General features: G+C 52.1%; 48 protein-coding genes and 1 tRNA gene (1 of these 49 only partly in view). 33 read left to right on the forward strand and 16 right to left on the reverse strand.

Translation table 11 applies throughout. The features are described 5' to 3' along the window. Positions 1–340: 340 nt before the first annotated feature. The 21 genes from hutH to J5A66_RS01185 all read left to right on the forward strand — a co-directional run bounded on the left by hutH (position 341) and on the right by J5A66_RS01185 (position 28,047). On the forward strand, positions 341–1,861 hold the full coding sequence (gene hutH, locus J5A66_RS01085; RefSeq protein ID WP_211790657.1) for a histidine ammonia-lyase: 1,521 nt from the start codon (positions 341–343) through the stop codon (positions 1,859–1,861). A 7-nt stretch (positions 1,862–1,868) separates the two neighbouring features. After that, positions 1,869–2,594, forward strand: coding sequence for a 3-oxoacyl-ACP reductase FabG (gene fabG / locus J5A66_RS01090; RefSeq protein WP_211790658.1), 726 nt, complete (start codon positions 1,869–1,871; stop codon positions 2,592–2,594). Between the two features lie 46 nt (positions 2,595–2,640). Further along, a complete protein-coding gene (locus J5A66_RS01095) occupies positions 2,641–3,858 on the forward strand; it encodes a beta-ketoacyl synthase (RefSeq protein WP_211790659.1) in 1,218 nt (405 codons plus the stop codon). 31 nt (positions 3,859–3,889) lie between these two features. Beyond that, complete coding sequence (locus tag J5A66_RS01100) at positions 3,890–4,462, forward strand: hypothetical protein (protein WP_211790660.1); 573 nt, start codon at positions 3,890–3,892, stop codon at positions 4,460–4,462. 174 nt (positions 4,463–4,636) lie between these two features. Next, complete coding sequence (locus tag J5A66_RS01105; RefSeq protein WP_211790661.1) at positions 4,637–5,737, forward strand: bifunctional 2-polyprenyl-6-hydroxyphenol methylase/3-demethylubiquinol 3-O-methyltransferase UbiG; 1,101 nt, start codon at positions 4,637–4,639, stop codon at positions 5,735–5,737. 69 nt (positions 5,738–5,806) lie between these two features. Further along, positions 5,807–6,049 carry an acyl carrier protein gene (locus J5A66_RS01110; RefSeq protein ID WP_211790662.1) on the forward strand — a complete coding sequence of 81 codons (243 nt, stop codon included), beginning with the start codon at positions 5,807–5,809 and terminating at the stop codon, positions 6,047–6,049. A gap of 134 nt (positions 6,050–6,183) precedes the next feature. Next, complete coding sequence (locus J5A66_RS01115; protein ID WP_211790663.1) at positions 6,184–7,083, forward strand: lysophospholipid acyltransferase family protein; 900 nt, start codon at positions 6,184–6,186, stop codon at positions 7,081–7,083. Then, complete coding sequence (locus tag J5A66_RS01120; protein WP_211790664.1) at positions 7,047–7,487, forward strand: pseudouridylate synthase; 441 nt, start codon at positions 7,047–7,049, stop codon at positions 7,485–7,487. The genes J5A66_RS01115 and J5A66_RS01120 overlap by 37 nt, the downstream gene beginning before the upstream one ends. Positions 7,488–7,491: 4 nt before the next feature. Beyond that, the gene (locus J5A66_RS01125) at positions 7,492–7,929 is read left to right on the forward strand and encodes a thioesterase family protein (RefSeq protein WP_211790665.1); all 438 of its coding nucleotides are present in this window, start codon (positions 7,492–7,494) and stop codon (positions 7,927–7,929) included. After that, positions 7,893–9,725 carry a beta-ketoacyl synthase N-terminal-like domain-containing protein gene (locus J5A66_RS01130; RefSeq protein ID WP_249109991.1) on the forward strand — a complete coding sequence of 611 codons (1,833 nt, stop codon included), beginning with the start codon at positions 7,893–7,895 and terminating at the stop codon, positions 9,723–9,725. Before J5A66_RS01125 ends, J5A66_RS01130 begins: the two co-directional genes overlap by 37 nt. 190 nt (positions 9,726–9,915) lie before the next feature. After that, complete coding sequence (locus J5A66_RS01135) at positions 9,916–10,173, forward strand: phosphopantetheine-binding protein (RefSeq protein WP_249109992.1); 258 nt, start codon at positions 9,916–9,918, stop codon at positions 10,171–10,173. Beyond that, positions 10,170–11,930 (forward strand): beta-ketoacyl synthase N-terminal-like domain-containing protein, encoded by a 1,761-nt coding sequence (locus J5A66_RS01140; RefSeq protein WP_211790667.1) that lies wholly within the window; start codon positions 10,170–10,172, stop codon positions 11,928–11,930. The genes J5A66_RS01135 and J5A66_RS01140 overlap by 4 nt, the downstream gene beginning before the upstream one ends. Before the next feature lie 10 nt (positions 11,931–11,940). Then, entirely contained in the window at positions 11,941–12,297 is a 357-nt protein-coding gene (locus J5A66_RS01145) for an EamA family transporter (protein WP_211790668.1), read from the forward strand. 196 nt (positions 12,298–12,493) lie between these two features. After that, positions 12,494–13,144 (forward strand): outer membrane lipoprotein carrier protein LolA, encoded by a 651-nt coding sequence (locus tag J5A66_RS01150; protein WP_249109993.1) that lies wholly within the window; start codon positions 12,494–12,496, stop codon positions 13,142–13,144. After that, the gene (locus J5A66_RS01155) at positions 13,119–13,541 is read left to right on the forward strand and encodes a hypothetical protein (RefSeq protein ID WP_211790669.1); all 423 of its coding nucleotides are present in this window, start codon (positions 13,119–13,121) and stop codon (positions 13,539–13,541) included. Before J5A66_RS01150 ends, J5A66_RS01155 begins: the two co-directional genes overlap by 26 nt. Next, on the forward strand, positions 13,525–13,893 hold the full coding sequence (locus J5A66_RS01160; protein WP_211790670.1) for a hypothetical protein: 369 nt from the start codon (positions 13,525–13,527) through the stop codon (positions 13,891–13,893). The genes J5A66_RS01155 and J5A66_RS01160 overlap by 17 nt, the downstream gene beginning before the upstream one ends. After that, entirely contained in the window at positions 13,886–15,346 is a 1,461-nt protein-coding gene (locus J5A66_RS01165; protein ID WP_211790671.1) for a glycosyltransferase, read from the forward strand. Before J5A66_RS01160 ends, J5A66_RS01165 begins: the two co-directional genes overlap by 8 nt. 777 nt (positions 15,347–16,123) lie before the next feature. Further along, positions 16,124–19,744, forward strand: coding sequence for a SusC/RagA family TonB-linked outer membrane protein (locus J5A66_RS01170; protein WP_211790672.1), 3,621 nt, complete (start codon positions 16,124–16,126; stop codon positions 19,742–19,744). Positions 19,745–19,832: 88 nt separating this feature from the next. Continuing rightward, positions 19,833–21,659: a SusD/RagB family nutrient-binding outer membrane lipoprotein gene (locus tag J5A66_RS01175; protein WP_211790673.1), complete on the forward strand. Its 1,827-nt coding sequence runs from the start codon at positions 19,833–19,835 to the stop codon at positions 21,657–21,659. Between the two features lie 166 nt (positions 21,660–21,825). Further along, positions 21,826–24,846 (forward strand): GEVED domain-containing protein, encoded by a 3,021-nt coding sequence (locus tag J5A66_RS01180; RefSeq protein WP_211790674.1) that lies wholly within the window; start codon positions 21,826–21,828, stop codon positions 24,844–24,846. A 186-nt stretch (positions 24,847–25,032) separates the two neighbouring features. Continuing rightward, positions 25,033–28,047 carry a GEVED domain-containing protein gene (locus J5A66_RS01185; protein ID WP_211790675.1) on the forward strand — a complete coding sequence of 1,005 codons (3,015 nt, stop codon included), beginning with the start codon at positions 25,033–25,035 and terminating at the stop codon, positions 28,045–28,047. Positions 28,048–28,284: 237 nt separating this feature from the next. On the opposite strand, the gene J5A66_RS01190 is transcribed toward J5A66_RS01185, so the two are convergent. Genes J5A66_RS01190 through J5A66_RS01200 form a run of 3 tightly spaced genes read right to left on the reverse strand, consistent with a single transcriptional unit; the run spans position 28,285 to position 29,717 of the window. Next, positions 28,285–28,506 carry a DUF2795 domain-containing protein gene (locus tag J5A66_RS01190; RefSeq protein ID WP_211790676.1) on the reverse strand — a complete coding sequence of 74 codons (222 nt, stop codon included), beginning with the start codon at positions 28,504–28,506 and terminating at the stop codon, positions 28,285–28,287. Between the two features lie 55 nt (positions 28,507–28,561). Further along, positions 28,562–29,116 (reverse strand): cob(I)yrinic acid a,c-diamide adenosyltransferase, encoded by a 555-nt coding sequence (locus J5A66_RS01195; RefSeq protein ID WP_211790677.1) that lies wholly within the window; start codon positions 29,114–29,116, stop codon positions 28,562–28,564. A gap of 10 nt (positions 29,117–29,126) precedes the next feature. Beyond that, positions 29,127–29,717: a hypothetical protein gene (locus J5A66_RS01200; protein ID WP_211790678.1), complete on the reverse strand. Its 591-nt coding sequence runs from the start codon at positions 29,715–29,717 to the stop codon at positions 29,127–29,129. A gap of 109 nt (positions 29,718–29,826) precedes the next feature. Here J5A66_RS01200 and J5A66_RS01205 point away from each other — a divergent pair, with 109 nt between their 5' ends. After that, the gene (locus J5A66_RS01205) at positions 29,827–30,564 is read left to right on the forward strand and encodes an SIMPL domain-containing protein (protein ID WP_211790679.1); all 738 of its coding nucleotides are present in this window, start codon (positions 29,827–29,829) and stop codon (positions 30,562–30,564) included. Positions 30,565–31,299: 735 nt separating this feature from the next. Here J5A66_RS01205 and J5A66_RS01210 read toward each other — a convergent pair. Next, positions 31,300–33,390: a glycoside hydrolase family 97 protein gene (locus J5A66_RS01210; protein ID WP_211790680.1), complete on the reverse strand. Its 2,091-nt coding sequence runs from the start codon at positions 33,388–33,390 to the stop codon at positions 31,300–31,302. A gap of 337 nt (positions 33,391–33,727) precedes the next feature. On the opposite strand from J5A66_RS01210, the gene J5A66_RS01215 reads away from it, so the two are divergent. Further along, the gene (locus tag J5A66_RS01215; protein ID WP_211790681.1) at positions 33,728–35,395 is read left to right on the forward strand and encodes a formate--tetrahydrofolate ligase; all 1,668 of its coding nucleotides are present in this window, start codon (positions 33,728–33,730) and stop codon (positions 35,393–35,395) included. 337 nt (positions 35,396–35,732) lie between these two features. Here the strand turns inward: J5A66_RS01215 and pyrH are convergent, their stop codons facing one another. The 3 genes from pyrH to J5A66_RS01230 all read right to left on the reverse strand — a co-directional run bounded on the left by pyrH (position 35,733) and on the right by J5A66_RS01230 (position 37,623). Then, positions 35,733–36,437 carry a UMP kinase gene (gene pyrH, locus J5A66_RS01220; RefSeq protein WP_211790682.1) on the reverse strand — a complete coding sequence of 235 codons (705 nt, stop codon included), beginning with the start codon at positions 36,435–36,437 and terminating at the stop codon, positions 35,733–35,735. A gap of 79 nt (positions 36,438–36,516) precedes the next feature. Further along, the gene (locus J5A66_RS01225) at positions 36,517–37,245 is read right to left on the reverse strand and encodes a biotin--[acetyl-CoA-carboxylase] ligase (RefSeq protein ID WP_211790683.1); all 729 of its coding nucleotides are present in this window, start codon (positions 37,243–37,245) and stop codon (positions 36,517–36,519) included. A gap of 3 nt (positions 37,246–37,248) precedes the next feature. Then, positions 37,249–37,623, reverse strand: coding sequence for a YraN family protein (locus tag J5A66_RS01230; RefSeq protein ID WP_211790684.1), 375 nt, complete (start codon positions 37,621–37,623; stop codon positions 37,249–37,251). 145 nt (positions 37,624–37,768) lie between these two features. Between J5A66_RS01230 and J5A66_RS01235 the strand changes: the two genes are divergently transcribed. Beyond that, positions 37,769–38,227 (forward strand): nucleoside deaminase, encoded by a 459-nt coding sequence (locus J5A66_RS01235; RefSeq protein ID WP_211791384.1) that lies wholly within the window; start codon positions 37,769–37,771, stop codon positions 38,225–38,227. Positions 38,228–38,284: 57 nt separating this feature from the next. On the opposite strand, the gene J5A66_RS01240 is transcribed toward J5A66_RS01235, so the two are convergent. The 3 genes from J5A66_RS01240 to J5A66_RS01250 form a co-directional block, all read right to left on the reverse strand. Continuing rightward, a tRNA-Lys gene (locus J5A66_RS01240) sits at positions 38,285–38,357 on the reverse strand. Positions 38,358–38,420: 63 nt separating this feature from the next. Further along, positions 38,421–39,581 carry an AI-2E family transporter gene (locus J5A66_RS01245; protein WP_211790685.1) on the reverse strand — a complete coding sequence of 387 codons (1,161 nt, stop codon included), beginning with the start codon at positions 39,579–39,581 and terminating at the stop codon, positions 38,421–38,423. Between the two features lie 291 nt (positions 39,582–39,872). Beyond that, the gene (locus tag J5A66_RS01250) at positions 39,873–40,451 is read right to left on the reverse strand and encodes a thymidine kinase (RefSeq protein WP_211790686.1); all 579 of its coding nucleotides are present in this window, start codon (positions 40,449–40,451) and stop codon (positions 39,873–39,875) included. Positions 40,452–40,547: 96 nt separating this feature from the next. Here J5A66_RS01250 and rsmI point away from each other — a divergent pair, with 96 nt between their 5' ends. Together rsmI and J5A66_RS01260 are read left to right on the forward strand one after the other, a co-directional pair. Next, positions 40,548–41,252 (forward strand): 16S rRNA (cytidine(1402)-2'-O)-methyltransferase, encoded by a 705-nt coding sequence (rsmI, locus tag J5A66_RS01255; RefSeq protein WP_211790687.1) that lies wholly within the window; start codon positions 40,548–40,550, stop codon positions 41,250–41,252. Next, complete coding sequence (locus tag J5A66_RS01260) at positions 41,252–42,091, forward strand: hypothetical protein (protein ID WP_211790688.1); 840 nt, start codon at positions 41,252–41,254, stop codon at positions 42,089–42,091. Before rsmI ends, J5A66_RS01260 begins: the two co-directional genes overlap by 1 nt. A 129-nt stretch (positions 42,092–42,220) precedes the next feature. On the opposite strand, the gene J5A66_RS01265 is transcribed toward J5A66_RS01260, so the two are convergent. Next, on the reverse strand, positions 42,221–42,736 hold the full coding sequence (locus tag J5A66_RS01265; RefSeq protein ID WP_211790689.1) for a histidine phosphatase family protein: 516 nt from the start codon (positions 42,734–42,736) through the stop codon (positions 42,221–42,223). 252 nt (positions 42,737–42,988) lie between these two features. Here J5A66_RS01265 and J5A66_RS01270 point away from each other — a divergent pair, with 252 nt between their 5' ends. The 5 genes from J5A66_RS01270 to J5A66_RS01290 all read left to right on the forward strand — a co-directional run bounded on the left by J5A66_RS01270 (position 42,989) and on the right by J5A66_RS01290 (position 48,721). Next, complete coding sequence (locus J5A66_RS01270; protein WP_211790690.1) at positions 42,989–43,618, forward strand: DUF308 domain-containing protein; 630 nt, start codon at positions 42,989–42,991, stop codon at positions 43,616–43,618. A 123-nt stretch (positions 43,619–43,741) separates the two neighbouring features. Next, complete coding sequence (gene dacB / locus J5A66_RS01275) at positions 43,742–45,007, forward strand: D-alanyl-D-alanine carboxypeptidase/D-alanyl-D-alanine-endopeptidase (RefSeq protein ID WP_211790691.1); 1,266 nt, start codon at positions 43,742–43,744, stop codon at positions 45,005–45,007. Between the two features lie 102 nt (positions 45,008–45,109). After that, complete coding sequence (locus J5A66_RS01280) at positions 45,110–46,276, forward strand: mechanosensitive ion channel family protein (protein ID WP_211790692.1); 1,167 nt, start codon at positions 45,110–45,112, stop codon at positions 46,274–46,276. A gap of 13 nt (positions 46,277–46,289) precedes the next feature. Beyond that, positions 46,290–47,489 carry a lipopolysaccharide assembly protein LapB gene (locus J5A66_RS01285; RefSeq protein ID WP_211790693.1) on the forward strand — a complete coding sequence of 400 codons (1,200 nt, stop codon included), beginning with the start codon at positions 46,290–46,292 and terminating at the stop codon, positions 47,487–47,489. Positions 47,490–47,500: 11 nt separating this feature from the next. Continuing rightward, positions 47,501–48,721: an A/G-specific adenine glycosylase gene (locus tag J5A66_RS01290; protein WP_249109994.1), complete on the forward strand. Its 1,221-nt coding sequence runs from the start codon at positions 47,501–47,503 to the stop codon at positions 48,719–48,721. Between the two features lie 395 nt (positions 48,722–49,116). Here the strand turns inward: J5A66_RS01290 and J5A66_RS01295 are convergent, their stop codons facing one another. Further along, complete coding sequence (locus J5A66_RS01295) at positions 49,117–50,076, reverse strand: hypothetical protein (protein WP_211791386.1); 960 nt, start codon at positions 50,074–50,076, stop codon at positions 49,117–49,119. Between the two features lie 320 nt (positions 50,077–50,396). Here J5A66_RS01295 and J5A66_RS01300 point away from each other — a divergent pair, with 320 nt between their 5' ends. Then, positions 50,397–51,965, forward strand: a complete 1,569-nt coding sequence (locus tag J5A66_RS01300; protein WP_211790694.1) for a capsule assembly Wzi family protein — start codon at positions 50,397–50,399, stop codon at positions 51,963–51,965. Positions 51,966–51,970: 5 nt separating this feature from the next. Beyond that, entirely contained in the window at positions 51,971–52,408 is a 438-nt protein-coding gene (locus J5A66_RS01305) for a lipocalin-like domain-containing protein (RefSeq protein WP_211790695.1), read from the forward strand. A gap of 160 nt (positions 52,409–52,568) precedes the next feature. On the opposite strand, the gene J5A66_RS01310 is transcribed toward J5A66_RS01305, so the two are convergent. From J5A66_RS01310 to J5A66_RS01325, 4 genes are all read right to left on the reverse strand, one after another. Next, positions 52,569–53,141: a sugar transferase gene (locus J5A66_RS01310; RefSeq protein ID WP_211790696.1), complete on the reverse strand. Its 573-nt coding sequence runs from the start codon at positions 53,139–53,141 to the stop codon at positions 52,569–52,571. After that, on the reverse strand, positions 53,138–54,241 hold the full coding sequence (locus tag J5A66_RS01315) for an MraY family glycosyltransferase (RefSeq protein ID WP_211790697.1): 1,104 nt from the start codon (positions 54,239–54,241) through the stop codon (positions 53,138–53,140). The genes J5A66_RS01310 and J5A66_RS01315 overlap by 4 nt, the downstream gene beginning before the upstream one ends. Positions 54,242–54,457: 216 nt before the next feature. Then, positions 54,458–55,579: a DUF6261 family protein gene (locus tag J5A66_RS01320; RefSeq protein ID WP_211790698.1), complete on the reverse strand. Its 1,122-nt coding sequence runs from the start codon at positions 55,577–55,579 to the stop codon at positions 54,458–54,460. 335 nt (positions 55,580–55,914) lie between these two features. Then, positions 55,915–57,671, reverse strand: partial view of a fimbrillin family protein gene (locus tag J5A66_RS01325; protein WP_211790699.1) — the 3' portion only. Its footprint extends 10 nt past the window's final position; 1,757 of the gene's 1,767 nt are visible here — the last part of the coding sequence; its start codon lies off the right edge, out of view — the gene reads right to left on this strand; its stop codon occupies positions 55,915–55,917.

Raw genomic sequence — 57,671 nt, forward strand, 5'->3', positions numbered from 1 at the left:
CTCCTTCTCTTAGCTTTTGAAGTCCATTTTCTTAGCTTTTGCACGTCGTTTTCTTAGGTTTTGCAGCCTGTTTTCTTAGCTTTTGAAAATAAGTTTCTAAACGCCTGATTTTCAACAGGAATGAGAGGAGGAGACGCGAGGGCTTCTCGTGAAAGAGATGGAAAGAGAACCCGAGGCATTTTAATTGAACTTCCTATTTGCTGATTTTAAGGAAAATATATACCTTTGCATCAAGCAGGCAGCACCGACCGGATGGAGACAAAACAGCAAACTTTGGTTTGGAGGTGACCCGCACAACCAGATAGGTCCTTTGTTGGGGCAGACAAACTCTTGTTGATAGATGAAACTGACAGACAGTAATCTCGACATCGCTTCCATTAAAAAATGTGTTTTCGACGGAGAAACAATCGAAATCGATCGGGAGGTGTATGCAAAAATCGATTCGTGTTTTGATTTTCTAAAGCGTTTTTCCAAAGACCGGGTGATTTATGGCATCAATACGGGGTTTGGTCCGATGGCGCAATGGCGCGTAGACGACCGGCATCTCGCCGACTTACAGTATAACATCATCCGCAGTCATGCCACTGGTGCAGGGCAGCCTCTGGAAGATGGCTACGTGAAGGCAGCCATGCTGGCGCGCATCGGTACGTTTTTGCAAGGCAAATCGGGCATCCATCGCGAACTGGTAGACCTGCTCGTGGCCTTTGTCAACCGAGGCATCTATCCTTTTATTCCCCGACATGGCAGCGTGGGAGCCAGCGGAGACTTGGTGCAACTGGCTCACATCGCCCTGACGTTGATAGGCGAGGGGAAGGTGCACTATGGCGGAGCGTGGCGCGAAACGGCACAAGTGCTTGCCGAAAACAGACTGAAGCCCATCGGTATTCATATTCGTGAGGGCCTGAGTGCGACCAATGGCACCAGCGTAATGACGGGTATCGCTGCCATGAACCAACTGTACGCCGAGCAATTGCTGCACTGGAGCGTGCTGCACGCTGTGTGGATGAATGAGATTGCGGCTTCTTACGACGACTGGATGAGCCCCGCGCTCAACGCTTGCCGCCGACATGAGGGTCAGCAGGTGATGGCCCAACGCATGAGAGAGCTCTCTAAGGGTAGTAGAAGACTGGTGAAGCGCGAACATGTGCTGTATAATAAGGAGAGAAACGGCGACGAGGTGTTTGAGAAAAAGGTGCAGGCGTATTACTCGCTGCGCTGTACGCCGCAGATTCTCGGTCCGATCTACGACACGTTTCAATGCGCCCACCGCATCATCGACGAGGAACTGACGTCGGCCTGCGACAATCCCATCGTCGATCCGATTGAAGAGAACGTGCTACACGGGGGAAATTTCCACGGAGACTATATCTCGCTGGAAGAGGATAAGGTGAAAATCGCTACGGTAAGACTGACGATGATGGCCGAAAGGCAACTCAACTATCTCTTTCACGACCGTATTAACAACATCCTTCCTCCCTTTCTCAATATGGGAGTGTTAGGGTTGAACTACGGAATGCAAGCGTGCCAGTTCACGGCCACGTCTACCACGGCCGAAAGTCAGACCCTTGCCATGCCCAACTATGTGCATTCCATCCCCAACAATAACGATAATCAGGACATTGTGTCGATGGGCACGAACTCGGCACTGCTCTGTCGGCAGGTCATCGACAACGCCTACCAGGTGATGGCTATCCATACCATCGCTCTGGCGCAGGCTACCGACTGTCTGGAAATAGCCGAAGAACTGGCTCCAGCTACGCGCGTGATATATAATAAGGTGAGAGAGCTGTGTCCGAAGTTTGTAGAGGATACGCCTTTCTATGAGGATATTGCTCGGGTGGAGGAGTTTTTAAGGATATAATAAAAGAATGAAATACGCTTTAGTGACAGGAGGTTCGCGCGGAATAGGCCGGGCCGTATGTATCAAATTGGCCGCGGCGGGTATACCGGTGGTCATCAACTATGTGAGCAACGACGAGGCTGCGCGGCAGACAAAGGAGGAAGTGGAGCGGTTGGGCGTGAAGGCCGAATTGCTGAAGTTCGACGCTGCCAAGCCTGAAGACATCGAACGGGCTCTCAACGATTGGGAAACGGTTCATCCCGATGACTATGTGGATGTGCTGGTGAACAATGCCGGTATCCGGAAAGACAATCTGATGATTTTCATGCAGAACGAAGAGTGGAGCGATGTGCTGCAAACCACGCTCAATGGCTTCTTTTATGTCACGCGTCGGCTGCTTAAAAACATGATGACTCGTCGCCATGGGCGCATCGTCAACATGGCTTCGCTCTCGGGATTGAACGGAATGCCGGGTCAAACGAATTATTCTGCAGCCAAAGCAGCACTCATCGGCGCGACAAAAGCGCTGGCACAGGAGGTGGCTCCGCGAAAAATCACAGTGAATGCCGTGGCTCCGGGCTTTATCGAAAGCGACATGACGAAAGATCTGAACGAGGCTGAACTCAAGAAGTTGGTACCCGTTGGAAGGTTTGGTAAGTGTGAAGAGGTGGCCGCTCTCGTGGCTTTCCTCGCCTCGGATGAGGCTGCTTACATCACGGGCGAAGTGATCAAGATCAGCGGAGGAATGGGATAAGGATTGGAAGAGATCATTGACAGTTGAGAATTGACAATACGAAAACATGCAGAAAAGAGTAGTAATAACGGGCATCGGCATTTGGGGATGCTTGGGAAAAGATACAAAAGAGGTGACCGAAAGCTTGCGAGCAGGACGCTCGGGCATCGGTTTGGATGAAGAACGGCTCACTTACGGTTATCAAAGCGCACTGACCGGCATCGTGGAACGACCGAAACTGAAAGGCCTTCTCGACCGTAGACTGCGAACAGGAATGGCCGAAGAGGGTGAATATGCTTTTATGGCCAGTCGCGAAGCCTTTGCTATGGCCGGCATTACGGAGGATGATCTGCTCAAAAACGAGGTGGGTTGCATCTTTGGAAACGACTCTTCGTTGACGCCTGTGATAGAAGCCGCCGCCATCATGAACGAGAAACACGACTCGCAACTGTTGGGGTCGGGCTACATCTTTCAGTCGATGAACTCTACAGTGACGATGAATCTCAGCACGATCTTTCATCTGCGTGGCATCAACTTCACCGTCAGTGCGGCCTGTGCCAGTGGTAGTCACTCTATCGGACTGGGCTTTATGATGATTCGACAAGGCCTGCAAGATATGGTTCTCTGTGGTGGTGCGCAGGAAGTGAACCTCTATTCGATGGCCACTTTCGACGCTTTGGGGGCCTTCTCCAAGCGAATGGACGACCCGCAGCGAGCTTCTCGACCCTTCGATCGCGACCGTGACGGGCTCATTCCCAGCGGTGGAGCTGCCGCTTTGGTGCTCGAAGATTATGATCACGCTCTTGCCCGCGGCGCAAATATCCTCTGCGAGGTGACGGGTTACGGCTTCTCAAGCAACGGAGGCGGTATTTCGCAGCCCAGCGACGACGGATCGGTGCTCGCTATGCAACGTGCCATGACGGATGCAGCCATCTCTCCGGCTGATATAGACTACATCAACGCTCACGCTACCTCCACTCCGCAAGGCGATATGTTTGAGGGTAAAGCTCTGGGACGGCTTTTCGGCGGCGAACGCGCCTGGATCAGTTCCACCAAAGGTATGACTGGACATGAATGTTGGATGGCTGGTGCCAGTGAAGTGGTCTACTCTGTGTTGATGATGCAAAACGATTTTATTGCTCCTAACATCAACTTTGAAAACCCCGACCCGCATTTCGATCCGCTCCACCTGGCTACCGAGACCATCGAGACGGAGGTAAGAACGGTGCTTTCCAACTCTTTCGGCTTCGGCGGAACTAACAGTGCGCTCGTGATTCGGAAATAAACACACTTCAACAATATAAATAATAACGACAATGAAAAAGATTTTCTTGCTCCTTTCCGTCCTGTTCAGCTCTCTGACGATGCTGGCAGGCAGTGACGTAGACTTTGTAAAAGGCAATGCTTGCATCATGAACGAGGCCGCTACCTGTACTATCGAAGCTAATTATACTGACCTTTTTATCGAGGGAAAGCCTTATCTTGAACACATGAAAGAGAAAGGTGGCACCAGCCTTAAAGACTGGGAAGACGACGTAAGACGAGCCGTCGACGAATTTATCAAAGAGTGGAACGGGCATAATAAGAAAGGTCTCCGACTAACCGTCGACAAATCTGCAGCCAACGCCTATCGAATGGTCATCAAAATGAAGAAACTCAACTTCGGTAGTTCAGCCGCTTCGATGTTCATTGGCTTTGGAGCTGGTGGCGCACAACTCGTGGCCGATATCATGATATATAAAGGTAAAGATGAGGTAACGCGCCTGAAGACCGACGGAGTGAATGGCGGAAGCGGTATATCGGAAACCAGTCGGATGCGTGATCTCTTCGAAGAATTTGCTGAAGACACCGTCAAAACCCTCAAAACTGCCTGCAAAGCGCAGCGATAAATCCAGCGATGACACCCGCCAGAACCTCCGATGGGAATACGTAAGCAAGGTAAAATGCCAGCGATTCCTTTGATGAGGCTTTGCAATTTAGCATACATTTTGCTGTAAGGTTAAAGCTATAGGCACGCGATTGATGATCGAACGTGCAAAGCTCATAAAAAAATAATAGAAAGAATGAATTTATTTCCATCGGTCGCCGACCGGTATACCCGTGAGACTTGCACAGCACAAGAAGCGCAACGCATGGCCGAATACATCGCATGGGCTCCTGTTGTGTTTCAGGTTTCGAGGCTAATGGTGAAGTGGGGCATCCTCGATGCGCTGCGGGACAGCAGCAACGGGCTCACCTTAGAGGAAATTATGCGCGCTGGAAGTCTGTCGAGATACGCCGCCAAGGTGCTTACCGATGCATCGCTCTCTGCCGGAATCATCCTTGTGAATACGGAGACAGATCGGTTCTCGCTCTCGAAAACAGGTTGGTTCCTACTCACCGACCCCGCCACACGCGTCAATCTCGACTTCAATCACGATGTCAACTACCTCGGTTTGTTCCATTTGGACGAGGCACTCAGGGAGGGACGACCCGCCGGACTGCAAACTTTGGGTCAGTGGAAAACCATCTACGAAGGACTCTCGCAGCTGCCCGAGCAGGTACAGAAGAGTTGGTTCGGCTTCGATCATTTCTACAGCGACGGATCATTCTCTACGGCTTTGGATATCGTTTTCGCCCGAAAGCCCCGTCGATTGATAGATGTTGGCGGCAACACCGGTAGATTTGCCCTGCGATGTGTGGAGCATTCGACCGATGTGCGGGTGACGATTGTCGACCTACCCGGGCAGATCGGCATGATGAAAGAACAAATCTCGGGTCGTGCGGGAGCCGATCGTATCGAGGGATTTGCCACCGATATGCTCGCCGCAGAGACGCGTCTGCCCAGCGGAGAGTGGGATGTCATCTGGATGAGTCAGTTTCTCGACTGCTTCTCGGAAGACGAAATCTGTGCCATTCTTCGCAAAGCCGCGCAAGTAATGACCCCGAAGACGCGGCTCTACATTATGGAAACGTTCTGGGACAGGCAGCGTTTCGAAACCGCCTCGCTCTGTCTGACGATGACCAGCGTTTACTTCACGGCCATGGCCAACGGCAATTCGAAGATGTATCACAGCGATGACTTCATCCGTCAAATCAAACTTGCCGGACTGCGAGTGGCCCAAATACATGACGGAATCGGACAGGGGCACACGCTTCTCGAGGTAGAAAAGCCGGCAGACTAAGTTCCATCGGATCTCGTCCGTCCACAGAAAACGAATACAAACATCAACTCAATCACTCAAAAAACGTATATGACACGCACTGAAATTGAAGAAAAAGTAAGAGAATTTCTTATCGAAGATTTGGAAATCGATGAAGAAAAGATTGTGCCCGAGGGCAAACTCAAAGACGATTTGGGCATCGACAGCCTCGACTTTGTAGACATCGTCGTCATCGTAGAAAAGAAATTCGGCTTTAAAATCAAACCCGAAGAGATGGCAGGCATCACTACACTCCGTCAGTTCTGCGATTACATCGAGAGCAAAGTAGGATAAAAAAGAGGAAGGAGATACAGCAACGAGGAGGCAGAGGCAGGCCCATTGGTCTTGCCCATCTCCTTTTCTGCAGATCCACTTTTCCTTTTCCTCGTCCCGAAGCCTAAAAAAGGATCATCCCCACAGCGAACCACATGCAGCAATGGCAAGGCAAAACAGACGGCAACCGATGGATGCAGCAGCAGCTCATCTTTTGGTTTCGCTTTCTCAACCTCCGCATTTATTATGCGGGAGTGGGCGTAGTCGCGTTGTTCTACATGCTCTTAGGCAAAGGCTTTCGGCCCTCTTATCGTTTCTATCGGCAGCGAATGGGCATGTCGTCGTTAAGGGCATGGTGGTGGAGCTATAAGAATCATGTCCGCTTCGGGCAAGTGATGATCGACCGCTTTGCCCGTTATGCCGGCAAGCAATTTGAGATGACCATCGAGGATTACGATCTTTTCCGTCGATTGGCCCACAGCGATGGTCCCTTCGTCATGCTCAGCGCGCATGTCGGATGTTATGAGATGGGCGGCTACAGTCTCGTTTCCGAGCAAAAGCCCATCAACATGTTAGTCTTCGCCGAGGAAACGGAAACGGTGATGAAGAACCGCGAACAGCAGTTCGCCCGCACTCATATCCGGATGATTCCCATGAAGAAAGACATGAGTCATCTCTTCGCTATCAACGACGCGCTCTGCAAGGGCGAGATACTTAGTATGACAGCCGACCGCTGCAACAGTTCGGAGAAAACGGTGACATGTCGTTTTTTCGGTTCCGACATACAACTCCCGATGGGTCCCTTCGCTACGATTGTACAGCGCGATGTGCCCACACTCGTGGTTTTGGTGATGAAAGAAAAAGTTCGGAGCTATCGCATCTTTATCCGTCAGCTCCGTCTTCCCTCAGCCCAACTGTCCAGACGGCAGCGCATTGAGCAGCTAGCCGGTCAGTATGCCGAAGCCATCGAGACGGTGGTACGTCGTTATCCCGAGCAATGGTTTAACTTTTTCGATTTATGGCAGACAACACCCTCCCCGCATTCCACACGATAGACGTCACCGAACTCCTGCCTCAGCAGCCGCCGTTCGTCATGGTCGACGCGCTCCTCTCTTACGACGAGCGCACCACCTCGTGTCGTCTTCTCGTGCGAGACGACAATCTTTTCTGCGACGACGGTCTCCTCTCCGCCTCCGGTCTCATCGAGAATGTGGCCCAGACCTGTGCCGCGCGTCTGGGATTTATCAACAAATACATCCTCAAATGCGGCGTGCAAGTAGGCTACATCGGGGCCATCCGCAACTTCACCATTCATCGTCAGCCACGCGTAGGCGAAGTGTTGGTCACCACCATCCATGTGGAAGAGAACGTGATGGGCATGACCCTGGCCACCGCACGTGTAGAGGTGGGCGGCGAATGTATGGCCGAAACCGAAATCAAAATCGCATTAGCTCAATAACAACATGTTCCTGCAAGCCTCCAAAGACATAGAGATCCGCTTCAGCGAGGTCGACTCGATGAACGTCGTTTGGCACGGTTCCTATGCCCTCTACTTTGAAGATGCCCGCGAAGCCTTCGGTGCCAAGTACGGATTAGAGTATCTCACGATAGCCGACAACGGCTATTTCGCACCGCTCGTAGAGCTCACCTTCAAGTATATACAGCCCATCGTCTACGGGATGAAGTGCCGGGTAGACATCTTCTACCGACCAACGGAGGCTGCCAAGATTGTTTTCGACTACGAGATACGCAACGTCGCCACCGACGAACTCCTCTCTACCGGTCACAGTGTGCAAGCCTTCATGAATCGGCAGTACCAGTTGATGTGGTATCGCCCCGACTTCTACGAAGCCTGGCAGCAGCGATGGGACGTGATGAACCCCTCAACCGCCGAACCATGATACGCTGTGTTGCCGACAATATCTATTCGCCGCTGGGGACAACCACACTTCACAACTTCTCAGCCGTGCGTGCCGGGCACAGTGCCTTGCGGCTTTATGACGACCGTTGGGCGCTTCCCGATCCGCTGATGGCCTCCCTTTTCCCTGCGGATGCCATCGAAACGGCTTTCGCCGCGCTCTTTCCCGAGCGTGCAGATGCCTATTCCCGCTTCGAAAAGCTGGCCATTCTCTCCATTTTCGAAGCCTCACAACACACCCCCCTCTCGCTCGACAGTCAGGAAACGGTCTTCGTTCTCTCCTCCACCAAGGGGAATGTAGAACTGCTCGACCCCGACAACCAGCCCCATCTCTCGCGTCAGCGGGTGCGATTGGGACAGTCGGCCCAGGTCATTGCCCGTTTCTTCGGCAATCCCAACACCCCCATCGTCGTCTCCAATGCCTGCATCTCGGGCGTGCACGCCCAGATTCTGGCCGCCCGACTGCTCCATACTTCCTCCTATCGGCATGCCGTGGTGTGCGGATGTGACGTGCAATCGGCCTTTATCGTCAGTGGATTTCAGTCGTTCAAAGCTCTTTCGCCGCAGCCCTGTCGGCCCTTCGACAAAGACAGATGCGGACTGAACTTAGGCGAAGCAGCCGCTACGATGATTCTCTCGCGCAGCGATGACCCTTCGACTGAAGGTTGGACGCTCTGCACCGGAGCCGTTCGCAACGACGCCAATCACATCTCCGGTCCCTCGCGCACGGGCGAAGGCAGTTTCCGGGCTCTGCAAACCGTCTGCAACGGGCCAACAAACGAACTCGCCTTTGTCAATGTTCACGGCACGGCCACGCCCTATAACGACGAGATGGAGTCGATAGCCCTCTCCCGGGCCGGTCTTTCCGCCGTGCCCATCACGGGTTTGAAGGGCACCTTCGGCCACACCATGGGAGCCGCCGGCGTGTTGGAAACCCTCCTTTCGTTCAGAGCCGTTGAGGCCGGCATCGTGCTTCCCACGAGAGGTTTCCGAGAGATGGGCGTCAGCCAGCCCGTCAACATCTCGGCACAAGAAGTCCCCACCCGTAACAAAGAATTAATCAAGCTCCTCTCGGGTTTCGGTGGATGCAACGCCGCCGTTCGCTGGAGGCTGATCGAGAGCCCGACAAAGAAACAACCGACAGCAAGCGAGGCGCAGCCCTTCTCGTCCGTTCCGGATGCTCGGCGTGCGTTGATTCCCCTTCATCGGGTGCGCATCACGCCCACCGGAGCTTGGGTAGACGGCACCTCGCTGCCCGTTTCCGCCACGGGGCAGGGCCTCCTTTCCGCGCTCTATAAAGAAAAGGTGGGCAACTATCCCAAGTTTCACAAGATGGACGGCCTGAGCCAATTGGGCTTCCTCGCTGCCGAACTGCTCTTCGCGGCCGCCGAGATGACGCCGCCGGGGCACGTCTCCGAGCACACGGCCGTGGTGTTGGTGGGCCGAACAGGCTCGCTGGCTGCCGACCGCCGCTATCAAGACACGATACAACGACGGGAAGCCTACTTCCCCAGTCCGGCCGTCTTCGTCTACACCCTGCCCAACATCGTGACGGGCGAGGTGGCCATTCGTCATCGCATCTACGGCGAGACAGCGTTCTATCTCCTCGAGGAGAAGAACGAAAGTCACATTCTCCAGCTGCTCTCCACCGCCCTTTGCGATGCTGAGGCCAGCGGGGTGATGGGCGGCTGGTTGGAATACGAGGGGGCCGAAGCCTTCGAAGCCGACCTCTGCCTCTACCGTTCGGCCTCTCCTCGCCCGGACTACAATGCCCCGTAATTGGCCATCGGCCAACCCGCTCACCGTCAACGGTTTGTGCACCTCTTTTCCCCGGTTTTGCAAAAGCTTAGCTTTTACATCGCAAAAGCTAAGAAAACGCAAGGCGAAAGCTAAGAAAATGCAGGCCAAAAGCTAAGAGATGGGAGAATGCGGAACCCAAAACAATAACGAATCAACCACAGATAAAAGAATGGAAGAACTGAAAGAAACGCTCAAAAAGCAAATCATCGAGGCTTTATCGCTCGAAGAAATGACCCCTGCAGACATCGCCGACGACGGCGCTCTCTTTGGCGAGGGACTGGGACTCGACTCTATCGACGCGCTCGAACTCATCGTTCTCATGGAGAAAAACTACGGCATCCGCCTCAACAATCCCGCAGAAGGAAAAGCCATTTTCACCTCGGTGAATTCGATGGCCGAATATATTGCCAAGCATCGCACCAAATGATGGTCATCACAGGGGCCGGCATTGTTTCTGCCATCGGTCATAACAAGGCGCAGGTGCTCGATGCCCTCCGTGCCGGACGCAGCGGGATACGCCCCATTCGCTATCTCGACACGGTTCATCGCCACCTGCCCGTGGGCGAAGTGCAGCTCAGCAACGAGGAGATGGCGGGACTTCTGGGCGTGGAATGCACCGAATCTACCTCGCGCACCACGCTCCTGGGGGCACTGGCTCTACGCGAAGCCGTGCAGGAAGCGGGCCTCCAGGCCGACCAACTGCCGCAGACGGCCCTCGTCTCTGGTACCACCGTGGGCAATATGGACCGTGCCGAACGGCTCTTTCCCTCCGAAGATGCCTGCCAGGCCTTGGGCGATTGCGGGCGCGTCACTCGGGAAATGGCCGCCATCGTGGGCGCGTTCGGCTTCACAACGACGTGCAGCACGGCTTGCTCTTCGGCTGCCAACGCCTTCATTTTGGGGGCCAATCTGCTGCGAAGCGGGCTCTACCAGCGGGTGATTGTGGGCGGAAGCGAATGCCTCTCGCGGTTCCACTTCAACGGGTTCCGCACCTTGATGATTCTCGACGACCGTCCTTGCCGTCCTTTCGACGCCACTCGCGCCGGTTTGAACTTAGGCGAAGGCGCGGCGTTTATGGTGCTGGAGACGGCCGAAAGTGCCGCCCAGCGCGGTGCAACGCCCCTTGCCGTGCTCTCGGGATGGGGCAATGCCTGCGACGCTTTCCATCAAACGGCCTCGTCGGAGGATGGACAGGGAGCTTTCCTCTCAATGGCACAAGCCTTGAAAAGGGCGGGTGTCGCCCCGGCAGACATCGATTATGTGAATGCGCATGGTACCGGAACGCCCAACAACGACGCCAGTGAGAGCGCGGCTTTGCACCGTGTCTTTGGACAAAGTCTGCCTCTTGTCTCGTCTACCAAGTCGATGACAGGCCACACTACCAGTGCATCGGGTGGCATCGAGATGGTGATTTGCTTGCTGGCCATGCAGCATCGGCTCGTCCCCAAGAACCTCAACTGGGCGCAACCTATGCCCGATGGCGTGCAACCGGTGACGGAAACGCTCACCGACAGACCGCTGCGCCATGTCCTTTGCAACTCGTTCGGCTTCGGCGGCAATGATACTTCGCTCCTCCTTTCGGCCTATTCGGGTGCCGACAACAAGGAAATGTCGCCCGCTTTGCGTCCCGTCTATGTCAAATCGATGGTGACATACGCCGACATCGCTCCCGACGAGCAGCCCCGAATCCCGCCCATGGTGGCCCGACGGCTCAGCGGTGTGCTTAAGAGAGCACTGGCCACGTCGCTCTTCACGCTGCAAAAAATGGGTGTAGAACAGCCCGATGCCATCATCACCGGCACCGAAATGGGTTGTCTGCACGAAACGGAGAGTTTCCTAAAGGAAATGTGTCTGGAGGGCGAAACATGCCTCAAGCCCACCCATTTCATCCAGTCTACCCACAACACGATCAGCAGTCTGGTGGCCATTCGCACTCATACGCACGGCTACAACAGCACTTGGTCGCACGGTAGCGACTCGTTCTTCTCGGCATTGCTCGATGCCTGGCTGCAATTGCAGCTCGGTGACATTGAGAACGCTCTGGTGGGACTACACGACGAGCGAGGCGAATGCGCCCTTTCGCTCTTCCTCGACACGCAGTTGAAGGGTGCTCTGCTGCCTCTTCGCCGCCTGGACGACCTCGAAAAGACGGTCGCCCTCTTCACCGAAAACATCCAACGCTAAGGCAAAACCCATGCTTCGACTCCTCCTCTTAGCCCTCCTTCAGTCGGCATTGCTGGCCGCCGGGCAGGTCACTCTTAAGATTTCGCTCCAGCAGATGGGCGCGTTTGCCTGGCGAAGCGAGTTCTTCGCCCGGGCATTCGGCAATCCCTGGTTTGCGGTCTGCGGTCTTTGCTTCGGCGTTTCGTCGCTACTGTGGATGTATATCGTCAAGCATTTCCCGCTCAGCATGGCCTATCCGCTCATCAGTCTCAGTTATGTGATGGGCATGTTGGCCGCCGTTTTCGTCTTTCACGAACAGATTCCGGCGGTGCGTTGGGTGGGATTGGCCCTTATTATGATGGGTGTCATCCTGGTGGTGCAGCGATAATGCCGGCGCGAAAGCCTGAATCGGCAACCGAACAAGGCTTCGCTCCGGCGCGAAAGCCCAATAACGATCAAAACAAGGCTTCGCTCCGGCGCGACGAACTCAAAAAGAAGAAAACAACATTTCGCGCCGACGCGAAACCGAGAAAATGAGAAAAACGAGTGTTCGCTCCCGAGCGACGCTCCCTAAAGTAAGAAAAATGATGAAAAAACAAATTCTCTTCCTCAGCCTTGGCTTGCTCAGTGGTCTGCTCTGGACCGCCTCTGCCACGGCACAAACAGCCGTAGACGATGCCACGGCACGGCAAATGATGGAGCAAGTGAACGATGCTGCTCGCAAGATGAAGACCCTTCAGTGCAGCTTTGTGCAAACAAAAACGCTCAAAATGATGAAGAGCAAGCTGGTGTCCAACGGTAGGATGAGCTACTCTCAACCCGCTTTGCTGCGTTGGGAGTACACCTCGCCCTATGCCTATACCTTCATTGTGAACGGTGCAAAGGTGCTCATGAAAAGTCGACAACGAAGAGATGTGGTGAACGCCGCTCAGAATAAGGTGTTCCGAGAGATCACTAACATCATGCTCAATAGCGTTACCGGCAAGTGTCTCACCGACAAACAGAATTTCACCACTCGCATGCTGGTGAACGGAGACAAGTGGATTGCCCGCCTCACGCCGATGAAAAAGGAGATGAAACAACTCTTCAGCACCCTCGTGATCACTTTCGACAAGCGGCAGATGGTGGCCGTTTCGGTAGAGATGATTGAGAAAAGCGGCGACAACACCCTTATTCTGTTGCGCGATGTGAAGAAAAACGCCCCCGTCGATGCCGATGAATTCAAAGTGGATTAAGAACCTTTGCCTGCAGATGTGCCTGTTGCTATTGGCGACAGATCTGCAAGCGCAGAGCGTGAGCCGCATGTCGGTGGAGATTTCTTTCGAAAAAGGCGGCATCACCGGCGTTTGTCTGCTGCGCAAGGAAGAGCAGACGGTGAGTGGAACGATCATGAACGAGTTTGGCATCAAGGTGTTCGACTTCGTCTACTACCGTCAGCGGGACAAGCTCCGTTTGTTCAATGTCATCGAGATGCTCGACAAATGGTACATTCGTCGCGTCGTTCGGCGTGATCTGAAACAAGTTCTGCCCCATCTGCCGCCCGTCTCCGAGTATCGGTATGAGAACCGAAAGCGACACATCCACTATCTCTTCACCCCCTTACCCACCACAGAAGATGAAGCTACAGAATGACTTTTATCGCATCGAAGCCTGCGATGCAGAAGGCGGAAGCGGCCGTTTCCGTCTTGTTTTCAATGCCAGTCACCCCATTTATCAGGCCCATTTCCCGCAAAGACCCATCACCCCGGGCGTCTGCACGATACAAACGGTGGGCGAATTGGCCGAAATACTCGCGCAGAAACCTCTGCGACTGGTGTGTGCCAAGAACGTAAAGTTCCTCTCATTGCTTACTCCCGAGTGCACGCCGCAGGTATTTGTCGATGTGAACGTCAAGCCGGAAGCAGGCACTGAGCGGCTTTTGGTAAGAGCCGAACTGCATAACGACGGACAGACGTTTGCTAAACTCTCACTCGTCTATGTGTAAACGGGTTTGCGTTATCATCCCCACCTACAACAACGCCCGGACATTGCGCGGCGTTGTCGAAGGTGTGCTCCGACAGACATCCAGCATCATCGTGGTGAACGACGGTTCTACCGACGACACTGCTCATGTTCTCGCCCTTTGCGATCCCTGTATCAGCGTCGTCACCCACGAGCGAAACAAAGGCAAAGGAGCCGCCTTGGTGAGCGGATTCAAAGAGGCCGTGCGCCAGGGCTTCGACTATGCCATCACCATCGACAGTGACGGACAGCACTTTCCTTCCGATCTGCCCCTCTTTCTCGAAGCGATCCGTCGCCATCCCGATGCCATCATCGTGGGAAATCGGTTTGCTCGCTCGGCATCGGATGACAGCAGAGCACACATGAACCCGCAAAGCAGGTTTGCCAATCGGTTCAGCAACTTTTGGTTCACCCTCCAAACCGGCGTTCGACTCTCCGATACGCAAACCGGCTATCGAGCTTATCCTCTGCACAGGCTCCGTTGGCTGCCCCTCATCACTTCGCGTTACGAAGCCGAACTCGAGCTGATGGTCTTCGCAACCTGGAACGGTGTGCGTCTCGTTTCTATCCCCATACAAGTGTATTACCCCCCACAGAACGAGCGTGTGAGCCATTTTCGGCCCACGACCGACTTCCTTCGCATCTCCCTTCTCAACACTTTTCTCTGCGGCTTGGCTCTTGTCTATGCCCTGCCGCGCAAGCTTCTCAAGGTTGTCGCCACGGTCTTGGTGTTGCTCTCGCTCTTTGTTCTGATGCTCTTCGTGCAAGCCGGACTGCTCATTTTCTTCCTTTCCCACCGAGCCACCGAGAGCCAACGCCTGGCCTATCACGGCTCTATTCAGCGCGTGAGCTCGTGGTTGCTGCGCCATCTGCCAGGAGTGAGTACCACGTTGCACAATCCTACGGGCGAAGACTTTAGTAAGCCGGGCATCATCATTGCCAATCATCAAAGCCATCTCGACCTGCTTTGCATCATGATGCTCACTCCTCGGCTCGTCATTCTCACCAAACGCTGGGTGTGGAACAACCCTCTCTACGGCGTAGCCATCCGTTATGCCGAGTATATGCCCGTGAGCAACGACTTCGAAGAAAACGAAACACAGCTCGTCGCCCTTCTCTCGCGCGGTTATAGCGTGATGATCTTCCCCGAAGGCACCCGCTCCGCGAGTCTGTCTCTGCTTCGTTTCCATCAGGGAGCTTTCTATTTGGCGCAGAAACACGGGCTCGACCTCATCCCCGTTTTTCTTAATGGCACAGGACAGGTGCTCAACAAGCAGGCCCGTACCCACTCTCCGGGCCACATCACTATCGAGGTGAAGCCCCGTGTGCCCGCCTCCAGTCTTCCATCCCACCTTTCTTCCGTTGCGCTTGCCCAGCATTTCCGCCGTCAGTATCAGCAGTGGAAAGACGAATATGATGCTCAAATCAGCTTTTAAGTGGAGCTTTACAGGTCAATAGATCCATCCCTTCGGGGGGTGTTTGTTCCCATTACCGTGGCGATATAAGTGAATGGAGAGGCCGACGGACCAACTCCTATGAGATGGTTGATGAGTGTGGATTAACGAATGGTTTTCCTTTTACTCCTCATCATCCCCCCCTTTTTTCTTTACTCCTTTCCTCTTTACTCCTTATTACTCTCCTCCTTCCTACTTACTCCTTCCCTCCTTACTACCTATTCCTTTCCCCTTTACTCCTTATTACTTCTCTCCTTACTACTTACTCCTTCCCTCCTTACTACTCCTTCTCTTAGCTTTTGACCTGCATTTTCTTAGCTTTTGCATTCCCATCTCTTAGCTTTTGCAGTGCGTTTTCTTAGCTTTTGAAATGCGTTTAGTAATACCGTGAAAATCAGATGCTTATCGTGGACTTGGAAAAAGCTCGGATGTAGTTGCACGAACAACGGCACAGCAGTAGGTCTGTTGCCAACCCTATTCTATCAACCAACCAAGCCCCGCAAAGCAGTTTCTGATCGCAGACAGACAAAAAAGAGGAGCGACCGATGGCGAAAATAGTTATTTTGCAGGACGATAGGATAGCGCCTACTTCCATAAAATTTACCTTTGTAGAGCGGCTTCAAAATAAAATAATTTATTTTCTCTTATCAGCTAAGTAATTTATTGTTCTTAGTTGTATTGGGTATAGTGAGGGTAGAAAAGCCCGCATGTCAACCCATTAATTGGAATAATATCTACTTTAAATATATAACTAAACGTATGAGAAGACCAAGATTTCAGACAGGAGCCTTCCTGTTGAGAGGGTTTTTAACGTTGTCGTTGCTGTTTGCGTCTGCCAATGGGGCCTGGGCGCAAATCAAACTGACCACTCAAAAAGCCCATTTGGAAACGGTAATCGAAAAGATTAAAAAACAATCCAAGTATCGCTTTTTCTATAGCGATGCCCTGGCAAAGGTATCTGTCAATGCTGTCGAGGTGGATAACGCATCGATCACGGATGTGTTGGACCGACTCTTCAGCGGTACCGCCATCACCTATCGTTTGGTGGACAATGTGGTTTACCTGTCGGACAAAAACGCTCCTGCCCAGAAAAAAGAACAAAGAGCCGAACAACAGAAAGCCAAAGGCGGACAGCACACCGTCACGGGTGTAGTGAAAGACAGTCATGGCGAGCCGCTCATCGGTGTGAGTGTCTTGGTGAAAGGCACCGGTAAAGGGGCCGTGACCAATATCGACGGGCAGTATACCATTTCCACCGACATGGCAAAGCCCGTGCTGGTCTACTCTTACGTGGGCTACACACAGCAGGAACAGACGGTGAACAATCGCAGCGTGATCGACGTGGTGATGAAAGACGACAGTCAAGTACTGGGCGAAGTGGTTGTCACCGCGATGGGTATTCTGCGCAAACAAGAGTCGCTGACTTATGCAACGCAGAAAATCAAGGCCGAAGACTTGGTGAAGGTGCAAGACCCCAACGTAGCCAATACGCTGGAAGGAAAGGTGTCGGGCATCACGATTACGCCGAGTGCCGGTGGTGCCGGTGGTGCTTCGAAAATTATTCTTCGCGGAAACAAGTCGGTTTCGGGTAACAGTGCTCCGCTCATTGTCGTAGACGGTGTGCCGATGAGCAATAAAACGCGCGGACAGGCCAGCTTCAACCAAGGCGAAGAGTTGACTTTCGGTAGCGTAGGCGAAGGTTCCGATCCGCTGTCGATGATTAATCCCGACGATATTGAGTCGATCAACGTGTTGAAAGGTTCGAATGCGGCCGCCCTTTACGGTTCGCAGGCAGCCAATGGCGTGGTGATGATCACGACCAAATCGGGCCGGGAAGGAAAGATAGACATCGGTTTTACCTCTAACGTTACCTTCGATGCCCCCCTGCTCACTCCCAAAATACAGAACATCTACGGGGCAACCATGGAAGACGGAGCCGTGATCAACGGCAAACAAACCACCCAGTTGGGCTTTAACGGCTGGGGAGGCAAGATCAGCGAGCAAACCAATCTCAGCCCGTTAACGGCATTGGGCAACTGGTTTCCCAAGGATGCCCTCAACGAAGTGCATCTGCGCAACACGACTCGCAATGATGTGAACGACTTTTTCCGCACGGGCGTCACCACGAACAACTCGGTGTCGGTGTCGGGAGGAAATGAAAAATCGCGCTCCTATCTCTCGTTGGGCAACAGCTATGCAACGGGTATGGTGCGCAATAACTCGTATAACCGTAACAGTTTGATGTTCAGACAGAATCTGAAACTCTTCGATCGGTTGAAAATCGATGCTTCTATCAACTATGTAGAAACCATTACGCGCAACCGTCCCGGTGGTGGTACAGTGGGAAATCCCATCTATCACACCTATCTCACGCCGCGTAACGTCGACATGCAGTATTATAAAAACCATTATATGGATGCCAATGGTAGCTGGATGTCGGGATTGCAGGATTATTATAAGGAGTTTACCTATATCGGTTCGGACGGCAAACCCAAAACGGGATTGCAACCAGCCAAAGAAGAATACGAACTTCATGGCCCGATGCAGAGCTGGGCTTACAAGTCGAACGATAGCAACAACCCCTATTGGTTGTTGAATATGTCGCGCAATCGACAGGACGAGAACCGCTTGTTTACCACCCTCTCGGCTGCTGTAGATATTTATGATGGCTTGTCTTTCCAGGCCCGTTTCAACTACACCAGAACGCATTATAAGAAAGAAGGCTGGGAGCATGCCACCACATTGGTGGCTACGGCTGCGATGAATCGGTTCGGACGGTGCTGGAGCAACGATAGCAAATCTTCTGAAATTTATACCGACTATCTGCTGAGCTACAACAAAACGCTCAAAGATTACTCTCTGTCGGCCACGGCAGGTTGGGTAGGCCACACGTTGAAAGAAACGCATAAAAACACTTATATCGGTAAGGCCACGGTGCGAGACGAGAATTGGCTCACGCTGCCCAAAGTGACCAATTACTTTGAAGTGAATGCCGGTGGCCCCGGAGTGACCACCTCTTCCATCTTCCGCAATTGGGATAAGGCTTGGCTCTTCACGGCTCAGGTGGGCTGGAAGGAGAAAGTATATGTAGACGGCTCTTACCGTTTGGACTCTTATCGGCCCTTCCGCCAGTTCTATAAAAGAGGAATGTTAGACCGCGAATGGTTCGGCTATTTCGGTGTAGGTGCCAATGCCATTGTCAGTTCATTGGTCAAACTGCCCACTTGGATAGACTATCTCAAGTATCGTGTGTCTTACTCGGAAGTGGGAAACTCGATTCCTGAAAACTATTACTTCAAGTTCGGTTACGACCTGCTGACCGGTGCGGGCGTAGGATCGAAGTTCTCCAAGTTCAAACCCGTTCCCGAGAAGATGCGTTCGTTTGAAACGGGTGTCGAGATGCTGTTCTTTAAGAATCGATTGAGCGTAGACTTCACCTATTATAATACACGCCTGACGAATATGTATATGCAGACTTCCAGTGGCTTTAACGTCAACAATGTCTATAACACGGGCATCGTTCGCAACACGGGATTCGAGAGTACCGTCGGTTACGACTTCAAGTTTGGCAAGCATCTCCGTTGGAGAACGGCTTATAACTTCTCTTTCAACAGCAACAAAATCCTGAGAGGAGCGATCGATGAGAACGGAAACGAACGCGAAATTTCGGTGAAGGTGGGCGGTGCCCATGTGCTCTACTCTTCGGGTAGATCGTTGGGAGACATCTATGTGCCTGATTTCAAGTATAAGAAAGACGGAAAAAGCATCTCGGTAACGAAGAAAGGCGTTCCTCGCTTCGATGACAGTCAGGAGAATCTCAAGTATGTGGGCAACATGAACTCTAAGTGGCAGATGGGTTGGACCAACACCTTTAACTATAAAGACTTCTCCCTCACGATGCTCATCAATGGGCGCATCGGCGGAAAGGTGATCTCTCTGACCGAGTCGTATCTCGACTTCTACGGTCTGTCTAAGCGCACAGCCGATGCCCGTCAGGCCGCAGAACGCAACGGAATTGTTGCTTCGGCCTATGGCAATGTGCCGGGTATCGCTCTGCCCGATGGTAGCGGTAGAATCGTTCCGGTGAAAGAATATTTCGAAGGTGTGGGCAGTTCGGCCAGCACCAACGCCAATTATGTGTACAGCGCAACGAACTTCCGTCTTCGCGAACTCTCGCTCGGCTATACCTTCAGAGATCTCTTCGGACTGAACAAGAACCTCAACGTCTCGTTTATTGCCCGCAACCTGTTCTTCCTGTATAAGAAGAGCCCTGTGGATCCTGACGTATCACTGTCTACAGGCAATGGATTGGGCGGCTTCGAAGTGTTCAATACGCCCTCGTCTCGCTCGTACGGTCTTTCATTTAAAATCAACTTGTAACATCCAAACAAAGGCCTGGGCCGTTGTTCCTTGACGGCAGATCCGTGAAAGGGGCGGCCCATGGCTTAGGTTAAAAAATATATTGTCTATGAAAAGGTTTTTCAAATGCGCCTCTCTCCCCATTGCACTATCGGCATTGATGCTGACATCGTGTTTGGATTTCGATGCAACGGGAAGCGAGTTCAAGTCTAATGAGTCTCAGGTGGATACGTGGAACTCGAAGAATACAGGTAAAGCCGACAGCCTTTTTTATAAAAAGGTATTCACGGCAACCGATGTGAAGAAGGCAGCCGTGTCGTTAAAGAGCGTTCTGGCCGATGGTATCGGCGCGCAATATGCTATGCGTGGAGGTAAGGACGGAGTGAAACCTGCTCCGCACTCTTATCAATATCGCAACTGTTTGGGCATCGACAACTATGTGCAATATGCGGTGATCCCCCACCAGGTGTTTCCTTATGCGAAGGTGAAGGTGACGTCTACCTATGATGTCAACCCCAAATTCTATGGCGGTCCGATGGGTTCCTTCGGACAAGCGGCCAGCCGCATTTCGCCGCTTCTTAATCATGGGTCTATCGATTCTATCCCCGAAGTGAAGGCAATCTACCTTCTTCTTTATAACTATGCTGCTGTAGAGGTGGCTGATGTTTATGGAGCCGTTCCCTATACCGACCTGAAGAATAACGTTCAGACGGCACCTTATAATTATCAAGATCTGCCTTCCATTTATAAAAAGGCCATTAACAATATCGATAGCATCGTGGCTTGCTTGAAGTATTTTGAGACGAAGCCTGCTGATTACAAAAATGCGGTGGTCGATGTACTGAATGCGAACATCCGTATCACGTCGGATAGAAAGTTGGGCAATAGGACTTTGGATACTTGGGTGCGCTTTGCCAACTCGTTGAAGTTGCGTTTGGCCATACATGTGGTGAAGGTGGCTCCGGCAGATGCTCGGAAATGGGCCGAAGAAGCGGTGCAGAGCGGTGTGATTGAGGAGGAAAAGAATGAAGTATGTCTTCCGCCGGCCAGTTCGGGTTTCTCGCATCCGCTGGTCGAAATCAGCGAAAACTGGCACGATACGCGCCTAAGTGCTTCATTCGAGAGCCTGCTGGCCAGTTTGAATCACCCCTATATGAAATATCTTTTCGAGAAAAACGATGCGCCAATCGTGAACAAAAAGACTAAGGTTCAATTGGCTGCTGACTCGAAAATCGTAGGTATCCGCTCGGGAACTTACACCGGAGACGGGCAAGCTTATGATGGAAACCAATACATTGCCTTTAGTAGGGTGAACAGTACAGTGATCTGGTCGGCTCCTTTGTACCTGATGAAACTCTCGGAAGTGTGCTTCCTGCGTGCAGAAGGTGCGGTGAGAGGTTGGAATATGATGGGTAATGCCAAGGATTTCTATGAAAAGGGAATCGAAGAGGGGTCTTGTGAAGATCGCGAGAACTACTATCAGGATGAAAACGGAGATAATCCGTATAAGAAAGGCATTGCTGCTTATACGCAACAAGCAAACGCAATACCTTATACATATAATGATCCGACCGGCGAAACCGACCCCGTTGAAAGCGTAACGAAGATTGGTGTGAAATGGAATGATGGCGATACACCGGAAATGAAACTCGAAAAGATTATCACACAGAAGTATATCGCGGCCTATCCGGAAAGCTATGAAACGTGGGTGGATCTGCGTCGTACGGGCTATCCCAAACTCTTCGAAATTCTGAATGCCGAAGATTCGGACGGAAGCATCGATGATGGAGAAACCATTCGACGTCTGCCTTTCCCTGGAAAGGACGACCCTGTGACATTCGAAGACCTCAGACGCACGGCCTTCAAGACGCTGACAGGCGGCGACTATGTGGCAACGCGTTTGTGGTGGGACACCAAAGGACCTAATTTCCAGTAAGAATTCAAACGCGTCTGATGACGAATGGGAAAGTCGACAAACGATAGAGAACGTTGGGAATGTTGTTTCATAGAAGGTGAACAACGGTGCCACGTCGATCACTTCAGTTTGTTTGTCGACTTTCCTTTCAACAAAGAATCATTTATCTAACTAAAAACAATAAAGTATGAACAAGAAATCTACATTCAGATTGTTGGCATTGGCCGGCCTTTTGGCTGCTGCTCCTACGACGATGAGCGCGCAAACCACTGAGCCTGCTTCTGCATCGAAAGTGGTGTACGACTTCCAAGGCTTTGACGATGTGAAGCTGTTGAAGCTCTTTGCGAAGATTGTGAAAGAGGGTCGCCGTTATCCCACGGACGCAGAATTGAGAAATGCTGGACTGGCTAACGAAATTGAGTTTGTTCGTTCGCATGTACGCAAACGCAATATTCTTTCTCGTGCCGATCGCTTGGAAAAGAATACGTATGAGAAGAGAGACCTCTTCATGAACATTCCTGCTGGTGCAGGACGTGGCACGGGCGGCTATCCGTCGAAAGAATTTGCCAGTGACAACTTCTCGATGTGGAACTATACCAATCTCTTCGGTGCGTGGAACCACGGCTTGTTCCAAGCTCCGGGTGCCTGGGCAGATGCTGCTCATAAAAACGGAACCGACCTATTGAGCGGTGTGAAGTTCTTCGATACTACCGGTAATCCTGGTGGTGTAGGTGCAGAAGGCTGGATGCCCATCATTACGACGCAGGAGTCGGATGGCACTTATACCTATGCCAAGCCGATGATTTATCTCTTGCAGTATTTGGGTTTGGATGGTATCAACTATAACTGGGAGGCTTCTGGCTATGACGATGAAAGGGTAATCGGTTTCCATCAGGCCTTGTATAAGATTGCTGATCAGGAGAATTTCAAGAACTTCCATATCGCTATCTATACTTCTGAATCTGGGTTGACGGGTTATACTGCAAGAGCTCTTTTCGGAAGCGGCGGTACAAAGACAGCCGACTTGATGTTGAACTATTCCGGTGGCGACTTTACTCATCAGATGCCTTCCTCTGTTTCTGCCGCAAAGGCAGCGATGGGAACCACGGAAGGACTGTATGCTGGCGTGTGGATCATGAATATGAATCGCCGTTGGACAAGCTTGAATACGGCGAAAGAATGCGGCGTTTGTTTGTGGGGCGAACATGCGCAAAGTCGTTTTTGGAGTTACAATGTCGGTGGAGATGCTTTCGAGGCGATGAGCAACTATCAAAAGCTGCTCGAGCGTGGCTTCTCTGGCGGTATGCGCAATCCGGCTAATCGCCCGGCAGTTTCCAATTACAACAACAACTGGGAGGAAACCGGCGGCAACTTGCCTTTGTCTTCTTTTGCAGGCTTGGCTACCTGGATTCCCGAGCGCACCACTATTCAGGGAAATCTTCCCTTCTCGACCTATTTCAACATGGGTGCCGGATCGCAATATAATTATAAAGGAAAGAGAACTGCAGGTCCGTGGTACAACATGGCTAACCAAGACATCGTTCCTACCTATCGTTGGCTGGTGTACGATGCAGGAACAGAAACTGTGAGCGATAAGATTTCTCCTGAGTTCTCTTATAAAGACGCTTACACTGGCGGCTCGTGTCTGTTGCTCTCGGGTACAGACCAGGCTGCGGGAACAGACATTGTACTGTACAAAACCGACCTGACCGGCTCAACCGGAGCCATCAAAGCCAACGTGGCCATTAAGAGCGGAAAAGAGGGAGAGAAAGAATCGAACCTCTACTTGATTGTGCATCTGAAGAACGGCAACGTTTGGAAAGAATACCCTGTGGGTAAAACTACGGGTAAGAATTGGGAAGAGCATCAAATCAACTTGACCGATCTCGCTTCTGGTACGACCATCGACAAAATTGGTTTGCGTGTGAAGAACAGCGATGCCAATTATCAAATGATGGTGGGTAAGCTCGAACTCACCGATGGTTACACGCAGGCTCCTGCCGAAGTAAAGGACGTTACCATCCAAGTGAAAGAAGAAACCAAGACTTCGTTGTCGGTGAAAGCTTCGTGGAGTGTTAATACCACAGCAGCCACCACTGGTCTGGTGTATAACGATGATGCCAATATCGACCACTTCGAGATTCTCTTGAAGGATGGAGCCGACGGCAGAGTGTCCGAAGTGGCACGCACTACGCAGTGGGCTGCCTATGTGGGCAACATCGATTTGACCCACGCACAGCACAATCCTTACATCGGTGTGCGCGCCGTAGGCAAAGACTTGAAGAGCTACTCGCCCGTACAATGGACTCAGGTGACTCGCGAAGATGCCAGCCGTCTCCCCGACCTGGTGACCAATCCCTACACTGCGCCCGAGCTTGACATGGACGCCGACGGAGCGAAGATTGCTCAAAAAGTGCGCTATGTTGAACGATTCATCACCGTGGGCGGAACCACCAACATCGATTATACTGCCAACCAGCCCACCGGCGGCACCAATTATGTTGATGCAACCACCAATGGACAGGTGCTTACGGTAGAACAAGGTACAACCGTTACCATCAAAATCAAGGGTTATCAGGCCAGAGACGAAGTTGATAACAACCATGATGACTTGCGTTGGTGCTTCGGACGTGGCTGGATCGACCTGAACAGCGACAACCGATTCGAACCGAAAGAATTGTCAGAAGGTGGCGAACAGCTCTTCACCATCGGTGAACTGAGAAAGGGAACCCTTGACCAGGTAACTGGCTTGAAGGCGATTACCTTCAAGATTCCTGATGATGCCCGCACCGGCGACACCCGTATGCGAATCGTCTTCTCTGATGCCTGGTTCAAGGGAGCATTGAAACCCACTGGCAAATTCAACAAAGGCTTTGCCATTGACTTCCGTGTGAAGATTACAGGCACCAAGCCGCAGCGTCCCATTCCTGCCGACACGCACGACCAGGGCGTAGCCGATCAACCCGAAGGTCTGACCACAACGGGCATCACCGCTCCCGTTGCAGCTCCGTCGCAATTGGTGATGGATGCCGAGGCACTGAACTTCACCAACGTAGAACAGGCTTGGATCTTTGCAACCGACGGCTCGCTGATGGCCACTCTCAATCATCCCACATCCTTCAAGGTAGCATCGCTCGCACCGGGCGTTTACCTCGTGAAGATGCAGAACAAGAATATCATCCGCACACAGAAAGTGACGATCCGGTAATCGTAACTGAATCGGTTCTCACGAATCAATAAAATAGGAAGAGGAGGCTGATCAATAAAGCCTCCTCTTTCTTCTTATGAAAAAAGGATGGTGTCTCCGACACGTGCAAAACAACTATCATAGAAGTGCGACAGTGCTTCCGACACGTGCAAAACATCACTTCAATATAAATCTACATTAAAAGAGATGAAAAGAAAAACCTTTCTGGCCCGATACGCCTTTCTGGGCCTTTTGATGTTAGCTCCTCTGAATGGGCGAGCGCAACAGTATTCCGAAACGGCATCGACCACCATTTATGATTTCTCAAAATTCGGCGACGAGGATCTGCTCGACCTCTTTGCCAGAGCAGATGCCATGGGAAGAAAGTATCCTACGACGGCCGAACTCAAAGATGCCGGCATCTATGAGGAACTGGAGTTTATCCGGTCGCACGTCCGCAAAAGAAAACTCATCGACAATACCGACCGACTCGTTTCCAAGACCTACGCCGCTCGCGAGCTGTTTCTCAACCTTCCCTCGGGTGCAGGAAAAGGTACAGGAGGCTATCCCTCGAAAGATTTCGCCAGCGACAACTTCTCGATGTGGAACTACACCCATCTCTTTGGATCCTGGAATCACTCCCTCTTTCAAGCACCGGGAGCCTGGACAGATGCTGCCCATCGAAATGGAAGCGACATTATGAGTGGCATTAAGTTTTTCGACGGTCACAATGCAGCCAACGGTTGGATGCGTTTCATCTCGAAGAAAAACGCCAAGGGCGACTATAAATATGCTCGTCCGATCATCAACCTGCTGCGCTTCATGGGCATGGACGGCATCAACTACAACTGGGAAGCATCAGGATACGGTAATGGTGATGTGGTAGCTTTCCACCGACGCTTGTATGAGATTGCTAATGAGGAAGGCTTCGACAACTTCCACATTGTGATCTACACCATCAATTCCTCGCTCGACTCTTGGGAGGCACCCGCCCTTTTCGGATCCGGTGGCAAGCGAACGGCTGAGGTGATGCTCAACTACGACGGCAGCGGCTTCTCGAATAACATGCGAGGATCGGTGCAAGCCGCCGAAGCAGCCCTGGGAACCACGAAAGGTCTCTATGCCGGCGGATGGATTGTAGGGATGGATAAGAACTGGACCGCCCTGGATCGCGACGAGCAAACCAAGAAATGCGGCATCGCACTTTGGGGCGAACACGACCAAAGCAGGTTCTGGTCGTACAACTCAGGCGGCGATCCGCAGGAGCGAATGAGCAACTATCAGATGCTGCTCGAGCGTGCTTTCTCGGGTGGACATCGCAATCCCGCCTATCGGCCTCACGTGGTCAATGCCGGCAACAACCTGCGTTGGAATGGCGCAACCCCTCCGTTGTCTGCCTTTGCAGGTATGGCTACGTGGATACCCGAGCGTTCGGCCATCAGCGGTACGCTGCCTTTTGTCACCCACTTCAATGTGGGCAACGGAGCGCGTTACAACTATAAGGGAAAGAAAACATCCGGTTCGTGGTACAATCTCTCGGCTCAAGACATCGTTCCTACCTATCGTTGGCTGGTCTATCAAGGCGGAACCAACCAAGTGAGCACCGCTCTTCAGCCCGAGTTCACCAACCGAGATGCCTATATGGGCGGTTCTTGTCTGCAACTCTCGGGCAAAGAGTCGGCAGCTATGACGGATGTTGTTCTCTACAAAACCGACCTACACGGAACAGCCGGCAACATCTATGCCGACGTAGCCGTTAAGAATATCGCTGAGAGCACCTCCTCCGCCCACCTCTACCTCATCGTTCGCACCAAGGGCAGTGCCGACTGGAAGGAGTTCCCCGTGCCCGATGCTGCCGGAAAGACCTGGCAAGAGCATCGTGTGCAGCTGACAGGATTGAGTTCAGCTGATGTCATCGATCGCATTGGTCTGCGTGTGAAAGACTGCGATGCTGCCTGCCGTCTGCTCGTGGGTAAGTTGCAGTTGCACGACAGCTTCAAAGCCACGCCCGCCGGGATAGAAGACCTCACCATCGAGGTGAAAGAAGAAACCCGAAAGAGTCTCTCTGTGAAAGCTGTTTGGCATGTGCAGGGCAGTCAAGATAACCCTGTGCTCATGAACGATGACGCCCATATCGATCACTTCGAGGTGCTTTACAAGAACGGAGAGAACGGTCGTGTGTCGGAGATTGCCCGTACATCGCAGTGGGCCGCCTATGTGGGCGACATCCAACTGCCCGAGTTGACCGACCGCCCCTTCATCGGTGTGCGCGCCGTGGCTACCGACTTGAAAACCTATTCGCCTGTGCTTTGGCAACCGGTGACCCGTGCCGACCAGCAGCAGCTGCCCGAACCCGAGGAAGACTCCTACGGAAAGGTGGAACTCGACTTAGCTGCCGACGGAGCCGAGCGGGCACAACGCGTTCGCTATCTCGAGCGTGTGGAAACCGCGGGTGGCATCAGCGACATTCTTTATACAGCCAACAAGCCCACCGGTGGTGCCAATTATGTCGACGCCTCTAAGAAAGTGTGGAAGGTTCGGCAAGGACAGCAAGTGACGCTCAAGCTCAAAGGCTATGAGGCTACCGACTATGCCGACAATACACACGACGATCTTCGCTATTGTATCGGCAGAGCTTGGATGGACTTCGACGGCAACCACCAGTTCGATCCTCGCAATCTGGCCGACGATCCCGACCATGGCGAATGCCTTTTCAGCGTAGGCAAGTACAAAGGAGCCACCATTCCCAACGTGCAGTCGCTGCAAGAGTTCTCCTTTAAGATTCCCGACGACGCTCGGGTTGGAAAGAGCCGGTTGCGCATCGTCTTCTCCGATGCTTGGTTTGAAGGCGCACTGCAACCTGTGGGCAAGTTTAACAAAGGCTTCGCTATCGACTTTGGCGTAGAGATCACCGGCGATAACGCTTCGCGAGGAGCTGCCGAGGGCAACTGGGATCAAGGTATTGCCGAGCAACCTGATGGTCTCGACCAAACCAACGCCATCACCCAGACAGCAGCTTCCGGTTCTTCCGTTCGGCAGGAGGGCGAAAACCTCCTCTTCACCAACGTCGACCGGGCCTGGCTCTTCACTGCAGACGGTATGTTGATACAAACTCTCGAGCGTCCCTCCGCTTACAGTTTGAAGGGGCAAACCAAGGGCGTCTATCTGCTGAAGATGCAAAGCGGCAACGTCATCCGGGTGAAGAAAATCATGAAAGGGTAAGAGGCAGCTCGTTCCTCTTCAACTTTCTGCGCATCTCGTTTCAACTTTCTGCGCATCTATTTTTCAGTAGATGCGCAGCAAGTTGGGGCGGGATGCTTATTTGTTGCTATGGGCGTTGAACAGATATTGAGCGGAAACGCCGTGCTCTCCAGTGTGTTTCTCTTTGAAAAAAGGAGCCGGCAGGGCAAAGAAAAAAGGTTATCTGCCATGGCGAGATAACCTTTTATGTCGTAGGGTTTAATACTCATCCTCGTTAAAGAGGAAATCTTCTTTGGTGGGATAGTCGGGCCAGATGTCTTCGATGCTGTCATAGACATCGCCTTCGTCCTCAATTTCCTGCAAGTTTTCGAGCACTTCCAGCGGTGCGCCCGAACGCATGGCATAGTCAATGAGTTCTTCTTTGGTGGCAGGCCAAGGTGCATCTTCCAGTTTGGAAGCCAGTTCTAATGTCCAATACATAGTCTATCAAGTTTTTCTTGTTTTTATTTTAGTTGCAAAAATAATACTTTTTGTGTTATTTGCAAGTGCTTTGCCACTTTTTTTCGGCCTTTCCGCAAGCAGAGTTCAGATGTCGAGAGAGAACGAAAAGATAGTCGGATAGGCGATTGATCAACCGCAATGCCGTGGTCTCCACCTCGCTTTCCTCTGCCAAGAACACCATTCTTCGCTCCGCCCGGCGGCACACTGTGCGGCACACATGCGCCCAAGCGCCGGCCTCGCAGCCGCCGGGCAGAATGAAATGCGTCTGTGGGGGCAGTGCGGCCTGCATCCGGTCGATTTCCCGTTCCAGAGTCGTCACGTCTTCATCGCTTAGCTGTGGAGTCATAGGGTGGCCCGAGTGTGCAGGAGGAGTGGCCAGCGAGCAACCCACGTTGAAGAGCCGATGCTGAATGCTTTCCAGCACATCGACCTCGTGTCCCGGTGGCAAGAGCGAGACGAGATAGCCCAATTGGGCGTTGAGTTCGTCGATGGTGCCATAGGCTTCGATGCGCGCATCCGATTTGCTCACCCGTCTTCCACCCACTAAACTGGTCTTTCCCGTGTCGCCTTTCTTTGTATAAATTTTCATCTCCCGTTGGTTAAAAATTAATTTTGTAGTGCTGTTTCGGTCGTGTCTTGTCGAAAAACGCGATGCCACAATAGTAAAGATCGAACGTCGCCGTTGTGCGTTCATCTTCCTGCACCTCTTTCCAAAAGCGGCGGATGGCAGCATCGCGTTGAATACCTTCTACAATCAGTATGCTTGCAGGGTGTATTCGATCGGCTATTTCTCGGTAGAAAGCAGCGTAGTTGCCCAGCGGAGAGAGTTGAACCACGTCGATACGGTGGGCATCGGCCGCCAGAACATCTTCTATCGAGCGCACCGAGAGATAGCGGGTGGCCCGGCATCCTCTTTCCACATATCGTTGATCAGCAGCGGACGAGGGTTGCAGGCTCACCCAGGTGTCTGCCTGTCGGTTGTTGGCGATGCGGAAGTAGAGTTCGCCCAGTTTCCTTTCAAGAGCGGTGAGGTGGGGAAGGGCTTCCGACAGTTCATCGTAAGCGTAGTAGGGGTAGTGTTCGTTTACGACATATCGCACAAAAGCATAGGCCGTGGGCGACTGTATGCCGAACCCTCGGCAGTATCCTATGCGCATGAGCCAAACCCAAAGGTGTTGAAATCGGTGCATAGCGTGGTGTCTTCTTTTCGTTTTGTTCTGTTTGTTAGAGTGCAAAGATACGGAAATATCTTACTTTTGCAGCGACAAACCATCAATGTATCACCAAAAGAAGAGAACAATGGACAAAACAAAAATCATCCTCGCCGCCCTTCTCGCCATTGTGATGGTGGCCGGGGCATGGCTCATCGGCAAGGGGCTCACTAACTTCCGAGCAGGCGAACCCTACATCAACGTGACCGGAATGGCCGAAAAACAAATCACCAGCGACCTGATTGTGTGGAAAGTTTCGGCCAATGCCGAGGGCCCTACTCGTAGCTCTGCCTTTGCCGAATACGAACGGGTGGCGCGCATCTTGCGGAAATATCTGCACGATAACGGCATTGTCGAAAAGAGCATCTTGGTGAGTAGCGTCGACATCAGCGAGCGAACCAAGAGTTTTTACGATGAAGATCAGCACCGATACATCACCCTTTCCAACGGCTATGGCGTGTCGCAGACTTTCACCGTGAGCTCGAACAACCTGCCCATCGTTGAACGTGTGTATCAGAAAATCTCCGAACTCTATGGTAGCGGCATCAATTTCAGTAGCGAAAAACCCCTCTATTACTACACCCGACTCAACGACCTGAAGATGGAAATGCTCAATCGCGCCAGTGCCAATGCTTACGAACGCGCGCAGACCATCGCCAAGGGTAGCGACGCTTCTGTGGGTGCGTTGGTCTCTTCGTCGATGGGTGTGTTCCAAATCGTGGGACTCAATAGCGACGACGAATACAGTTGGGGCGGCACTTTCAACACCAGCAGTAAGGAAAAGGTGGCCAGTATCACCGTGCGAACGACCTATCGCGTGCGCTAAACACCGCCTTTCTCCATACCGATCATGCTCCTTTTTGTCGCTCGTGCTAAGCCTTGATTTTCAGGGAGTTCAATCTTCGTTTTTCAAAAGCTAAGAAAACGCACTGCAAAAGCTAAGAGATGGGAATGCAAAAGCTAAGAAAATGCACGTCAAAAGCTAAGAGAAGGAGTAGTAAGGAGAGAAGTAGTAAGTAGTAAGGAGAGAAGTAGTAAGTAGTAAGGAGGGAAGAAGTAAGTAGTAAGGAGGAGAGTAATAAGGAATAAAGGGGAAAGGAGTAGGTAGAAAGGAGAGAAATAGGAAGGAGGAAAGGGAGGGATGATGAGGAGTAAAAAGGAAACAACTCGTTGGTTCGCACGCATCAACCATCTCATAGGAGTTGGTCCGTCGGCTCGTCCATCCACCTATACTGCCATGGAGATGGTCGTAAACAACCTCACAGGGGTTGGTCTGTCTAAGCACTCTAAATGAGGGAATTGCGGGCTGTTCGTCGTCCATGAATCATTCGTTGCAAAGAACAACAATATGAAAAAGAGAACCGATACAAAGTGTATCGGTTCTCTTTTGCTGATCTTTCTATTTGCTTGAGGTTTCATCAATAGCTCCCCACTTCCTAACTTGGGGAGCTTGGAGAGACCCAAACCTACGGCCTTGGTCTCTCAGAGCCTATTGTAGACGGGGTAGGCGCGCTTTGTTTGCCACTCCTGCCCTTACCAACAACCCCGCATTTCCGACCGCTTACTTGGGCAGAATCGAAATGGCATAGCCTCCACCAGCGGCTACATCGAGGGTGAGACGAGTTTTAGAGGTCACCGTTCGCCGCTCGATCCGATAAGATTTTGGGTTGGTTCGATAGTCGGCATCGGCTCCATCGCGATAGATCGTGGCCTCATACTTGCGCCTTTGATCAAGAAAGGATAACGAGAGGGTAGACTTTCGCGCGCGTTTTCCGGCTACACTGCCCACAAACCACTTGTCTGTGCCTTTCGCTTTGCGGGCCACGGTGATGAATTCCATAGGTTCGGCCTCGAGATAAACGGATTGGTCCCAGTCCAGGGCTACGTCTTTGATAAACTGGAAAGCATCTTTGTGCTTGAGATAGTTCTCGGGAAAGTCGGCCGCCATTTGCAACGGACTGTACATCGTGACGTAAAGGGCCAACTGTCCGCAAAGGGTTGAGTTGACGTGCGACCCATTGGCGCAGTCCATCTCGAAGATACCGGGCGTGTAATCCATCGGTCCGCCCTGCAAACGAGTGAAGGGAAGGATGGCCGTATGCCCCGGTTGGCTGCCGCCAAAGGCCTGATATTCGGTGCCGCGGGCACTCTCGTTGCCGATGAGATTGGGGTAAGTGCGACACAATCCTGTGGGTCTCACCGCCTCATGAGCGTTGACCATGATGTGGAAATCTGCTGCCCGCTTCACTGCATGCAGGTAATGGTTCACCTCCAATTGACTGTAATGATGTTCGCCCCGTGGGATGATGAATCCCACATAGCCGCTTTTCACAGCGTTATAGCCATAATCATTCATCAGCCGATAGGCCCGATCCATATACTTTTCGTAGTTCATCACGGAGGAAGACGTCTCGTGGTGCATCATGAGTCGCACGCCTTTGGCATGTGCATAGTCGTTGAGAGCCTTGAGATCGAAGTCGGGATAAGGCGTCAGAAAGTCGAAAACGTTTTCTTTCAGGTTGCCGGCCCAGTCTTCCCAGCCGATGTTCCAACCCTCGACGAGCACCTGGTCGAACCCGTGTTCGGCCGCAAAGTCGATGTAACGGCGCACATTGGCATTGTTGGCCGAGTGCTTTCCGGAGGGCAGAGCCTTGGTATAATCGGTTTCACCAAGCCTCACCGAGGGGAATTCATGCGTGTAAGCCCACTCTCCTTTGCCCGAAATCATCTCCCACCAAACGCCGATATATTTCACCGGATGTATCCAAGAAACGTCCTTGTAGGCACAAGGCTCATTGAGATTGAGGATAAGGTGCGAGGCCAACACTTTGCGGGCGTCGTCGGTAATGAGGATGGTGCGCCACGGACTCTTAAAAGGTGTCTGCAAATAGCCCTTTGCTCCCGTTGCATCGGGCGTGAGCCACGAGCGGAACACCAGTCTTTTGTCGTCCAGATTGAGGTGCATGGCCGGATAATCCACCAAAGCTGCTTCATGCAGATTGAGGTAAATGCCATCGTCTGTCTTCAACATGAGCGATGTTTGCACGCCGGTGGGCGAGAAAACGGTTTGCGCCAGATTCTCGGAAACGGCCTTTTCGTGTAGCGTTCTGATCTCGCTCAGGCGCGATTTTGTGTATTCATACTCCTGCGTATCATAGTCTCCGGGAATCCACCAAGCTGTGTGGTCGCCCGTCATAGCCATCTCCGTGCATTCCTCTTTGACCGTAAAGTAGTTCAGTTGGCCCTTTTGCGGAAACTCATAACGCAGACCCACGCCCTCGTTGTACACCCGAAAGCGGATGTTCAGATAGCGATCGGTGGCCTTTTGCACCAGTTTCACCAGCAATTCGTTATAGTTGTTGCGTATTTTGCTGGTCTCTCCCCATACGGGTGTCCAGGTTTCGTCGAACGTTGCGGTCTCTTCGCCCACCAAAGAGAAACCTTCGAGCAGGGGTTCTCCCTTGATGAGTTCATAGCCCAGGTGGCTAAGACCGATCACGGTCTTGCCTTTGAACGTCACACTGTAAGCTGGTGCCGACTTGTCTAACCGAAAATCCACCTTGATTTCTCCGTTGGGCGATGCCACTTCCATGGCCCTGGCACCCAAAACCAAACCAAACAGAAGGGCTGCTGCTGAAAATAATCTCTTCATTGAATCATATTTTAGGATTGTTTCTTGATCTTATCGTTCCTTCTCATTCCCTATGCGATGAGCGTTCTCAAAGACATGGCCTGGACAAACTGAGCCCGACCGGTGCAACAAGTGCCTGTTTGCGAATCGAAACCTTGTCATCCCGTTGCTGCAAAGATAGAATAAATATGGAGAAAAGCTGCAAAAAAGACTGCCGAACGGGCACTTTTTACCCTCGTTTGCCTCTTCTTTTCGGGCTTACAAGATAGATTTCCCATACAAAAGCTTGTTCTGTTTTGATAAATGCACTATATTTGGTGTCTTATTTTAACTGATACGAAACTTAGTTGACAACAACATGAAGACTGATTTTGAGATTGCACGCGAGGCCTCCTTGCTGCCGATCAACGAGATTGCCCGACAAACGGGTATCCCGACAGAGGCTCTCGAACCTTATGGGAAGTACATTGCGAAAGTGCCTTACCGCCTGATCGACGATGAACGGGTGAAGAAATCCAACCTGATTTTAGTGACTTCCATCACGCCCACCAAGAGTGGAAACGGTAAAACCACCGTCAGCGTGGGCCTGGCTTTAGGAATGAACCGCATCGGAAAGAAGACGATGGTGGCCCTACGCGAACCTTCGCTCGGCCCTTGCTTCGGAATGAAGGGCGGAGCGGCCGGCGGTGGCTATGCACAAGTGCTGCCGATGGAGAAAATTAACCTGCATTTTACGGGCGATTTTCATGCCATCACCTCTGCCAATAACATGATTTCGGCTCTTTTAGACAATTATATCTACCAGCATCAGGACGACGGTTTCGGCATGAAAGAGGTGTTGTGGCGGCGCGTTCTCGACGTGAACGACCGCAACCTGCGAAACATCGTCACCGGACTGGGCGGGAAAACCGATGGCATCGTTGCCGAAGGGGGCTTCGATATCACGCCGGCATCTGAGATTATGGCCATCTTCTGCCTGGCCAAAGATGAGGACGACCTGCGCCGACGCATTGAAAACGTCTTGCTGGGCATCACGCTCGAGGGCCGACCTTTCACCGTGAAAGACCTCGGAGTGGCCGGTTCGATTGTCGCCATCTTGCACGATGCCATTCATCCCAATCTGGTTCAGACCACCGAAAACACGCCGGCACTGATTCACGGCGGGCCTTTTGCCAACATTGCGCATGGCTGCAACAGCGTGATGGCCACCAAAATGGCGATGACTTTCAGCGATTACGTCATCACGGAGGCCGGTTTCGGAGCCGATTTGGGAGCCGAGAAGTTCTTCGACATCAAGTGTCGCAAGGCGGGCATTGCTCCTAAGCTCACCGTCTTGGTGGCTACGGCGCAGGCGTTGAAGATGCATGGCGGCGTGAACGAGAAGGAAATCAAAATGCCGAACCCTGAAGGCGTGCGTCGCGGACTGGCCAACATGGACAAGCACATTGCCAACTTGCAGGCTTTTGGGCAGACAGTGGTGGTGTGCCTCAACCGTTTTGCCACCGATACAGACGAGGAACTCGCCATCGTTCGCCATCATTGCCAACAGCAAGGCATCGGTTTCGCCATCAACACAGCCTTTGGCGAGGGTGGAAAAGGGGCCGAAGCCTTTGCTCAACTTGTGGTAGAGACCATTGAAAATCAACCGTCGGCTCCGCTCAAACTGATGTACGACGATGCCGACGACATCGAAACAAAGGTGCGAAAGATTGCGCAAAAGATCTATGGGGCCAACGATGTGGTGCTGAAACCTGCGGCACGAAAAAAACTGACTCGTATCAAAGAGCTGGGCTTAGAGCATTTCCCCGTCTGCATAGCCAAAACGCAATATTCGTTTTCAGAGGATGCCAAAGCTTATGGGTTGCCTACAAACTTTGATATCACCATTCGCGACTTTGTCATCAACACCGGTTCGGAAATGATTGTGGCTGTTGCCGGCGATATGATGCGTATGCCCGGACTGCCAAAAAGTCCGCAGGCCGAACGCATCGACGTGGTGAACGGCGTCATCGAAGGCCTTTCGTAAGTTGTCGACGGGCTTTTGCTGCTACTCGAAAAGGTGGCTTGCAAGCGTCTTTTTCCGCCAAAAGGGCAGAAGCCGTACCAGCGGTTGTCTGCCCCTTTTTATCTCTTTGATAATCAGAGATATAGAAAATCGTTTCCCATCTCTTAGCTTTTGCACTCCATTTTCTTAGCTTTTGGCATGCGAAAGCTAAGAAAATGGAGTGCAAAAGCTAAGAGATGGAGTTGTCAAGAGGACAGTAGGAAGGAGTAAAGAGGAAAAGAGAAGGCAGAAAACACGAACAGCCAAAACGTCCGAAACGTTTTGGCTGTTCGTGTTGAGTGTGAGAATCGTTTTCGAATCAGTTGTGCACCAATGTTCCGATGTCTTCTCCGTCGATCACGCGCTTCAGGTTTCCCACGATGTCCATATTGAAAACATAGATGGGAAGATGGTTTTCTTTGCACATAGTGGTAGCGGTGAGGTCCATCACTTTGAGTCCTCGCGTGTAGATTTCGTCGTAAGTGATTTCGGAAAACTTTGTAGCAGTGGGGTCTTTCTCAGGGTCGGCAGTGTAGATTCCGTCCACCCGTGTGCCTTTGAGCATCACGTCGGCCTCTATTTCGATGCCGCGCAGAGAGCTTCCCGTGTCGGTTGTGAAGTAGGGCGAACCTGTTCCGGCAGAGAAAATGCAGACATAACCGGCCTCAAGACTTTCGATGGCTTTCCATTTGCTGTAAAATTCGCCGATGGGCTCCATGCGAATGGCGGTGAGTACCTTTGTTCTCACGCCCAATGCGCCCAGTGCCGAACTCAGGGCCAACGAGTTGATCACGGTGGCACACATGCCCATCTGATCGCCTTTCACGCGGTCGAATCCTTTCTGCGACCCACTCAGACCGCGAAAAATGTTGCCTCCGCCAATCACAATGCCGATCTGTACGCCCATGCGATGAACGGTTTTGATTTGCTCGGCATAGTCTTGCAGCCGCTGTGGGTCGATTCCGAAGTTCTGTTCTCCCATCAAGCTCTCGCCGCTTAGTTTGAGAAGAATTCTTTTATACATATCATTTGAGTTTATAAAATGGATTTAATGGAGTGAAATCAGGGAGTGGGGCGTAGAGGTTGACAAAGGCCAACACGGCTTAGAGGAGCATTCTCACCTCCTTGATGTCGTAAATTCGTTCTCGCTGTTGTCGGTCTTTCAACACCAGTCGACCGTCTTCCCGCACCCGAACGATCTCTGCTTCAAACCTCCCGGCTGCGTCTTCGTAAGGAAAAAAACCGGGATGGCGGTAGAGAGAAGCATGATAACGCTCCGAGATGGCATGAAAATCGCCGCCTTTCAGCACCGAATAATGATGCTGAAAGGCGGCGATGATTTGGTCGAGGACCTCTTCTGGGGAGACGTCGTGCCCGAGAATCTGACACAAAGACACGGGATTGGGGGCATCGCTACAAAACAAACGCTGGTTGAGATTGAGCCCTGTGCCGAAGATCAGCTCTTTGATTCGTCCTCCAGACAGGCTGGTTTCGATGAGCGTACCGCTGATTTTCCGGTCGAACCAATAGAGGTCGTTCGGCCATTTGATGCGAATGCCGTCCGTATAGCTATCCAACACCTCTTTTAAAGACAACGCACCCATCATCGAAAGCAGAAACCTCTGCTGCACCGTGATAAACGTTGGGCGCACCAATAGGCTGAAAAGCAAATTCTTTCCCTCCTCGCTCTCCCAACGATTGCTACCCTGTCCGCGCCCGGCAGTCTGCCAACGGGTGGAGACAACCAACAGTTCGTCGTCCGGTTGGGCCACAGTTTTGATATAAGAGTTGGTAGAATCGGTGGCATTCAGCCTGATGAGTCTTGTCTTCATGCCTTATGCGAGCAACGGGTTAAAGGCATCTTCGATGTGTTCCAGCCTGGCATTCTGCTTGTTTGTGCCCACAATCGTAATCACATCGAACCGCACTTGCTCCACCACCTCGAATTGTTTGATGTAGTTATTGGCAGCAATCCCCAGGTGTCGCACCTTTTGTCGGTTTACAGCATCTATGGGATCGGAGAGCTCATCGCCTGTTCGGGTTTTCACTTCGACAAAAACCACCGTTGCAGCGTCGTCCGTTAGAGCCACGATATCGATGTCTCGCTTGCCGAAATGCCAGTCTCGGTCGCGTATGATGTAGCCTTTGTCCTGCAAATAGTCGGCGGCGAAGTCTTCGCCCCACCGTCCTAAGTCGTTGTGTCTTGCCATGTTGCTTGCTGTTTCACAGCCACAAAAATACCCTTTTTATCCCACACATCAAAAAGAAATGCGTAAATTTGCCGTCGACAGGCCTCTGGAGCCTTGCCGGGAACGGCTCTTCGGTATGCCGTCTGTCCTGTTATTTTCATCGAATATGTCCATCAACGAAGACTCTAAAACACAAGACGAGCAACTGATGCACAAGGCTTTGGCCGAGGCTCGTTTAGCTTTGGCCGCCGGCGAGGTGCCTATCGGAGCCGTGATTGCCTGCAACGGGCGGGTGATAGCTCGTGCACACAATCTCACCGAGCAGCTTTGCGACGTCACCGCTCATGCAGAGATGCAGGCTATCACAGCTGCGGCGAATCAGCTTGGCGGGAAATATCTCACCCATTGTACGCTTTACGTCACCGTAGAACCCTGTTCGATGTGTGCCGGAGCCTGCGGTTGGGCTCAGATTAAGCGTATTGTCTATGGCGCACCCGATGAGAAACGCGGCTATAACCGCTATGCACCGCATGCATTACACCCGAAAGCAACCGTCACCGCCGGTGTTTTGGAAGACGAATGCAAGGCCTTGATGCAAACATTTTTCAAGGAAAAGAGAAAATAAAAGTCCCTGATAGCACATGACTACCAGGGACTTACCAAATGATCAAATTTGTGATAGTGATCCGTTTGGGGCTCGAACCCAAGACCCCAACATTAAAAGTGTTGTGCTCTACCAGCTGAGCTAACGGATCTCTCCAACAAAACCTTTCGATTTTGCGTGTGCAAAGGTAGCGCATTTTTGCGAGACGTGCAAATTATTCGTCTCTTTTTTGTTTCTCAAAAGCTTTTTTCTGTTGTTGCGTAGCTTCGTCGTTCGTCATTTCCTTAGTGGTGGATGGAGTGGAGACGACCTTCTCTTTGGTGACATATCGCTGCCAATAAGCCATGATAAGGGTGGTGAGCGGGAGGGCGATAATGACGCCGATAAATCCGAGAAGAGAACCCCACACCGAGAGAGAAAGCAGAATAATGGCGGGATTCAGCCCCATTGCTTTCCCCATGATGCGAGGCGTCACCACCATGTCGCATATCACCTGCACGACGATAAAGACGAGAACAGCTGTGCCGAAGATGATCCAGAAGTTTTGTCCCGTGTCGGCGGCTTTGAGTAAGGCCAGGAAAGCGGTCGGAATCAACGCAAATGTATGAAGATAAGGCACCAGATTCATCACGCCGATGAGGATGCCTAAGCCGATGGCCATAGGGAAATCGATGATGGTAAAGCCCACGCAGAACATCACGCCCATGATGAGCGACACCATGCTTTGTCCGCGAATATAGTTGTTCAGCTCGCGCGAGGCGTCTTGAGAGAGCTCCATCCAGAAGGGGCGATACTTGCGTGGAAAGATGCGCACCCAGTTTTCGGTGAGATATTCGTAGTCCAGCAGGATGAAGAACATATATAGTAAGGTGATGCACGAGGCGATGATGCTGATGACAACGCTGGCCGTCTGCCCTACAAAGCTGAACAGCTTGGGCATAACCGTTCTCACGGTGTCGCTGAAATCCTTGCTTCTCAGAAAATGTTCGATATTTCTCTGGTTCTGTTGCAACCACTGTTGAACATACGAGGTGATGCTATTGGCATGCGTCGTCTGGCCGATATACTTCCCGGCCACGTCCGAAAACTTATCGAACTGCTCTGCCATTTGTGGGATAATGAGCCATGCCACGCCCGTAAAGAGGCCTGCCAGGAGGATGAGAACGAAGAGGATGGAGAGGGCCCGGATGCGAATGTGGAGGTATTTCTCGACCATTCGAACGAGCGGATAGAGCAAATAAGCCAGCAGACAGGCGATGAAGAAGGGCAAAAGCACCTCGCTCATACTGTTGGTGATGTAGAACACGGCCAAGACGAGCAATGCGCAGAAAGTCCATCTCGCCACTTTGTCGAATGTTATTTTGGGTTCTGTCATAGGTTCTTCCTTTTTTCTTCGTTGTTCAATCTCTTTCTGAAGGGTAGGTGGCAAGGCTTTTGCGTGCGCCACGCGGCTCTTTTCTTTCGTCTTTCTTATCTGTTGATAGTCAGCGGCTTACAAAACTCTTTGCAAAAGCTTAGCTTTTGGCTTCCATTTTCTTAGCTTTTGAACCTCGAAAGCTAAGCTTTCGCATCGCAAAAGCTAAGAGATGGGAAACGATGTGCTCTGCGAGCCATTTCTGAAGAGATGCTTGCCACCCGTCGACCGCTCCTACAATAAGGCGACATCTCACAGCCCCTTGAGTGCCTTTTGGTAGCATCGGCGGCACAGCGGCTCGTATTCCTGCATCTCGCCGAGCAGCACCCGCCGTTCCTCTTCCACCGTTCGGTGGCTCACATAGGCCAATGCGCCGCAGCGAACACAGATGGCATGCACCTTGGTTACATCGTCTGCGATGGCGCAAAGGGCCGGCATCGGACCGAAAGGAACGCCTCGAAAATCCATATCAAGCCCTGCAACGATCACGCGAGTGCCCCTTTCGGCCAGCGTGTTGCACACTTCCGGCAGTCGGTCGTCCATAAATTGCGCCTCGTCGATGCCCACTACGTCGATGTTCGACGAGAGTAGGAGGATGGACGACGACGAATCTACCGGCGTACAAGGGATGGCATTGCGGTCATGGCTCACCACATCCTCCTCGGAAAAGCGCGTATCGATGGCGGGTTTGAAGATTTCTACCTTTTGTTTGGCAAAAACGGCGCGTTTCATTCGCCGAATCAGCTCTTCGGTCTTGCCCGAAAACATCGAGCCGCAAACCACCTCTATCCTGCCCTGACGGCCGGTTTCTTCTGTAAAATTGTCTGTCATATTGATGCAAAAGTACAAAAAGACGTTTTAAAAATTGCAAAGAAACGCGCGCTTTTTTTGCGGGAAGTGGCTTTATTGGCTATATTTGCGAACACTATGGGCATCTTGTATATCGTCCCCACACCGGTGGGAAACATGGAGGACATGACCTTTCGCGCCATCAGAATATTGAAAGAGGCCGACGTGGTCTTGGCAGAAGATACCCGAACCTCGGGAATGCTCCTCAAACACTTCGATATCGAGAATCGACTGCTCTCCCATCACAAGTTCAACGAGCACGGAACAACCGCCCATCTTGTGGAACGGCTGAAGGCAGGACAGACTTTGGCCCTGATAAGCGATGCCGGCACGCCCGGAATCAGCGATCCTGGCTTCTATTTGGCTCGCGAAGCCATTGCTGCCGGCATTGAAGTGCAATGCCTACCCGGTGCAACGGCATGCATTCCGGCAGTGGTGGCCTCGGGAATGCCCTGCGACAGGTTCTGTTTCGAAGGCTTTCTGCCACAGAAAAAAGGGCGAAAGACACATCTCGAATCCCTTTGCAACGAGAGCCGGACGATGATTTTCTACGAGTCGCCCTACCGATTGGTCAAGACACTACGGCAATTGGCCGAGGTGTTGGGGGAAGACCGACAAGCATGCGTCTGCCGGGAGATTTCGAAAATGCACGAGCAATGCGTGCGAGGAAGCCTTGCCGAGGTGGCGGAACACTTCACCCAGACGGAGCCGCGAGGGGAAATCGTTATCGTTGTGGCAGGACATTCTCATAAAAAAGAAAAACGAACGAAAGGAGAACAATAATGAAAAAACTTTTTGTAGCTTGTCTGGCAGCGTTGGTTTTGGCCGGATGTAAACAGGGAAAAACCTCGAACGAGACGCCCGTGAGCGACTCGCTGCAACAGATTATCCAACAGCGAGACGACCAACTCAACGACATGATGGCCACCATGAACGAAATTCAAGAGGGATTCCGCCAAATCACCGAGGCCGAAAACCATGTCAACATCGCCAAAGAGGGCGAGGGTGCCAACAAGTCGGAACAGATAAAAGAGAACATTAAGTTTATTGCGCAACGCATGGAGGAGAACCGCGCGTTGCTCAGAAAGTTGCGTGTGCAACTGGAAAAGAGTACCTTCAAGGGCGATCAACTCAGGAAAACGGTGGATAGACTGATGAAACAGTTGGACGAAAAAGACCAACAACTGCAACAACTGAGGGAAGAACTGGATGCCAAAGATATTCATATCTCTGAGCTCGACGAAACCATCAACCACCTCAACACCCGCGTTACCCGCCTGAAGACGGACAACTCGCAGAAGGAACAAACTATTAGCAACCAGGATAAACAGCTCAACACGGCGTGGTTTGTCTTCGGCACGAAGAGCGAACTCAAAGAACAACATATCCTTGAGAGCGGAAAAGTGTTGCAATCCAACTTCAATAAGAGCTATTTCACCAAAATCGACATCCGTGTGGATAAAGAAATTAAGCTCTACTCTAAGTCGGCAAAACTCCTGACGACGCATCCCGCAGGCAGTTATACCCTCACACAGGACGCTAACAAGCAGTATGTGTTGCAGATTACCAACCCGGAGATCTTTTGGAGCACCAGCAAGTACCTTGTTATCTTGGTGAAATAAACTGCCTGGTGGTTTTTCTTCATCTTGCCGAATGAGGCGGAGGAAGTAGAAAAAGAGTCTCTTTGTCGGACTGCCATCTTGGAGAAAAGAAAAGCTCCCGAAAGTGTTTCAGCGCTTTCGGGAGCTTTTCTAATGGTCGTCGAGCTCTAATTTGCGCACTTCGGCGTTGCCCATCTTCGGCACTTCGCTCATCGGAATGCCATAGAACACACTCTGAATGGCTTTGTTAATGATGCCATGCCCAACGGCAAGTACGGTCTTTTCGGGATATTGCGCTTGGAGAAAATGGAGAAAATGGCGGGCGCGAGCCATGAGTTCGTCGATCGTTTCAACGTTGGCGGGAAAGGGTTTGCCTTTCAGGTCGGGGATAAAGGCACCGGTAAAGTCGCCCCAGTCGCGCTCGCGCAGTAAGGGGGTGGTGCGCACTTCTCGGCCGTGCCCGCGGGCAATGATGAGACAGGTGTCGCTGGCTCGCCGCAAATCGCTGGCCACAAAAGCGTCGATGGGCTCGTTCCTCATCCTCTCGTGCAAGGCTTCGGCCTGCTGTATGCCCGTCTTATTCAAGGCTCCGGGCGTCTGTCCTTGCAGTATCTGGCTGGCATTGGCTACGGTTTCGCCGTGGCGAACTAAGTATAATGTCGTCATATCATATATAATAAGGTGAACCGACAGGTGGAAATCGCCAACCGAGAATGCAGACTCCGCACCCGGAAATGGAAGTTCGTAGGGGCTTGAGTCTTGGCGGATTGGCTTTGTTGAGTCCGACAAAAGTAGCCAAATTTATTGCAGCAACAAAAGATAGTTTGTATTTTTGTACCCCTATAGGCTGCTCGTTCGTCAGCAGAAATACGCTCGTTGTCTGCCGGGAAAGCCGTCTCTCTTATCCGAATAAATGATATGAAACAGATTCAAACCTCGTTCTTGCGTGCCCTTATCGCTGTGGTGGTGGGCGCACTCCTTATTAAATATCGCCAGGAAATGGTGACCTGGCTCACCGTCTGCATCGGTGTGCTGTTCTTTCTCTCGGGGCTCATCTCGTGCATCGTCTACTTTGTGGGTCGAAAAGCCCCCGAGACGAGTGCGATAGACGAAGAGGGTCGCCCGCTTTCTTCCGCTCCTTCCATGTTTCCTATTGTGGGAATGGGTAGCTTGGTATTAGGTGCGGCATTGGCATTGTTCCCCGGTATGATTGAGAAATGGACGGTTTACATCTTCGGTGCTTTGCTTCTGCTCGGCGCAGTAGGCCAATATGTGTCGCTGGCCACTATCGTTAAGTTGGGTCGTTTGCATCCTATCTATTGGCTGATGCCCTCGGTTGTGTTTATTATCGGGCTCATCTCGATCTTCAAACCCGAGTGGATGGCTACGTCTCCGCTGTTCTTCATCGGGTGGACGATGATACTTTACGGTATCATCGAGTGCATTGATGCCTTTAAAATCATGAACCTCCGTCGTCGCATAGAAAAACTTTCGACCGAGAAACAGGCAGAAGAGACTGCAAAAGAAAGCGAGACAGACGGAGAATAAACGGTCTTCCTGACGGCGAAGAGAGATCGTGCAAACAGGAAAAGAATCTGGAACGGAGGTGTGTTCCGGGTATCTTGAAGACTGTTTGGATGACCAACGAGGAGGAAAGAACGAAGAAATAGAATGAAGAAAGAAATAAAATACATCCTGTGTCTGCTGTTTGTGTGGTTCGCAATAGCACCCATGGTCGCGCAGATAGAGGAGGAAAAAACTGACGACGACGAAGAAACGCAGAACACAGACTCACTGTCGGTCGACACTTTGACGACAAACAGTGTGCTGCCTTGGCCTCAATCAGTGACGGTGGGGCTGCAACGGCTGCTCGAGAACGATATGTTCAAAACCTCACAGGTAGCTTTGATGGTGTATGATCTTGATGCCGACTCGGCCATCTTCCGCCTAAACGAACGCCAACTCATGCGTCCTGCCTCCACAATGAAGATTCTCACCGCTATAACAGCCATCGATCGGCTCGGCGGCTCTCATCAATTCAAAACCGAACTCTGCTATACGGGTAGCATAGAGAACCATACGCTCACCGGAAATGTCTACTGTGTGGGTGGATTCGACCCGAGATTCAATACCGATGATATGAATGCGTTTGTCGAAAGCTTGCAAAAGATGGGGGTAGATACCCTCCGCGGCACTCTCTATGCAGACAAATCGATGAAAAACGCCGACCTCTTGGGTCGCGGTTGGTGCTGGGACGACGACAATCCGGTACTTTCTGCCTTGGTGTATGGTAGGAAAGATGTCTTTATGGACAGGCTGATCGCTTTGCTGCGTGGTGCTGGAATCGTGGTGGAAGCCGCCGTTTCTACGGGTCAACGCCCGCAAGATGCGATGTGTATCTGTACGCGTTTCCACACGATGGACCAGATTCTGATGCGAATGATGAAAGAAAGCGACAACCTTTATGCTGAAGCCATGTTCTATCAAATTGCCGCTTCAACGGGCAATCAGCCTGCAACGGCCGGTCATGCAGCCGCCGTTGTGAAGAAGTTGATTGGGAAAATAGGACTCAATCCTGCGGGTTATCGCATCGCAGACGGCTCCGGTTTGTCGCTCTACAATTATCTTTCGGCCGAGCTCGAAGTGCTCATGCTGCGTTATGCTTTCCGTAATGCCAATGTGTTTCTTCATTTACAGCCTTCTCTTCCCATCGCGGGTGAAGACGGAACGCTTAGGAATCGTATGCACGGAGCTTTCACTCGAGGAAACGTTCGGGCCAAAACGGGAACGCTCACCGGTGTCTATAGCTTGGCGGGTTATTGTCAAGCGGCTAACGGACATCGTCTTTGCTTTGCCATTCTCAATCAAGGCGTGATGCATGGGAAGAATGCCCGCCGTTTTCAAGATCAGGTATGCAGAGTGTTAACAGGGCCTTGAAGCATCCATTCTGCACCTGAACGTCTTGCATCAAGTCCCATTCTACTCACCAAACATCCATCATCCATCACCGATTCCTAAATATTCAGAGAACAGTTGTCTATGAATTCAATCAAAAACTATGTTGAAGAGTTGATTCAACTCTGTGGAATCACCGGTCATTCGGTGCCCGTTGTTCGGCATCTTCTGCTTGTTCTGATTGCCATCTTTCTGGCTTGGGCGGCAGGAGTTTTGTGTAGACGCATCCTATTGCCGCTGATTCACAAACTCACCAGTACCACTCGCAACTCCTGGGACGAGGCGTTGCTCAGCGATAACGTATTGCAGACAGCCTGTAGAATCGTTCCTGCCATTGTCATTGCCCAACTGCTGCCGATGGTTTTCTATCAGCACCCCGTTGCTCGCAAAGTTCTCGAACGATTGACAGACATCTATATCGTCATCATGTCGGTGAGACTCTTCATCGCATTGCTCAATTCGCTCACCCAATTAGAGCTTTCCCACAGTGCGTCTGTTCGTCAATACATCAAGACTTTCTGCGGAGTGGTGAAGATTATCGCCATCTTTGTGGCTGTGATCATTGTCACTTCGATTCTCTTTGGCAAAAATCCCATGTCGCTGATTGCCGGACTTGGGGCTACGTCGGCCATTCTGATGTTGGTCTTTAAAGACACGATCGAAGGATTGGTGGCCGGCATTCGGCTCACCAGCAACGACATGGTGAAGAAAGGAGACTGGATTACCGTACCCTCGACCACCGCCGATGGCATTGTGGAAGAAATCACTTTGACCACCGTAAAGGTGCGAAACTTCGACAATACCACCGTTACTGTGCCACCGCTTACCCTGGTAAACGGTTCTTTTCAGAACTGGAAAAGCATGCAACGAGGGGCTGGTCGACGAGTGAAACGATTGATATACATTGACTTTAGAAGTGTTAAAGTGGCCGACGAGGCCTTGAAAGCATCGCTCATCGCCGGGCATTTCTTCACCCCAGAAGAGCTGAAGGGCGAACAGATCAACACTGCTCTCTTCCGGATTTTCATTGAAAAATGGCTCATCAGTCGGCCTGATGTGAATGAAAAGATGACGATTTTGGTGCGCCAAGTCGAGGCCACGCAATGCGGATTACCGTTAGAGGTGCAGTTTTTCGTCCGTAACGACAAGAACATTCACTACGAACACACCCTGGCCGACATCATCGAGCACATCTATGCCTACACTTCCGCCTTTGGATTGACCCTCTATCAGCAATATCCCGAACAATAAACATACTCAAGAAATGAAGACCATCCTCACCCTTATTCTCCTTTTTGCGGGTCTTTTGCCCATCAAAGCGCAGACTTCACCCGCCGAACTGCATCGGCAAGACAGTGTAGCCAAAGCCCTGTTTGTGGCCGATCGGTTCGACGATGCTGCCGAAGCGTATCAGAAATATGCAGCCTTACTTCAGAAAGAGAAAGGAGAGAGCGACTCGACCCACCTCAACAGTCTTGTGATGTTGGGCAAATGCTATTTCAGAAGCAAGCGATTCAGCAAGGCCATAGAGACTGCGCAGCGCGTTGCAGACATCTATGGCAAGCAAGTGAGCAACAAAGACAAGCGCTATGCCTGGTATATCGACAACCTGGCCTTGTATCAAGCCTCCGCAGGAAAGGCCGAAGAGGCTTTGAAAAACAGCCAAACGGCTCTGCAAATATACGAACCGCTCTACGTTCACGACCGAGACATGGCTACGATTCTGCTTCATGTAGCTGAAAACTCGCATGTTCTGGGCGACCATGCTGCGGCTGTGAAACACGAATTGCGAGCACTCGCCATCTTCAAAGAGCTGTATGGCGAGCATTCCGACGAATATATCGATGAGGCTCCCTACCTGAAAAAATACTACGAGGCCAACAACGAGCAACAGAAGGCCGACAAATGGGGCGAACGGATAGAAGAATTGAAAAAGGAAAAGGATGAAGGCGTGGGCGACTTACCCGAACCTATGGAGTTCAAAACCGTAGAAGAATGCCGTCAACATGCCCAAGATGCCCTCAGATGTTGTGAGTTTTACCTGAATCATCGCTTCACGGCCAAAGACATCGAAGCCGCCGCACGTTACATCGACTCTTGGTCTCGGGTCACGGATATGGTACACATTGTCTTCAGTAAAAACGAAATCAAGCTATGCAACGACGACAAATCCTTCCCCTATTGCATTAGTTTCCGGGCGGGATGTTCGCAATATGCCATCGAGAACGGTCAAGCCGACTTCACGCTCGACATGTTTATCCATGCCATGGTGGCCGTTTTAAATCACTATCTCAACAACAAAGACCTTACCGGAGAGGTTTCTTACCTCGAGAAATACGTCAAACTCTACAAGAAAGATGAGGAGAAGATGTACGACTTGTTGAAGAAAAATTTCCTGGGAACGCTGACCACCGAGATGACAGAACGCATCAAAGCCGGCGAAACGGTGAAAGTGAAGAAGTAGAACTTGCCGATTTGGAAACAGCTCATCCCTCTTTTTCTGCAACCCTTCTTCGTTGGTTCGACCTCAACGGGCGCGATTTGCCTTGGCGGAACACCAAAGACCCGTATGCCATTTGGCTCAGTGAGGTGATCTTACAACAGACTCGCATCAACCAAGGCATGGATTACTGGTTGCGATTCATGCAACGCTATCCGCGTGTCGACGATTTAGCCGCAGCCACCGAAGACGAAGTGTTGCGCCTTTGGCAAGGATTGGGCTACTACAGCAGGGCTCGAAACCTGCACGCCGCTGCTCGACAGATTGCCCATCGAGGTTCTTTTCCCGACACTTTTCAGGAAATCAGACAGCTCAAAGGGGTGGGCGACTACACCGCCGCTGCCGTTGCCTCCATTGCTTTCCATCGTCCCGTGGCCGTAGTCGATGGCAATGTCTATCGCGTTCTTTCCCGTTACTTCGGCATTTTCACACCCATCAATTCCACCGAAGGCAAGAAAGAGTTTGCCGCCTTGGCCCAATCGCTGCTCCCTCCTCAAACTCCGGACCGCTACAACGAGGCTTTGATGGACTTCGGAGCCCTGCAATGCAAACCTGTTACAGCTGCTAAGGCTTCCTCCCAAACACGCTCTAACATAGGGGAAACCCTCCAACCCGATTTATTTTCTCCCTCTCCAGCAGCCGACCATTCTGTCTCTGCAGCCCGCCTACTGTCGTCGGCGGCCCCATCGTTCTGTGCCCAATGTCCGCTTGGCGAGGGGTGTGTGGCCTATCGCGAAGGATGGGTGGCGCAGTTGCCCGTCAAACTGAAGAAGACGAAGGTGAAGACGCGCCGCATGACCTATCTCTACATCCGATGTAAGGGCCATATCGCCCTGCGCCGACGTGGCTCCGGCGACATTTGGCAAGGCCTTTGGGAACCTGTTCTCTACAAAGATGTGGAGGACAAATCTACTCCCGCGCATGCCGCGCAGAGAAAAGAGACGCCGCTCGAGATGGAAACGAGCATCGCTCCCTCTCTTGCCGCTCTTCCTTTTCAAACCATCGAGGCGACTTCTCGTTGCGTGTCGCTCCGACATGTTCTCACCCACCGCATCCTTCTGGCCGACTTCTATACTTGGGACACCGACGTTCGTCCTGCGCTTCCTCCCGAATATATTTGGATTCGGGAAGAAGACATCGACCAATATGCCATCCCCCGCCTCGTAGAGTTATTTTTAGAAGCGGTGTCTCAATAGCGTTTCTCCATTCCTCTTCCCTTTTTTTGCTTCCGTATCCTAAGCCTTGCAATCCAAGGCTTTACATCTCGTTTTGCAAAAGCTAAGCTTTTGCATGCCATTTTCTTAGCTTTCGCACGCCCATCTCTTAGCTTTCGTCGTGCGTTTTCTTAGCTTTTGCAAAATGAGGAAGGAGAGATGGCCGGTAGGCCAGGGATGGAACGAGAGACAAAGGGGGAGAAAAGCTGAGAGGGATGCTTCATCACGAAGCATCCCTCTCGGTGTTATCCTAACACTCTTTTTCTCGTTGTTACCTGAATCATCTTTGTGTCATCTTTTTATTATTCATTTATACATACTACAATACCTAAAACAATTGATCGGTTATTGATATTTTTCTTTTTCTGTCTGTCCTTTTATCTGCGACCGCCAAAGCGGAACGAACCGCCGCTGCCTTGGCTTCCGCCGAACGAACGGCCCGAGGTGGAGGGCTGCGTACCGACGGAGCGGTTGGGACTGAAGGTGTTGTTGGGAAGCTCTACCTTGCTCTCGGCCGACGAACTGCCAGACGAACGTGCCCCGCCAAAGCGATTGGTGCCGCCGTTGTTATAAGGTTCGATATAGTTGCGGGCCGTGCTTCGGGTGCTGCTCTGTCGTTCGTAGTCGCCGTTCCAACCCTCGCCTCCAGAGGAAGACGCCCCGAAACGCCGACCGCCGAAGCGTGAGTCGTCTGTTCGATAGGGCGTGTTGGGAGCCGAATAGGCCCGCGAATCGGAACCGAAATGCGAACCCGAGCGTTGCGACGACCGATAGTCTGTGTCGCGATAGTCGGTTCGCGCGCCGCCAAAGCGCACGCCTCGTCCGTAGTCGCCTCGCTGAAAACCATCGCGCATGCCAAAGCTGCGCCCGCCGCCAAACTGTCTTCCGCTGTACCAACTGCGGTTGTCGTTCATGTTCCAACTGTGTGCGCCGCTGTAGGTGTCGTAAAACACGGGGCGTCCGAAGTAGAAATAGTCGCGGTAAGGGTAGCGGGCGTAGATTCTGAACCGCCAATAGCCCGTTTCATAATAGAGCGGACGGTAGAAATAATTGGCTGCACAGTAGGCACGATATTGCCAATCGTAGAGGATATAGCTCAAGTCGGCGTTCCGTCTGCGCCAATATACGCCGTAAAGGTCGTCGTATCGGTCGATGCTCATGAGGTAGTCGAGATTGATTTCGTAAGCAGCCTCATACTGATCGTCGGTCAAATTGAGTTCGTAAGCCATCTTGTCGGTAAGGAAAAGGGCTTGTTGGCGTGCTTGTTCGTAGCTCATCGCACTGACAGTAAGTGTGAAAGCGAAGAACGCCACTAAGGTCATCATCAACTTTTTCATCATCGTGCTGTTTTAATTTAAGTATAACTCTTCTTCTATTTTTTTGGAGACCGGCTGTCTTTTCTTTCATCTATCGAGTCTCATTCTGAGGGTTACCGGACCTCGACACGGGGCCAACTGCAGAGCGGCTGGAGGCTTTGCGGATGCCTTTTGTAGTGATGGCAAAGTTAGACGAAAGTACCAACGGAGAGAAAGGTTTTTCCCTAAACCGACAAGGAAAACCCCTATCATGCAGCGACGAGGGCGAGGCGGAGGCGCGGAGAAAGGAAGAAAATGTGGAGATAAATAAAATAATATGCAAAAAAAAACGTTGTTAGGTCATGAAACAAGTGATACTTCTTATCGCTCTTGGTCTGCTCCTGCCATCGGTGTCGGCACAGGCGCAAGCATGGCGGGAGACCGACGGCAAGAGCAAACTTCAACCAGGAAAAGACTTGAACTATCGCCTCGAGTTGCAGGCTACGGCCTCTAACCGGCAAACGCCGCTGTGGCTCAACGCCAATCGCTATGGATTGAGCTCGCTCGACAAGGGCAATGGATATCTGCGGGCTTCTCTCATCCGACCTCTTACGACTGATTCGGCTCGCAGATGGGGCTTGGGATATGGCGTAGATGTGGCCGTGGCGCAGGGGTTCAGCAGCAGAATGGTGGTTCAGCAGGCCTTTGCCGAGGTGCGCTGGCTGCATGGTGTGCTGACCGTTGGTAGCAAACAACAACCCATGGAACTGAAAAATCAGGCGTTGAGCAGCGGTTCTCAGTTGTTGGGCATCAATGCCAGGCCCATTCCACAGATGCGTTTGGCTCTGCCCGACTATTGGGTTCTGCCTTTCGGTGGGGGATGGTTGCAGCTGAAAGGGCACATTGCCTATGGACGAATGACGGACGACGACTTTCAGATGCGGTTCACCGGAAGGAAGAGTCGCTATACCGACGATGTGCTTTTTCACAGCAAGGCCGGATATTTGAAGATCGGAAACGAAGAGCGTTTCGCACCGCTTTCGCTGGAATTGGGCTTGGAGATGGCGGCCACTTTCGGCGGGCGCTCTTATCAGCCGCAAAGCGACGGCACGACGAAGGTGATTCATGGGCGCACGGGATGGAAGTCTTACCTGAAGGCTTTGATTCCCGGCGGTGCCGATATTGGAGAGACGACCTATCAAAACGCCGAAGGCAACCAGTTGGGCTCTTGGCTGGCACGGGCCAACTACGATGCCGACAGATGGCGGTTCTCGATCTATGCCGACAAATTTTTTGAAGACCATTCGGCGATGTTTCAACTCGACTACGACGGATACGGAACGGGAGGCGAGTGGATGACCAAGAAGAAACGCCGATACCTGCTCTACGACTTCAAAGACTGGATGCTCGGAGCCGAACTGAACTTGAAATACGGACGCTACTTGACGGCCATCGTCCTGGAATATCTGTATACCAAATATCAAAGCGGCCCCATCTATCATGACCATACCCAAACCATTGGCGACCATATCGGCGGACTCGACAACTATTATAATCACTACATCTACTCGGGTTGGCAGCATTGGGGGCAGGTAATGGGCAATCCGCTCTACCGTTCGCCCATCTATAATGCCGACGGAGTGATGGAGGTGAAGAACAATCGTTTCGAGGCTTGGCATCTCGGCGTGAGCGGACAGCCTACAGAGGCTTTGAAATACCGTTTGTTGGCGACTTATCAAACGGGCTGGGGCTCCTATTCCGATCCTTATGACAAGAAGCATCACAACGTGAGTTTGCTGCTTGAGGCCGACTATGGCTTCAAACACGGATGGGGCCTGCGGGGCGGATGCGGCATGGACTTTGGAGCGATTCTGGGTCGTTCGTATGGCTTTCAGCTGACGATTAGTAAAAAAGGTGTGTTGAAGATTTGAAGACAATGAAGAAAAGATATTTTTTCCTGTGTTTGTTGGCGGCCGTTTTGATGTTGGGAGCTTGCCAACTGGAGACCTCGGGCAATGGAAAGCTCGACGGCTATTGGCGTTTGGAACGCATCGATACCCTTGGGGGCGGCGTGAACCGGATGGAGGGGCAGCGCATGTTCTGGGCTTTCCAAAGCCGACTGCTGCAAACCTCCGACCTGAACGGACGCGTGCAGGCCTGTCTGCTGCGATTCCGGAAGGAGAAAGACAGTCTGTTGCTCTCTGATCCTTATTTGTACAACCGCGAATCGGGCGACGAACCCATTACTCAGCTCGCTCGTTTGGCTCCGTTTGGCTTGAACAGTCTCGACGAACGCTTCAAAGTGGAACGACTGGGGGGCGAAAAAATGGTGCTGGCAAACAAGAAATACCGATTGTATTTCACGAGGTTTTAAGGAGAAACGCCCGGAGCGGCGGTCATCAAGATCCGACGGTTACCCATGTCGTTCACGAAGTTGGAAAACCGAAAATGAGGAAGTCTGCTCAAGACTTCCTCATTTTCTTTGCCCGATTCCGGTATCAGAATGCCGAATAGAACCGGAAACGGATGCGCGCTTAGAACTTCTTTCCGATGGCGATACGCAGAAAGGTGTTGAGCAGAATCTTCGCGTCGAGCCACCAAGAGCGGTGTTCCAGATAGTAAAGATCGAGCTCGAGTCGGCGCAACATCTTCTCCATCGTGTCGGTATAGCCGTTGTAGAGCGTGGCATAGGAGGTGACGCCCGGTCGAATGCGGTAGAGACGCACGTAGCGCGGGTCTCGTTGCATAATCTGCCGGATGTAGAACAGTCGCTCGGGTCGGGGACCGATGAACGCCATATCCCCCTTGAGAACGTTCCAAAGCTGAGGCAGTTCGTCGAGATGATGCTCTCTGAGGAAGCGTCCCACGCGTGTCAGGCGGCTATCTCCGTCTACTTCGAGCATCATCGGTCCGTTTTCTTCGGCGTCGATGCACATCGTTCGGAATTTATAAATGAAAAACGGCCGACCGTATCGCCCGATTCGTTCCTGGCGGAAAATCACCGGCAGACCGTCGTCCAGACGGATGGCGATGGCCACGAGCAGGATGAGCGGCGAGAAAACCACGAGGCAGAGGGCCGAAACGAGCAAGTCGGTGAGTCTTTTCATTCGGCTTCTGCGGTTTTTCGGTTGGTCAATCGGCGGGTGAGAGCCGTTTGCAAGGCCGTGAAGAGCACGACATCGATCAGCACCACCCACGTAATGTCGATGTGCGGGAAGAGCGAGAGATTGAGAAACACCACGCCCAGCTGAAGCCCTAAGATCACGATCAGAGCCTGATGCTGACTGCATCCCGCTCGCATCAGCTTGTGATGGATGTGGTTTTTGTCGGCCTGGAAGAGCGGTTGTCCGAATCGCAGGCGATGAAGAATGATTCGGGCCACGTCGAATACCGGAACCACCAACAAGCTATAGGCCAGCACCCATCTTGCGGCCGACCCCGTCATGAGCGGCCGATTATCCATCGTGGCCTTCACAAAGAGGAAACCCAGAATGAAACCCAGCGTCAGGCTGCCCGCGTCGCCCATGAAAATCTTTCGGTTTTTCTCGGCTTTGCCCCAAATATTGAAGTAGAGATAGGCGATGAGCACGCCCACGAGCGAAGCGATGAGGATGCCATACACCGTGAGTCCTTCGACCGTAAAGATGCAGAAAAAGCCGGCGAGGGCGATGATCGAGAGGCTGGCCGCCAGTCCGTCGATGCCATCGATGAGGTTGAGTGCATTGTCGATAAAAACGATGACAAACACCGTCAGCGGCATTCCCACCCAATAAGGCAGTTCATAGATGCCGAGAAAGCCATAGAGATGGTTGATATAGAGTCCGCACAGAGGCAGCGTACAGGCCGTGGCCGTTTGCACCAAGAATTTCACCGGAGCGTCGAGTCCGATAAAATCGTCCACCACACCCACGGCATACATCAGCAGCAGCGAGGCCAGAAAGGCCACGCTCCACAGGCTCATCTCCACTTTTCCCTCATGCAGACCGATGCTCATCACGGCCACGCTCACCACCATGGCCAGGGCCATGGCAGGCACAAAGGCAATGCCTCCGAGCCGAGGCACGAGCACACGGTGCACCTTTCGTTGATTGGGAATATCGTAGAGATGTCGCTCTTTGCAGAAGTTGAGGATGGCAGGGATGAATATCCATCCGAAGCCGAGGCTCACTCCGAAGGCAATGAGCGTGGGTAGTAGGTCATTCTTCATTTCGCGTTATCAGAATTGTTGTAGAAAATTCCTGTTATCCTCTAAACGCGGAATGGGAAAGAATATTGTATCTAAGGCCTTACGGAAGTTAACTTGTTCACTGAAAAAGCAAATCTACTTGTCAACTTGTTAACTCGTCAACTTGTCAACTAACAAGCAAATGTCTTAACTCCTTTTCACTCCTTAACTCCTTAACTCCTCCTACGAAGCCGCCACTTACGGCTCCGCCGCCCACGGCGCGAGCGTCCCGTCGGCGCGGAGCGTGGCCCAGGTCCACACCTTTGTGCGAGTGTTGTAGAATTTGAAGCGGCGATCTTTGCCCGTGCCCACCACTTCGCGGGCGAAGGATAGAGAGCCGGGACGATCGCCAATCTCTTTCTCAAAGGCGGGAATGAGCGGAGTGAGCATCTTTTCTATTTCGTCCAGTTCCTTTTCCTTCTCGGGATCCTTTCCGGGATCCTTTCCGGGTTCGGGCGTCTTGCCGCTGCCGGGATTACCACCAGGATTGCCGCCGGGATTTTTTCCGCCATCATCGGGCTTCTTACCACCGCCGGGATTGCCACCAGGCTTCTTTCCGCCGCCGTCGCCGGGATGCTTTTTCTTTTGGGCATCGCTGGATTTATGACTGGCTTTAAAGTCGGCCGTAATTTTATTCATCTCCGCGGCCAGCGAGTAGATCAGCAGCCGATCGGCCTCGACGGTAGAGAAGAGGTAGCTACCCTGAATGTGCTGAACGACGAACTCGAGCGCCTCGTCCGTTTTGGGGCGAATGGCCGTGGCGCTGGGCCGCTTGGCCTCAACGGCCTCATGCCGGCGAGTGGCTCCCAGCTGTTCAAACTCGCCGTTCACCGTGCGCAGCTGCGAGAGCACGGCCGTGAGCCCCAGTGTGGTGAGGTCGGCGGTGCATTTCTTGGCATCTTCAAACATCCCGGCGATGTGACCACTTTCGGCCTCGAGCGCCTCGTTCTGGATGCCGGCGTAGGGCTTGAAAATCACTTCCACGCGCTCGGCAGCCTCTTGTATAGCCGCCACGGGCGAGAGCTTTTGGATACGAATCACGCCGAAGAAGTGGGTAAGCAGCCGGTCGCGCTCGGCATCGAGTTTCACCAGCCGAGCGGTGTGCACCGATTGCGTGGCCTCTTTGTTGAGTTCCACCTCCTGGTCGATGGCCTCGCGCCATTCTGCCAGCACGGCGTCCGTCAGCTTGAGCTTCTCTTTGTCTACCGCCACCACCTGGTCGTAGAGCCGACGGTGGTACTGCATGTGCATCACATTGGAAAATCGGGCGCAATTGCCGCCTTCAATTTTCACGAACCTGGGTAATTTGTTCTTTTCCATGTTCTTGTTTTTTTAAAGGGTTAAAAAATGGTTTAACTTTCAAAGCAGCTCAAGGCCGCCATGTCGTAAACAAGTTTGTCAAAAGTGTATTTTCTATTTTAAGGGATGTTATTGAGCGGCTCAATAGCGTCGTTTTTGTCTCCGCGACGTTACCGAGTCGCTCAATTTCATCATTTTTGTCTCCGCGGCGTTATTGAGTCGCTCAATTTCGCCATTTTTGTCTCCGCGGCGTTACTGAGTCGCTCAATTTCATCGTTTTGGTCTCCGTGGCGTTACTGAGCCGCTCAATTTCGGCATTTTCGTCTCCGCGATGTTACTGAGCCGCTCAGTAGCCCTTAGAAGTGCACGTAGGGCCACACATATACATCGGGCGCATCTTTATCTAATATCCCGGCTCGGGCCACGTTCCATCCGCCCATAGGATGAGGGGCGTATGCCGAAACGGAAAATTTGATGTAGATGGGGCGGAAATTATAACTGCCATCACAGGTGGAAGTGGTCCAAAGACAGACATCATCGGGCAGCGCACTACCTGCATCGGTAAAGGCCTTGAATAATGCTTTAGCCCGATCTTCGCTCTCAATTGCGAAACTAGCATTATACGATACACCGCCATCGTTCCAAACACCCCAGTTTGCGCCGTTACCTGGAGAAAATTGTGCCAGGAAATGATCGAATTGATTCCCAAGGTCTCTTTCAGATCGTATTTCTCCCAATGCCGGGATATACCATTTGCCAATGTTTGAGGTGGCAACGCCGGGCTGGTAATTACCAGCCCAATAGAAGGCAGGATATTGCGTTTGCTCTTCAGCACGTTTCTTGCCGTCGGTGGTGCCGGAGCCTGTCCACGTCAGGTCGTAGCCGTTCAGCTCTGCACCCGTTCCGGTTTTTGTAGGCATATCCCACCAGGTGTTGTGCACGGTGGTGTTGCGCTGCTGTCCGCTACCGCCCATTTCCCATTTCAGGGCCATGGGACTGACCTTGAGTCCGGCGGCGGTGCCCTCATGGTTTTTCGTTTTCTCTTTGGTCACAATGCCGATGGGCGTGCGCGAGCCTTTTTCAGAAAGTACCCCATTAGTGCCGTCGTTGAAAAGATAGAGCAGCGGGCGTAGCTTCATCACAAGGGTGTACGACTTGTTGGCCGCAAAGGTGATAGGTGTCGTCTTAAATACAGTACCTCTTTTGCTGGTCATATCCATTCCGTCGTAGAGCTCGCCACCAGTGAAACTAACACTTACTTGATTGTTGGTGGTGCCGGGCTGAATATAATAATACGAGGTATAGAAATGATGGGCCAGCACATAGGTAGCATCCTTCTCGGTGAGAGCTCCGGTGTGGGTGATGGGATCGGTCTGAGTGTTCCCCGGAGTAAAACCTGTTTTGTCGCCCTTTACGTCGTAGGTGGTGGTGAGGGGCGTGAGGTTGAGGGCTGGGTCATTCAATGTTTTGAGAACTATGCTAACATTGTTCACCGCCTCAGTGTAAACCACCAACTTGCAGCGCACACGGGCAGCCAAGTGTTTCATCTCGAAAGACACATGCCGGTCAGTGCTGCTGATGGTCTTCGTCACCTTGCCCAGCATGGGGTTTTTCGTGCTGTTGGTAATGGAGAGGGAGGTGCCATTGTCGGTCACGCCCTCGCTGATGCACACAAAGGTGTAGGTGCCGGCGGGTAGATCGAGCCTCGAGCCGGCGTCTGGCACAAACTTGCCGCTGGCGTTCACCTCGCCCGTGAGCGTTTTGTGGGTGCCGGTGATGCGGTTGCCGCTGCCGTCGAGCGCATAGATAGAATAGCGGCCTTGGCTGATGGGGTTGGCGCGTGTCTCGGGTTGGCTGTCTTCTTCGATGCTCATCGTGGCGTGGAGGCCGTCGCCCAGGTCTACTTCTTGCGGTTGCGCCTGAGCGGCCATGGCCCGCGAGGCCGGCATAGAGGCAGGCTTCGAGGTTTCAAACTTCTCTTCGGTCAGCGTAAAGGTGGCGTCGCCGCCTAAGCTGATCAAAGGGGCATTGTTCGGCGTTGGCTCGTCGTCGTGGCTGCAAGCCGAAAACATCAGTGCTAAAGCGAAAGCTGCGCAAGGCAGCAGGTTGAATT

The organism is Prevotella sp. oral taxon 475, assembly GCF_018127805.1.
Classification (GTDB): Bacteria; Bacteroidota; Bacteroidia; order Bacteroidales; family Bacteroidaceae; genus Prevotella.

Coding starts and splice junctions, on each gene's coding strand:
- J5A66_RS01095 (WP_211790659.1), top strand. CDS start 2,641: ATGCAGAAAAGAGTAGTAATAACGGGCATCGGCATTTGGGGATGCTTG.
- J5A66_RS01120 (WP_211790664.1), top strand. CDS start 7,047: ATGGCAGACAACACCCTCCCCGCATTCCACACGATAGACGTCACCGAA.
- J5A66_RS01305 (WP_211790695.1), top strand. CDS start 51,971: ATGAAGAAAAGATATTTTTTCCTGTGTTTGTTGGCGGCCGTTTTGATG.
- J5A66_RS01175 (WP_211790673.1), top strand. CDS start 19,833: ATGAAAAGGTTTTTCAAATGCGCCTCTCTCCCCATTGCACTATCGGCA.
- J5A66_RS01100 (WP_211790660.1), top strand. CDS start 3,890: ATGAAAAAGATTTTCTTGCTCCTTTCCGTCCTGTTCAGCTCTCTGACG.
- J5A66_RS01125 (WP_211790665.1), top strand. CDS start 7,492: ATGTTCCTGCAAGCCTCCAAAGACATAGAGATCCGCTTCAGCGAGGTC.
- J5A66_RS01115 (WP_211790663.1), top strand. CDS start 6,184: ATGCAGCAATGGCAAGGCAAAACAGACGGCAACCGATGGATGCAGCAG.
- J5A66_RS01285 (WP_211790693.1), top strand. CDS start 46,290: ATGAAGACCATCCTCACCCTTATTCTCCTTTTTGCGGGTCTTTTGCCC.
- J5A66_RS01190 (WP_211790676.1), bottom strand. CDS start 28,506: ATGTATTGGACATTAGAACTGGCTTCCAAACTGGAAGATGCACCTTGG.
- J5A66_RS01300 (WP_211790694.1), top strand. CDS start 50,397: ATGAAACAAGTGATACTTCTTATCGCTCTTGGTCTGCTCCTGCCATCG.
- J5A66_RS01225 (WP_211790683.1), bottom strand. CDS start 37,245: ATGAAGACAAGACTCATCAGGCTGAATGCCACCGATTCTACCAACTCT.
- J5A66_RS01170 (WP_211790672.1), top strand. CDS start 16,124: ATGAGAAGACCAAGATTTCAGACAGGAGCCTTCCTGTTGAGAGGGTTT.
- J5A66_RS01260 (WP_211790688.1), top strand. CDS start 41,252: ATGAAAAAACTTTTTGTAGCTTGTCTGGCAGCGTTGGTTTTGGCCGGA.
- J5A66_RS01110 (WP_211790662.1), top strand. CDS start 5,807: ATGACACGCACTGAAATTGAAGAAAAAGTAAGAGAATTTCTTATCGAA.
- pyrH (WP_211790682.1), bottom strand. CDS start 36,437: ATGTATAAAAGAATTCTTCTCAAACTAAGCGGCGAGAGCTTGATGGGA.
- J5A66_RS01235 (WP_211791384.1), top strand. CDS start 37,769: ATGTCCATCAACGAAGACTCTAAAACACAAGACGAGCAACTGATGCAC.
- J5A66_RS01140 (WP_211790667.1), top strand. CDS start 10,170: ATGATGGTCATCACAGGGGCCGGCATTGTTTCTGCCATCGGTCATAAC.
- J5A66_RS01315 (WP_211790697.1), bottom strand. CDS start 54,241: ATGAAGAATGACCTACTACCCACGCTCATTGCCTTCGGAGTGAGCCTC.
- J5A66_RS01210 (WP_211790680.1), bottom strand. CDS start 33,390: ATGAAGAGATTATTTTCAGCAGCAGCCCTTCTGTTTGGTTTGGTTTTG.
- J5A66_RS01155 (WP_211790669.1), top strand. CDS start 13,119: ATGCCGATGAATTCAAAGTGGATTAAGAACCTTTGCCTGCAGATGTGC.
- J5A66_RS01160 (WP_211790670.1), top strand. CDS start 13,525: ATGAAGCTACAGAATGACTTTTATCGCATCGAAGCCTGCGATGCAGAA.
- J5A66_RS01130 (WP_249109991.1), top strand. CDS start 7,893: ATGGGACGTGATGAACCCCTCAACCGCCGAACCATGATACGCTGTGTT.
- J5A66_RS01265 (WP_211790689.1), bottom strand. CDS start 42,736: ATGACGACATTATACTTAGTTCGCCACGGCGAAACCGTAGCCAATGCC.
- J5A66_RS01250 (WP_211790686.1), bottom strand. CDS start 40,451: ATGACAGACAATTTTACAGAAGAAACCGGCCGTCAGGGCAGGATAGAG.
- J5A66_RS01310 (WP_211790696.1), bottom strand. CDS start 53,141: ATGAAAAGACTCACCGACTTGCTCGTTTCGGCCCTCTGCCTCGTGGTT.
- J5A66_RS01230 (WP_211790684.1), bottom strand. CDS start 37,623: ATGGCAAGACACAACGACTTAGGACGGTGGGGCGAAGACTTCGCCGCC.
- fabG (WP_211790658.1), top strand. CDS start 1,869: ATGAAATACGCTTTAGTGACAGGAGGTTCGCGCGGAATAGGCCGGGCC.
- J5A66_RS01185 (WP_211790675.1), top strand. CDS start 25,033: ATGAAAAGAAAAACCTTTCTGGCCCGATACGCCTTTCTGGGCCTTTTG.
- J5A66_RS01165 (WP_211790671.1), top strand. CDS start 13,886: ATGTGTAAACGGGTTTGCGTTATCATCCCCACCTACAACAACGCCCGG.
- J5A66_RS01200 (WP_211790678.1), bottom strand. CDS start 29,717: ATGCACCGATTTCAACACCTTTGGGTTTGGCTCATGCGCATAGGATAC.
- J5A66_RS01180 (WP_211790674.1), top strand. CDS start 21,826: ATGAACAAGAAATCTACATTCAGATTGTTGGCATTGGCCGGCCTTTTG.
- J5A66_RS01215 (WP_211790681.1), top strand. CDS start 33,728: ATGAAGACTGATTTTGAGATTGCACGCGAGGCCTCCTTGCTGCCGATC.
- J5A66_RS01280 (WP_211790692.1), top strand. CDS start 45,110: ATGAATTCAATCAAAAACTATGTTGAAGAGTTGATTCAACTCTGTGGA.
- J5A66_RS01195 (WP_211790677.1), bottom strand. CDS start 29,116: ATGAAAATTTATACAAAGAAAGGCGACACGGGAAAGACCAGTTTAGTG.
- J5A66_RS01270 (WP_211790690.1), top strand. CDS start 42,989: ATGAAACAGATTCAAACCTCGTTCTTGCGTGCCCTTATCGCTGTGGTG.
- J5A66_RS01105 (WP_211790661.1), top strand. CDS start 4,637: ATGAATTTATTTCCATCGGTCGCCGACCGGTATACCCGTGAGACTTGC.
- J5A66_RS01320 (WP_211790698.1), bottom strand. CDS start 55,579: ATGGAAAAGAACAAATTACCCAGGTTCGTGAAAATTGAAGGCGGCAAT.
- J5A66_RS01145 (WP_211790668.1), top strand. CDS start 11,941: ATGCTTCGACTCCTCCTCTTAGCCCTCCTTCAGTCGGCATTGCTGGCC.
- J5A66_RS01245 (WP_211790685.1), bottom strand. CDS start 39,581: ATGACAGAACCCAAAATAACATTCGACAAAGTGGCGAGATGGACTTTC.
- dacB (WP_211790691.1), top strand. CDS start 43,742: ATGAAGAAAGAAATAAAATACATCCTGTGTCTGCTGTTTGTGTGGTTC.
- J5A66_RS01150 (WP_249109993.1), top strand. CDS start 12,494: ATGATGAAAAAACAAATTCTCTTCCTCAGCCTTGGCTTGCTCAGTGGT.
- J5A66_RS01295 (WP_211791386.1), bottom strand. CDS start 50,076: ATGAAAAAGTTGATGATGACCTTAGTGGCGTTCTTCGCTTTCACACTT.
- hutH (WP_211790657.1), top strand. CDS start 341: ATGAAACTGACAGACAGTAATCTCGACATCGCTTCCATTAAAAAATGT.
- rsmI (WP_211790687.1), top strand. CDS start 40,548: ATGGGCATCTTGTATATCGTCCCCACACCGGTGGGAAACATGGAGGAC.
- J5A66_RS01205 (WP_211790679.1), top strand. CDS start 29,827: ATGGACAAAACAAAAATCATCCTCGCCGCCCTTCTCGCCATTGTGATG.
- J5A66_RS01135 (WP_249109992.1), top strand. CDS start 9,916: ATGGAAGAACTGAAAGAAACGCTCAAAAAGCAAATCATCGAGGCTTTA.